Origin of the sequence: Segatella maculosa OT 289, from assembly GCF_000243015.1 — a bacterium.
Lineage (GTDB): Bacteria > Bacteroidota > Bacteroidia > Bacteroidales > Bacteroidaceae > Prevotella > Prevotella maculosa.
Genome location: NZ_JH594504.1, coordinates 1 through 57,671 on the forward strand (window position 1 = coordinate 1; position 57,671 = coordinate 57,671).

Genomic DNA, 57,671 nt, shown 5'->3' on the forward strand with positions numbered 1-57,671 from the left:
GTGCCGTCCACGGTGATGCGTCCCATGATGGGTGCCGTACCGTCTTTCTTTACCTTGTCTTTCTTCAAATAGAAGATGACTGAAAATGTACTTCTCATTGCTTTTGTTCCTTTCGTTTGCAAAATTATTTACTGTGGAGCAGTTGTCCACTAAGCAAATCGAGGGGAACGCGGAATAAGAAACCGAAGGGTAGGAATTTTCAGCCTAACAGCCTATTTCAGAGCGAATTTCCTTGTTTTCCCATTTGTTCATTCTTACCCTTGCAGGGGTTACGAATAGGAGACGGAACGCTGTCACTGTTTGGCATAAAGACCGTACACGGTTGGCATTACACTACTTCCAAAAGCCCTTTTAAGTCTTTGATTGATAACGTTATCGCTGCATTTTTCCGTTTTTCAGATTTTATATGTACTTTCACCGCGCAAAACAGCAATTTTTGATGAAAAACGCACGTTTCTGAACAGAATACGGCAATTTCTGATGAAAAACACGCGTTTCTGAACAGAAAACGGAGAGCCTCCCCCAGCCCCTCCGAAGGAGGGGAGCACGAACTGCACGTAAGCTAATCTGCTCCCGTTTCTGCTCCCCTCCTTCGGAGGGGCCGGGGTGAACTCTTAATTTCTCTCCGGCCCGCGAACGCGGTCCTTCGTCGTCAAGCCCTGCTTAATCTCTATATTGATGCCGTCGCTCAAACCCGTCGTCACTTTACGCCGCTCGTAAGTTTGCTGTTCTCCACGCCCTTTGATAACGTAAACATAAGTACTGCCGCCCGTAAACTCGATAGAACTTTCGGGCACCGTGAGCACGTGGCTGGCCTGCGCGAGCACAATCTCCGCATTCGCGCTGTAGCCCGAGCGGAGCCGCGTGCGACCCAGCCCCGTGACGGCGGCCTTAAGCTCAAACTGATTCGCGCCATTACTCTCAACCGCCTTGGGCGATATATACTCGAGATTTGCCCGCAGCTTCTCGTTTTGAAGCGCCCCCACCGTAATCTTCATGGCCATTCCCGTCACGAGACTTCCAACCTCAGTTTCATCGATGTTCCCCCGGAAGATGAGGTCGTTCATGTTGGCTACCGTGGCAATCGTCGTCCCGTCGTTGAAAGTATTGCTGAGAATTACTGTGTTCCCAACCTTCACGGGTATGTCGAGTATGATTCCGCTCACCGTGGAGCGAATGAGCGTCGAGCTACTGTTAGCGCTGCGCTTCGACACACCGTCGCGCACCACTTCGAGGTTGTCGCCGGCCGCCCGCACCTCTTCTTGCGCCTGTCGGAGCGCTTGTCTCACCTTATCATACTCGTCGGCGCTGACTAAACCCTTGTCGAAGAGCACCCGCTCGCGCTGGTGGTCCGTCGCAGCCTGCTTCACGTTGACCTCCGCCAAGCGCGCCCTCGCCTGCGCTGCACTAAGTTGCTGCATGTCGGGAATTACCTTTATCTTAGCGATAATCTCGCCAGCCTGCACCGTTTGCCCTGCTTCTTTCGTGATTTCTGTGATGATTCCACTGATTTGCGGCTTCACACTCACTTCGTTGCGCGGTTCAATCTTTCCCGTCACCACCGTTGTCTTCTTCAGGTCCATCACCTTCGGTGTGAACTCATCGTAGGCAATTGCCTCCGGCCGGGACTTCATCCAGAGGAATACAAAGGTGAAAATGAACACCAAAGCGATGATGCCTGCAATGATAAACTTCAAATATTTCTTCATAAGCCTGACCCCTGCCCTTCCCGAAAGAAGGGAGCGCATCGCCACGGGGATTTGTTTTTAGTTGTTGTTTGTATTTAATTATCTCTATATTCATGTGAAATTCGCTGCAAGTTTTCCCTCACCTCCCTTGAAGAGGGGCCGGGAGTGGGTGCTTACTCGTCCCTCATTGCGTCCACGGGCTTGACGGACATCGCTCTCGCGGCTGGCGCAAGACCAGCCAGAATGCCCAAGACGCTCAGCAGAACTACGGCGCCTATAGCCGTCCAAAAACCGATTTGGAAATGCGAGTTCACGATACCGTCGCTTGTATTTGCAAGCTCGGCGAGTTGCAAAATGACCACGGCAAAGAGGATACCGCTCATGCCTGAGACCGCAGTAAGAATGATACTCTCACTGATTATCTGGCTTAATATATTCTTAGGTGTCGCGCCGATGGCCCGCCGAATGCCTATTTCCGTGGTGCGTTCCCGCACGGTTACCATCATGATATTCGACACACCGATGGCCCCCGCCAGCAAGGTTCCGATGCCAACGAGCCAAATCAGGAAGTTAACGCCTGCGAAAAGACTGTCCAACATGCCGAACATCACCTCGCTGTTGAACACGGTTATCGCCTTTTCATCAGTAGGATCTACTTGGTGAGCACGGGCAATCACGCTGCGCATTTGCTGTGAAATGCTACTCATAGTGACCCCCGGTCGACCCGTGACACATATCAAATGCACCGCATTTCCATAGTTATAGGCCTGCTGCATGAGCGTAAGTGGAATGGAAACGCCCTCTTCTGCGTCGCCTCCGATGCTCATATTGCCCGATTGATAATCCACACCTACGACGCTATAATAAATGGAATCGATGCGCACAAGCTGTCCGCATGGATCGCCACCTCCAGGGAATAGCGACTTATAAAGCTTCTTTCCTATGACGCAAACCTTGCGATGTTGCTGTATATCCATGGCGTTCAAGTAACGCCCGTACCGCAGTTTAGGGGTCTCGACCTTGGCATATTCGGGCAGAATACCCCTCACATTGCACGACGATTTCTTGTCACCAAAGACGATATTGTTACCTCTCCCGAACAGCATCGGCGACACAATATCCAGCCCGGGCAGCTGTGCTTTGAGCCTTTCCACGTCTTTATACTCCATCGTCCACTGCCGTCCTTTGCGGTAACCGCCATAGGCTTTCGTCGTAGGTTGGGCAAAAATGATGGCCGAATTGGTGGCAAATCCCTCGAAATTCTTGGACAATAGTTCTTTCAAACCCTTGCCTCCGCCAATCAATCCCACCAACATGAACACGCCCCAGAACACGCCGAAGCCTGTCAAGAACGACCGACTTTTATTGCGAGTCAGCGTGTCTAAGATTTCTTTATAGGTGTCAATGTCAATTCTCATAGGTAAATTAAAAAGCAATTATGACTTTTCTATTCCGCCCGCAACGCCTCTATCGGTCTGATTTTTGCCGCTTTTCGTGCCGGAATAAGGCCCGCCAGCGTACCCGCAATGACCATAACGAGCGTAGCTTCCACGCAGACATCGAGGCCAACCGTAGGGTTAACGAACATCGTTGCCTTGAAGGCTCCCGCGTCAACCTCCTCATGTCCGATTGTCATATCCATGTATTCATTTGCCATAATGCCCAATACCATGCCCGTATATCCAAAGAATGTGGTGATGATAACACTCTCGATGATGATGAGTTTCAGTATAGACCACGGTCTTGCTCCTATGGCTTTGCGAATTCCGAACTCTCTTGTTCGCTCCTTAACCGTGATGAGCATGATGTTAGAAACGCCCACAATGCCACTCAAAAGCGTGAAGATACCGATGATCCAAAGGGCAGTTCGAATGATACTCATGCCCGTTTTCATCTGCAAGGCCTGCGTGAATCGGTTTTCAATCCACACTGCACTGTTATCATCGGGTGCTGCATCATGGTTCTTATTGATGCTGGAACGAAGGCTCTTTTCAAAGGATTCATTATCTGCCTCGGTATCTAAACCATGAAAAGAAAAATTGATTTGCTCCATATTGTCGCCTCCACCATATAGTATTCTCAATGTGTTGAAAGGCGTATTCCCATAAGAAGAACTCCCCGATTGCTTCTTTTTGTAGATGCCCACCACCTGAAAAGCATTACTCCCCACATCTACATACTGCCCAATAAGACTTTGAATAGGACGCGAAGTGAGCTCTTTTGCCTGTTCATCAGATATCACAATAACCTTTCGTTGCTGCTCATTATCGATGTTATTAATAAAGCGTCCATAGCACATCTCAATCTTATTGATGGCTTGATAGTTAGGAAATACACCTAAAACTGGGCTCGAAGTGTAGTTTTCTCCATAGGAAATGGTGAGTGGTCCCTGCGAAACAATGGCACCAACCTCTTCAATATGGGTGGCAAAACGGTTCTTTGTCAATCCAAAATCTCGGTCGTTTAATTGAATGGGACGCCCTTCTTTGAACCCTTTATAAGGCTTAGATGTCTCTCCACCGAATACAACCATGGAGTTATCCATGAATTGATTATTGTTCTGTTCGGTAGCATTGATGAGCCCGTTTCCCGCACCAAGCAGGAAAATCAACATGAAAATGCCCCACGCTACGGCAAATCCCGTGAGACCGGTCCGCAGCTTATTGCGCTTAGCCGTAGCCCATATTTCAGCAAAAATGTCTCTCATTCCTTCACGTTTTGTTTTACATTGTTTTCCTTGCCCGGTCAGGGTGATTTTCAAGAGGCCTTTCCTTCGTTTGCAATATGGCCCATTTTAGCGTCCAATATGGCTGATATTAGCGTGCAATTTGGGCCATTTTGCGCGGCAAAATGGGTCATATTGCAACGCAGTCCTTAACATCTTGCGTGTCAATCTCTTACACCTACTTCATCACGCCGTTGATACCAAAGGGCGAAGCATGGTGATCCAAGTTCTCTTCTATGCGGCCGATGATGCCGTCTTTGATGTGGACAATCTTGTTGGTCTCGTTGGCCACGCCGCTTTCATGGGTCACAACGACAATCGTTTTATGCTCCTCGGCGTTGAGTTGCTTCAAGAGTTGCATCACTTCCACCGACGTTTTGCTGTCCAAAGCGCCCGTAGGTTCGTCGGCAAGTATGAGGCGTGGCTGCGTAATCAGGGCGCGGGCGATGGCCACACGCTGCTTCTGTCCACCCGACATCTCGTTGGGATAGTGCTCGGCCCAAGGCAAAAGACCGAGCCGTTCAAGGTATTCCATGGCCATCTGATGGCGCTTTCGTCGGCCTACTCCCTGATAGAAGAGGGGCAGTTCCACGTTTTCAACGGCGGTTTTGAAGCCAATTAGGTTGAAACTTTGGAAGATAAAGCCAATCATTCTGTTGCGGTATGCCGCGGCACGCGACTCAGAAAGGTCCTTGATAAGGGTGCCGCCAAGCACGTATTCGCCGCTGTCGTAGTTGTCAAGAATGCCGAGAATGTTCAAAAGTGTGGACTTTCCGGAACCCGAAGCACCCATAATGGAGACGAATTCGCCCTCCGCGATGTCGAGACTGATGCCTTTCAGCACGTGCAAAGGCTGTGCTCCCTGATAGGTTTTATTGATGTCTTTTAAATGAATCATACGCTTTAGACGCAAACAACAGGCATGAAGTTGCACTATTCGGCAGAGAAAGCGGGCTGTTTGCCATATTTTTCCAATTTCAAAGTCTGGTCGCAATAGTCGATTACGGCTGGGCGATGGGTGATAAAGATGATGGTTTTGTCGTGTTCCGACAGGATATTGCGAAGCAACTGCCGCTCGGTTTCGGGGTCGAGTGCGCTCGTTGCCTCGTCAAAAAGCATCACCGAGCGGTCGCGAAGCAGGCTTCTTGCAATCGCAATGCGCTGGGCTTGCCCCTCACTCAAGCCTCCTCCCTGCTCTGAACAGTAGGTGGAGAGGCCCTCGGGCAGCTCGCTAACGAAGTCGGCACAGCTGGTGTGCAGGGCTTCGAGCATCTCCTCGTCGGTGGCATCCAGTCTTCCGAGGCGCAGGTTCTCGCGTATCGTGCCGCTCATGAGCGTATTTCCCTGCGGCACATAAACGAAATTGCAGCGATGGCGGGGTGTTAACGTCTGACTGGCCGACCCATGATAGATTTCAACCTTGCCCTGCTGGGGTTGCAACAAGGCCAGTATCATGCGCACGAGCGTGGTCTTTCCGGCCCCCGTCTCACCAAGAACGGCCGTACAGCTGCCCGGTTTGAAGTCGAACGAAAGGTCGTCTATCACCCGGTCTTCGCCATCGGCATAGGTATAACCCACGTGATTGAGGCGTATGCCGCATGGCCCTTTTATATAAATAGGTGTACCTTGCTCCTCAAGCGGGTCTTCTTCGAGTTCCATCAAACGCTCGGCTGCCGTGAAAACACTCACGAATGCCGGCACAAGCTTCGTCAGGTTGCGTGCCGGCCCCTGTATCTTGTTGACCAATTGCAGGAAAGCCGTCATACCACCGAAGCTCAACGTGTGGGCAGCCATGCGCAAAGCGGCCCACAGAAAGGCCACGAGATAGCCGAAGGCAAAGCCGAAATTGACGATGACATTGCTGAAAACGCTGAACTTCGTGCGCCTGACAACACGCTGACGAAGCTCATTTTGCGTGCTTTCCAAGCGGCCGACCATCTCCTCATCGCTCTCCAATGTCTTGATAAGCATGCGATATTGAATGGTTTCTTGCAGGACACTCTGCACCTTACTGTCGCTGTCACGCACCTGACGTGTCAGACTTCGCATCTTTCCAATGTAGACTTTACTCATTGCAATGAATGCCGGAAAGATGGCAATCACTGTCAATGCCAACCCTTTATCCATGGAAAAGAGATAGAAAAAGGCTCCGATGAACATGGCCAACACTGAAAGTGTGTTGGGAATGGTCTCGGTTAAGAAGTTCACAACGTTGTTTACATCGAACTCAAGTCGGTTGAGTACGTCGGCAGAATGATGGTATTCGCGTCCCCGCCACACCGACCTTAGAATGCGATCAAGCATGCGTTGCTGCATTCGGTTCTGTGCTTTGATGCCCAAAATGTTGCGAATCCAGATACCGGCAATGTTCAATGCGAAGTCCGAAAGAATGAGAATGGCCATCAATCCCACGGCCCTGTAGATGTCACCTTCAACGGTTCCCGAGGCCACATCAATGGCACGCTTCACCGCCCACACCTGTCCAAGACTGATACCTACCGATAACAGTCCGATGACAGCATTGAGAATAGCTTGCAATTGATTGCCTCTCCACGTATGCCAAAGCCATTTCATCAACGTCTTGGCATCGTATTTGAATTCCGGAATCCTTAATAAGGCCTTGTAATTCATTGTCTGTTATCGGCTCCCCACATCAGTTTCTCGTGCAAGGTAGAGAAGTAACGCCGGTTTTTGAGTTTGATGATCTTCACAGTATAGGGTGCTTTGCGAATCGTAAGACGTGTTCCTTCGGCCATTTTCAGGCTGCGTCCGTCCACAGCCACAAGGAAATTGTGCGACCGCGACTCCACTTCAAGCTCGATGACTCCCGTGTCGTTGATGACAATCGGACGGATATTGAGACTGTGGGGAGCCACAGGCGTAATGCAAAGGCTGCCACTTTGGGGCACGATGATGGGACCGCCGTTCGACAAACTGTAGGCCGTGCTGCCCGTCGGCGTGGCAATGATGAGCCCGTCGGCCCGATAGTTCACGAGAAAGTCGCCGTTGACGCGTGCCTTGATGCTGATCATTGAAGCGCTGTCACGCTTCAACACGGCAATATCATTCAGCGCAAAGGGATTGCAGGAGACCTCTTCTCCGTCGCTTTCGAGCTTGATGACGGTATGGTCTTCTATGATATAATCACCCGAAAGCACGCGGTCGAGGGTCGATTCTATCTCACTTGGCAACACATCGGCAAGGAAACCGAGTCGTCCCATGTTGATACCTAAGAGGGGAATTTGGCGGTTTCCGACCCTTCCGGCAGCCCGAAGAAAGGTGCCATCTCCGCCCATTGAGATCACAAAATCAGCGTCATTGAAGTCTTCGGGCTCCACTAAAGCTGTTGCATTATGGCTGTCGAGGTAGGTCAATATGCGCTTTTCGAAGGGCAAAGTCTCCTGCCGTTTGTCCGCATTGTCAAAGATAGCGAATACCTGTTTACGCGATGACATGTTTTAATTTTTGTCGTTTCGGATTTTATTATTATATTTGCAAATATAACGAAAAAATCAGAAAGTATGGCAAAAGTATATGAATTTTTAGCAAACGGCTTTGAGGAAATCGAAGGTTTGGCCCCGGTTGACATTCTAAGAAGAGGCGGTGTGGACATCAAAATGGTCAGTATCACGGGCAACGCCTTTGTTGAAACGTCGCATGGTGTGACGGTCAAGGCCGATTTGCAGTTTGAAGAAGCGGGCGATTTCAGCGATGCCGACATGCTGTTGCTGCCGGGTGGCATGCCCGGCTCAACGAACTTGAAGGCCCATGAAGGCGTGAAAGCCGTCTTGAAACAGCAACATCGGGCTGGAAAACGCATCGGAGCAATCTGTGCAGCGCCTATGGTTTTGGCCGAATGTGGCATTCTTGACGGTAAGAAAGCGACCTGTAGTCCGGGCTTTGAACAGTATTTTAACGCCTCAACCACCTACACTGGAGCCCTCTATCAAGAGGATATGAACGTCATAACCGGCGAAGGTCCGGCCGCAACCTTGCCTTATGCGTATCGGATTTTGAGCTATTTCATCGGCGAAGCTGCCGTGAAAGAGCTCGAAACAAAAATGCAATTCGCTCACTTGATGGCTCGATAAGGCGCATGGATTACATCATCATCGTAGCCGGAGGCAAGGGAATGCGCATGGGAGGAGACGTTCCCAAGCAGTTTATTCCTATTGGTGGGAAGCCCGTTCTCATGCATACTATCGAACGGTTTTATGAATATAATCCCGCTTTGGGCATCATCTTGGTGCTTCCCGAAAGCCAACAAGCCTATTGGAAAAGCCTTTGTAAGGACTATGGTTTCACCATTCAGCACACGATTGTTAATGGCGGAGAGACGCGTTTTGAGTCATCAAAGAACGGACTTTCGGCCATTCCCGATGACGAAGAGGGCGTGGTCGGCATTCATGATGGCGTGCGTCCGTTTGCTTCTGTCAAGGTGATTGCCGATTGTTTTGAGGCAGCTCGCGACGAATATGCAGCCATTCCGGTCGTTCCTGTGACCGAAACGCTCCGCTATATCGACCGCCAAGGCGGTGGAAAAAACGTCATGCGCAGCGATTACCGCATTGTACAAACGCCGCAAGTCTTTGATATTTCGCTCCTGAAACAGGCCTTTTCGCAACCCTATCAAGCCCATTTCACCGACGACGCTTCCGTGGTCGAGGCCCTTGGTTGCCAGATATCAATGGTCGAAGGCAACCGCGAAAACATCAAACTCACCACGCCTTTTGACCTCAAAATCGCCGAAACGCTCCTCGAATGACCGCTATTCTTGATCAGGACATCATGTATCTTCCGGGCGTAGGGCCCAAGCGTAAGGAGATATTAAGCAAGGAACTCCATGTCAATACATGGCGCGATCTGCTCGAATGCTACCCTTATAAATATGTAGACCGCAGCAAATTGTATACTATCGACGAGCTGAATGGCACAATGCCTTTCGTACAAATCAAGGGAAAGATACTCAGTTTCGAAGAGTTTTCGGCAGGAACAAGGAAGAAAAGAGTCGTTGCTCACTTCACAGATGGGCGGGGAGTGGTCGACTTAGTGTGGTTCCGTGGGGCGCAATATGTCTACAAAACCTACACCATAAACACCGAATACATCGTCTTCGGCAAGCCCGTTGTCTTCGGAGGACGCTATCAATTCGCCCATCCGGAGATAGAAAAGGCAACCGATCTGCAGCTCAATGAAATGGGTATGCAGCCTTATTACTCCACGACGGAGCGGATGAAGAACAACGGAATGACAAGCCGTGCGATTGAAAAGCTCACGAAGACGCTCATCAACCGACTGCCCGAAGGTTCGTTTTCCGAGACGCTTCCGTCCTTTATCACGCGCCCTTTGCACCTTATCTCGCGCGAAGCAGCCTTCCGAGGCATTCATTATCCGAAGTCACTCGACGAACTTCAGCGAGCACAAGTACGTCTGAAGTTCGAGGAACTCTTCTATGTACAGCTCAATATCCTGCGTTACGCCAGCGATCATCGGCGCAAATACCGCGGCTATGTCTTCCAACATGTGGGCCGATATTTCAATGATTTCTACCATAACAACCTCACTTTTGAACTCACCGGCGCCCAAAAACGCGTCATGCATGAGCTACGTGCCGACATGGCGAGCGGCAAACAGATGAACCGTTTGCTGCAAGGCGACGTGGGATCCGGCAAGACCTTGGTGGCATTGATGACCATGTTGATTGCCATTGACAATGGTTTTCAGGCCTGTATCATGGCACCTACCGAGATATTGGCCGAGCAACACTTCGCCACAATCAAGGAGTTTCTGAAGGGAATGGACGTCCGTGTGGAACTACTCACGGGCATCGTGAAAGGCAAAAAACGCAAGGAAGTGCTCGAATCGCTGGTCAATGGCGACGTGAAAATACTCGTCGGGACGCATGCCGTCATTGAGGATACCGTGCAATTTGCCCGACTTGGTCTTGCAGTTGTAGACGAACAACATCGCTTCGGCGTTGCCCAACGCGCCCGACTTTGGGCAAAAAGCGAAAATCCTCCACACATATTAGTGATGACAGCGACCCCTATTCCTCGCACACTTGCCATGACTATCTATGGCGATCTCGATGTAAGTGTCATCGATGAGCTGCCACCTGGCCGCAAACCCATACAGACTTTGCATAAGTATGACACCCAGACAACGAGCCTTTATAATGGTATTCGGCAGCAAATCCGGCAGGGACGGCAGGTCTACATCGTGTTCCCACTCATCAAAGAAAATGAAAAAAAAGATTTAAAAGACCTTGAAAAAGGATACGAATCCCTGTTGGAAATCTTCCCGGAGTTCCGCATCAGCAAGGTACATGGCAAGATGAAGCCGGCCGAAAAGGAAGAAGAAATGCGCCGTTTCGTCAGTGGTGAGACGCAAATCCTTGTGGCTACGACCGTTATTGAGGTGGGGGTGAACGTGCCGAACGCCTCGGTCATGGTGATACTCGACGCACAACGCTTCGGACTTTCACAGCTTCACCAGCTCCGGGGCCGCGTGGGAAGGGGCGCAAAACAGTCCTATTGCATTCTTGTCACAGGCTACAAGCTCAGCGAAGAAACCCGAAAACGCATCGATATCATGTGTGATACCAACGATGGGTTCCGCATTGCAGAGGCCGATCTCAAGCTCCGTGGACCGGGAGACCTTGAAGGAACGCAGCAAAGCGGCATCGCCTTCGACCTCAAGATAGCCGATATTGCACGCGACGGTCAACTGGTTCAGCTTGCAAGAGACGAGGCCCAAAAGATTGTTGACAACGACCCTACATGCCAAAAGGCTGAATATCAACTGCTTTGGAACCGCTTAAAAGAGTTAAGAAAGACTAATATCAACTGGGCATCTATCTCTTGACAACCCTCATAAATAAGGAGATTACGACGCATGAAGACCTATTTTGAGACTGTTAAAAATGCCATAAAACACCTAAAACAGACCACTTCTTATCGTTTTTTTTGTAACTTTGTACCACTTTTGATTGGAAAAACGAGGCCTGTTTGCCCGTTTATTGCTTGTGATATGTGGATTATCGCCCCTTAATCTGTCTATTACTTGACTTAAAAACCATATGATGAATTTAGGAAAAAGTATTGGAAAGTTCTTTATAACAGCTCTTTTTGCAGTGTCAACCCTGCCTATTTCCGTTCAGGCACAAGACCTTTTGGCCCGTCAGGCACCTATCGATCGCAAGATGAAAGCTGTAGATACGCTCGTTTTGAAAAGCATTGTGGAACGCGAACAAGAGCAATCTCCCGCCGCAAGTCTCTACCATGACTGGGATAACCGCTATGCACACCATCGCATTGAGATGCCCGATACGTTCAAAATTGACCTCCGTCACTTCTGTATGCCTACCAATAGCCGTGTCGTTACGAGCAATTTTGGCAGCCGATGGGGCCGACAACACAAAGGACTCGACATCAAAGTGTACATCGGGGACACCATTCGTGCAGCCTTTAGTGGCAAGGTTCGCATCGTAAGATACGAGCCCGGAGGTTACGGAAAGTATATTGTTATCCGCCATCCCAATGGACTTGAGACGATATATGGACATCTTTCGGAACAGTTAGTCACTGAAAATGAGGTGGTACGGGCTGGAGAAATCATTGGCTTGGGCGGCAATACGGGTCGCAGTACCGGCTCACATCTCCACTTCGAAACACGGCTTTGCGGTGTCGCACTCAACCCCGCTCTGATGTTCGACTTTAGAAATCAGGACGTAACGGGCGACTTCTTCGTCTACAATTCAAGCACATATGACGAGCAATCTGCTGAAGCTACGCGCCTAAGAGGAAAGGTTGGGAACGGTGGTTACACCCGCGATCTCGTGCAAGACGGCGAACTTGGCAGCTATGCCAACAAGCATTCGGCCGACAAAGGCGAATTGCTTTACCACAAAGTCAAGGCAGGCGAGACGCTTTCTTCCATCGCTCGGCAACGCGGTGTGACAGTAGAAAAGATTTGTTCGCTTAACCATTTGAACACCAACTCGCATGTTCGGCCGGGCATGATCTTGAGATATTCATAGCAAAACGAGTGGCCACGTGCCACAAAGAGATAGCAACAAAAAAGCAGAGACGCCCATGCGTCTCTGCTTTTTTCATTCCCTCCCGCCTCCGTTCAACGCGATTGAAATGCCCCACCCGATGAAACCGGCTCGCAATTTCAACCATTTTGCACATCAATACGCCCACGATAGGCATGTAGGGACGCACGGCTCGTGCGTCCGCTCCAGCACGGTTGACGAGTAAACAAGTTGACATGTGGACGAGTTGCATGCTTTGAAGTATGTAGGGACGCACGGTCCGTGGGTCCGCTCAGTGGGAATTGAAAGCAAATAGCATGGTTGATGGAGCGGACGCACGAGCCGTGCGTCCCCACATGCAATCAAAGTAATTCGTTATATTATTCGTATTGACAATCAATCACTTACGCCTTGCGTTGCAATCTCAGCCATTTTACCGTGCAATATGGCCCATTTTGCACGGTAATCTCAGCTATATTGCGTGCCAATATGGCTGAGATTGAAAAGTAGGAATACGCAGTCCGTGCATCTACTTCACTGGAGATAGATCTACTATCAACTGAAACGTGGGCGGACGCACGAGCCGTGCGTCCCTACATACTGCAAAACATGCAACTTATTCACTCGTTTACTCGTCTACTTTCAGCTGAAACGCGAGCGGGCGCACGGGCTGTTCCCTCCTATTTCCGTTCAAACAGCCGCTTGACATCAGTCATTTTGCCATGCGATAGGGGCCGAAAGCATTTCCAAAGTTGCCCACTGAGGACTTTTATTGCTCCTTGTATATCACTTGAACAAGAGTCTGTCCCACGGCTCGGAGCGTATTTCGGTCGATGTTTTCCATGTTATCGGCCAACGTATGCCACGTTGGTCCGAAGCCGCTTTGCTTACAATCGGGATAAAAAGGAATGATATCAATCGTAGGAATCTTGGCATAGCGGTTGACGGGAACGTGATCGTCGGTTACCATGCCTCCCATTCGCTTGGGAAAATACGAACCGAAGCCCACTTCCCGGGCCGAACGCCAGACCTTCTTCACGATTTCGGGAGCATATTGCAGCGATATTCCCTCTTGAAAGAACTGCGCTCCGACGCCACCCACCATGTCTAACAAGATACCATAGCGGGCTTCGTAGCCCTGTGGCAGGTTCTTGCTCCAGTATTGTGCGCCAAGTGCCCACGAATCTGCATCATCCGGCACGTCAGCCCATTGAGGTGTGCCCCAATCTTCGGCGTCGAAGCACACGAAATCGACCCCCAATTGCGGGCGAAGTGCCTTTTCTGCCTTCCCGTTATTGATGATTCGGGCCAGTTCGAGCATCACGGCTACGCCGCTTGCCGCATCATTTGCGGCGATAATAGGCTTCTTCCAATTGCTTTGATCGGGGTCGTTGTCGGCCCAAGGACGGCTGTCCCAATGCGCACAAAGCAGGATTCGCGTCGTAGCTTCAGGGTTGATGCTTGCCATGATGTTGCAACTTCGGAGCGTAGTGCCGTCATATCCCGTCAGATTTGCACGCTGTGTGGTGACCTTACAGCCGTATTCTCGGAACTTATTCACAATCCATTCGCCGCAAAGGTCATGGCCCCGGCTGTTCATGTTGCGTGGTCCGAAGTCGCATTGTGCCTTGGTGAAGGCGTAAGCACTGTCGGCATTGAACACCGGACCCACGGGGGCGGCCTTCTCAACCTCGTCGATTTCTTCAACAAGCTCCACTTTCTTGTGGGCATCTTTGTAGTAGTGGAGCCCGACAACTGCCAACATTGCGACAGCAACTCCAACCGTTATCTTCATTGTTTTCTTCATTTCTTTTTATAATTGTCCGGCTTCAACCATCAATACCACGCGTTCCGTGAGTCGGTCTACGCCGTTAGGGTCATATTTTTTGGTCAAAGAAGCCCCGAAAGTCCATGCAAAAGCCTGCCAAAAGCCCGCGCGGACGGGTCCTAAAACGGCCTGTAATGTGCCGTAAGCCGAGTTTCCACACTCGCGATAAACCAGTTTGATGAGTAGCTTTCCCTGCTGATAAGTGAGCTTTTTCATGCGGGGTGTGTATTCTTGTTTGATGCTTTGCTCGACATATTTCAGGTGTTTGTCCTTGGCTTTCTTGTTGGGTAGCGTCTGAATATAGTCGTAGGTCTCGATGATAATGCGGTTCACTTCCTTGGCAATCGGCAGCACTTTCTTCACATTATACACCAAACGGTTGTAGGCCATGCGCTGTTCAGCGTTCTGAAATACAGGCTGTGGATAGACATAAACGTTGTTGAGCTCGACATATTGAATGGAATCGCGCCCCTGAAGCACCTTTCCCACCTTCACCATCGGCACGAATGTGGGGTCGTCCATGTCGATATTGCGGTCTTCTGGAGCCGTGTTTTCGGGTCGGTTCCGGCTGTTCTCGGTCTGTGCCTCCAGCGTTGTCGCTGCGAAAGCCATGAGCATGATGATGAAAAGCCTGCATGTCATATGCCGCAAAAGTACGTATATTTTCGCATATCAGGAAATAAAAGTAAGGAAATGTATTGAATATGTCCTATTGAAATAAAGGAAAAGTGGTAACATTCGTGGCCATATTCCTTGTAATTAAGTTGATTTTACGTGCTGGCATACTTGTTGTTGTCTCATAAATGAAAGGAAGAAAAGATTTAAAAACCAATAAATAGGAATGATTATGAATAGAACGGAAGAAATAAAAAAGCTTGATAGTACGCTAAAATGGGACGTTGTCGTCGTCGGAGGTGGTGCTACGGGCCTCGGAGTGGCTGTAGATGCGGCGACAAGAGGCTTTCGTGTGCTGCTATTAGAACGTGATGACTTTGCCAAAGGCACTTCAAGTAGGAGCACAAAATTGGTACATGGCGGCGTGAGATACCTGCAACAAGGCGACGTAATGCTTGTTCTTGAGGCGCTGCGTGAGCGTGGTCGCATGAAACGCAACGCTCCACATCTGGTCAAAGATCAGGCTTTTGTCATCTCAAACTATTCCTATTGGGAGAATATTCTTTATTTCTGTGGTCTCACACTCTATGATTTTCTGTCGTTCGGCTTTGGATATGGGCGGTCAAGATTTATTGGAAAGAAAACCGTTGAACACTATCTTCCAACCGTTTCTACCAAGGGATTGAAGGGTGGAATTGTCTATCATGACGGACAATTTGACGATGCGCGCATGGCAATCAACCTTGCACAAACGGCCATAGAGAATGGTGCTACAGTGTTGAACTATGCAGAAGTGACGGCCATCACGCATGATTCAGACGGCAAAATCAACGGGGTTGACTTCGTAGATAAGGAGACAGGGCGCACTTATCATGCTGCTTCACGGGTTGTTATCAATGCTGCAGGCATCTTTGTCGATAGTATTTTCCGAATGGATGAGCCCGAAAAGCGAGACATGGTGAGGCCGAGTCAAGGCGTACATCTGGTACTTGACCGCCGTTTCTTGCAGAGTGACTATGCCATAATGGTACCGAAGACGAGCGATGGTCGCGTATTATTCGCCGTTCCATGGCATGAAAAGGTGGTCATTGGCACCACAGATACCCCTCGTGATAGGCCGGAAAGCGAACCCAAATATCTTGAAAAAGAAGTCGATTTCATTCTCCAAACGGCATCACGCTATATGAATCCGGCGCCAACCCGCGCTGATGTGGAAGCTGTTTTCACCGGACAACGTCCCTTGGCAGCGCCACAAGGCGAAGGAAAAAGCACGAAAGAGCTGTCGAGAAGTCATAAAATCATCGTGTCAGACCATGGACTTCTGACCATTACGGGAGGCAAATGGACCAGTTATCGCAAGATGGCTGAGGATACAATCGACAAGGCTATCCATCTTGGAATGCTCGAATCGAGGAAGTGTGTGACGCGTTCTTTCCGCATACATGGCTGGCGGGAGCATCCCAATTTACATGATCATCGCTATGTATATGGCAGCGATGAGGAGGCAATCAGGCTGTTGGAAGCCCAGAATCCCGACCTGCAAGCGCGCTTATCCGATAAATATGACTATCGAATCAGCGAAGTTGTGTGGGCTGTCCGGAATGAAATGGCGCGGACGGTTGAGGATGTTTTGGCCCGAAGAGTACGCTTATTGTTCCTTGATGCCAAGGAGGCTATCGCCGTGGCACCTACAGTTGCCGGCATACTTGCACACGAATTGAACAAAGACGAGGCTTGGAAAGAGGAGCAAATCAAGGCGTTTAATCAGGTTGCCGCAAAGTATGTGATTGACATACCGCGTGAGCCAAAGCCTTAATCTCGCCTTCTATACGCCTTGGGACCTACCGATGCGCCGCTTGCATATCCCTTGTAATGCGGAAATCACGGTGTTCCGGGCGTGCTTCCACATGGTAGACGGCCCCCGGAAGCACTTCTATAGTGAAGTTTTTTGAGTAGACTAAGGTCATTGGGACGTATCTACGGAACTTCTTATAGATATAAAATTCAAGCGTTATCTTGTGCTTTCCCACCGCAAGATAACGCCCATCAAACCATGAAAAACTAACACCTTGCCCGTATGTTATGCCATCAACATCGGCAATACGCACGCCTTCGATCTGCATCGTTCGGTTTACGGCCTGCAATAGCAACCGACCGAACTTCGGATTACGGCGCAACCAAACCCGTTTTTCAAACCTGAATACAAGATAAATCCAGCCTGTCAGCAGGATTAGTACCACCCAACAAATATGCAGGGGTGTATATATCGAAAAATGATTTGGGAAAAGTTGCCACAGTTCATGGTCGTAAGCAATGCCCAAGAACATGACGGCAACGGCGAAAAACGTGCCCCCAAGAATGGCAACGATAGCCTTCGGGCGCAGCGTTACAATGCTGGGATACGAGTGAAAAGGCGAAAAATGGGAGACTAAAAAATAGACTACTGCCAACAATATGAATGCTGCTGACACTATAAATAAACTCTGAATAATCGTTCCCATAGTCTTATTTTTTGGAGAAAAGAGTTTTCTTGCGTCACTCTCTCTTGATGTAATGCTGCAAAGATACTGCTTTTCATCGGCAAACATCAATGTTTACAAATCGTTTAAAGGCTGCCGTTCATCATCAGATGAAGTTCCTTTCGATCTATATTCACCACCATGGAGGGGCTGAAGAAGAGGATTTGGCTGGTCATGGTACCTTTTATATGCCTTAGGTGACATGCCTGACCGTTGTTTGAAGAAGTTTGTGAAGGCCGATTGGTCGCTGAAATGAAGCTCAAAAGCTATTTCTCCGATGGTTTTATCAGCCATTTGGAGCAACTTACAGGCCTCTCCATAAAGGAAACTCTGCAAATATCCGTTGACAGTATTGCCCGAAACCTCTTTCACAATGCGTGAAAGATAGGTCGAAGTGATGTTCATTCGGTCGGCATAAAAGTTGATTTGGCGTTGCTGTTTGAAGTGATTTGATGCCAAATGGATAAAGATTTTGAAAATGTTTTCCTTGTGTTTCATGTCGTGAAGTCCGGCATTTTGATAGCCAATAAGCTCGCGAATGTGCATCTGCATCAAGTGAATTAGAAAGCCAAGCATCTCTTTTTTGTAGGCATGGGGCTGGCCAATGGTACGCTCTATCTGCGTGATGATGCCGGCAAACTCAGAGGTTTGCGTTTCACTCAGTGTCTTATAAAAACAGGTATTGAGCAGGTTTAGGGCAAAAGCATCGCGCAGATTGTCGTCGTTTTCCACCATATCGTCATAAAACGTGGCCTCAACGAAAAGAAAACGGCCTTCGAACGAGTTGCTGCAACTGACGAAATCGGTGTGCTGCATGGGCGAGGTGCGCAAAATACTGTGCTGTTCCAAGCGCACATTTCGGCCGTCGATGCAGACTTCGGCCTCTCCATCAATGAGCAGAAACACGGCATAAAAGTGAACAACATGCAGCTGTTTCATCAGCAAGGCGAATGTAGTTTCGTTGACAACTGCCGTCGCCACGACCGAACCAAAGGCCGTTGTGATGCCATTATGCCTGACAAAGTCGGGCAGGCTATGCTGTTTTTCGCTTTTCATCGCTTGAGAAAGAACCTTACAAGTAGGAAGTTGATTGGCACACAGACGCAGAACATGGGAACAGGTGCCAGCTTTTCGCTGACCCCCAAGGCCATAAAGAGATGCAACATGACGATTTGAAGCCCATAATTAATAAGGTGGCTCAAGGCAAAACCGGCCCCATGACGGGCATTGGTCTTTACTTTAAAGGTGTAACGTGTGCTGGCTACGAAGTTAAAAAGGAAGCTAACGGCATAGCCAATGGTGTTGGATAGCGTGGGAGAAACGGCATAAAGCATCAGTAGATAGACACCATACTGTATCAAGGTGGCCACACCTCCGACAATACCAAAGCGCACTATCTCGCCAATCTGCTGTTTGCGCTTAGGTTCTAAAGGGTTTGTAATGAGCTTCATCGGCATATTTTAGCATTTCATAGTCGCCCCGGCTGTCGCCAAAGGCAATGATATTCAGTTCCGACCGGGGCGAGGTGAGCACGCGCTCTATGCGGTTCACCTTCTCTTGGCCATAGCAATTAGGGGTTGTAAAGCGTCCTGTCAAGAAGCCATCCAGCACTTCTATCTGCGTTCCGACAACCTTTATGTCGGGCAAGAACGGCCTGACCCAATTGTCAATGCTGGCACTTACCACACAGACCTCACCTTTCTTCCGGGCCTCGGCAATCGTTTCCAAGGCCTTGGGACGCAACAAATGGCGGTTAACGGCAGCGAAGTTGCGACACAATTCATCGAAAACTTCAATCGCCATTCCTTTGAAAAAGTAAGCAAAAATACGCTGTTTAGCCTTCCAATTCGGGTAGAGATGCAACTTCATCAATACTAAAATCGGACTGAAAAGCAGGAAACCAAAGAGCCATTCCCATGTGCCCTTGGCATGGCGTATCACCTCAATAAACGTGTCTTTTGTAGTGATTGTGCTGTCAAAATCAAAGAGATAAACCGTCTTTTTCATCAGTTCAGCACATAGATAATCAACAAGAAAGCCAGCAACCATGCCGCAACAATGAGCTGTGTGAAGCGATCTTTGAGCAGCACCTTGGTGGGATCACCGCTCTTTTGGTCTACGACAGAGAGCTGAATGTAGCGCAATAAGCCCACAAGCACAAGGATACTCGTCAGGTAAAGATAGTCGTTGTGGAAGTTTTCTATGACTTCCGGACTCACTGTGTACATGATATAGCAGACCAAAGTGACCCCGGCTGTGATCGTAATGGCCTGATTCATGAACGTAAGGTTATAGCGAATGGTGTTCTTCCGCGGTGCTTCTCCGGTCCGTTCCATGCGAATAACGTCGTCGCGTCGCTTGGCAAAGCTCATAAAAAGCGTGATGAGGAAAGTCATAAGCACAATCCATTTGCTCAAAAGTACATGGGTTGCGAGGCCTCCGGCAAGCAAACGGAGCACGAAACCAAAGGCAACAATGCACACATCTATAATGGCATACTGCTTTAAACGGGCGCAATAGGCAAGGTTGAGCAGCCAGTAAAAGAGGATAACGCCGCCAGTTTCGAGCCTATGGGCAGGCAACAGGAGTAGGCAAAGCATGGAAAGCACGATACAAAGCAGCATCAGTCCATAGGCCACGGCAATGGGAATAGCTCCCGAAGCCACAGGACGGTGGCACTTCATTGGGTGACGTCGGTCGTCATCAACATCGTGAATATCGTTGAAACAATAGACGGACGACGCGGCAAAGCTATAAGAAAGGAACGTAATCAACCCTGCAATGAAGGCCTGTTCATCGAATAATCTGCCGCCAAAGAACAGCGGAAGCATCACAAAGAAGTTCTTCGTCCACTGCTTCGGACGCAGAAGTCTGATGTAATCTTTAGTGTTCATGGTCTTTGTTCTATTTGTTTGGAAATGAATGTTGCGGTTTTATTGAGCGCAAATGCCAATGGAAGCGTGACAACAAGGCACACAATGAAAGTCAGCCAATAGTTCCAAGCGGTCGGAAGATAGGCAAGTACGAAGTGGATATGAATGAGATAGCACTCCAAACTCAAGGCCCCGACGAACTTAAACGTGCGGTTGAACCACTTTGGTGTGCGTCGGAAGACACGGTTCAAAAGCAAGATTGTGGTGATGGTCAGCGGGATATAGAGCATACGTTCCACGTAAAGAGGAAACCGACCGTGCCGGTTTTGCTCCAAAAAGATACAGGCAAGGAGCGTCATCACAAACATAATGACGACCATCCAGATGCCCGTTCCGTCAATACGTCGCTTACGTCGCACCATTTCTCCCATGTTGATGCCGATGAAGAAAATAGGAATACGGCTCCAAAATATCTCAATATGCCCCACGGCTTGGTGAATTGGCGTGACATATTGCACCAAGATGCACCACAAAATCATCACAACCGGGAGCCAACGATACACGGGATGCCGGCGAATAAGCTCCATATAAGCCGGCGCAAAACAGTAAAGTAGCATCGTAGCCGGGATATACCAGAAGGTAAGTTCATCGTTTAACCAGAAGTCCCAATTGAGAATGATGTCGCCAAAAAGGTCAAGCCACGCCGCAAAATCGCCTCCGTGGAAGCGCGGAATGTAGTAAAGAGAGGCCGCAATAAGCCAAGCCGGATAGACACGAAGATAGCGTCTTGCGAAGAAATGCTTTACTTCCGGCCGCTTCAGCCAAGCAAACCAAAGTCCTATTCCGCTGAGGAACAAGAACATATCCACCCCTATATTGCCCATACGACGCAGTCCGAAGAACGAATCGCTTTGAGGTAAACCGACATGAAAGAGCATAATGAACAGCATAGCGGCCCCCATCAGTTCACCACGATAACGCGATATGTTCTCAAGTTCGATGTCCTTTATGGTCATAGTCGGTGCGTTTTTATTGGATAGGTATGCGTTTGATGATCTCACGGAAAGCCCATGCCAAGCAAATACTCGTCACGATGTAGAGCAAAAAACCTGCGTAGAGGTCGCTTCCACGGCTGATTGGAATGAATATCTTACGTGTAACGGGGTGGCAGACGAACAAGGCTGCACTGATGGTTCCTGTCCAAACGAGGCCTTTGTTCACGGGATTGGCACGGGCCGACAGCAGTTTCGCCATCGAAACGGCTGCCGTACAGACGAAAACCGGCACGAATGTCCAGCCAATAAAGTTCATACTGAGGCCGAAAATCATAAAGAGTGAACCCACGAACAGGGCGACATACGCCTTGAAATCAAGCGGTCGGCCATAGCGGGCATAGAGAATACCGAGGCCGAAGGGCAGCATTCCGCCCATGAAATTATAGCGATAGCGATTCAGTTCCTCGCTTTCTGGCCCGAAACAGCACTGCAATGCCACGCAAACTACCATCAAACCGACGGTCCACCCCCAATGTCTTCGAGCAATAAAAAGGCGGAAAATCAAATAAAGTTGCAGCATTAAACCGAAGAACCAATAGGGCCCGGGCCATATAATATCATCGGGATTGGGCAGCAAGTTATTGAACATTCCGAGCATGGCCACAATGTCCAAGACCGCATAATGATGAGACTTGGGCGTCATTAGGTCTGTCATCGTGAAGGCAACGAAGCCGAGTATCATCATCTTGAACAGCTTTTTGTAATGGTGTTGCATGAATGAAGTAACGCTTCCGAGCCCGGTTTCCTTGGCACTCCCCGTTGAATTGTCTGCCAAAGTCTCGTATTTCATCACCAAACCATAGGCACTCAAGAACAGAAAGACAGGCACACCGTAGTGCCCAAAGAATGAAAACAGGTGCATCGGCAGCAGCAAATCGGGGGCCGAAAGCGCATGAACGAACCCGTAGACATTGCTTTGAAAGAACTGATATTCGTTTTCTTTCACCACAGGCCCCAGCCAATGGCAGTAGTTATGCAGGAAGATTCCGATGATGGCCAGCCCACGTATGGCATTACACTCGGTGCGACTCAACAGTTGTTTCTTCATCTTTGCGTTCTTTTATCCTTGAAATGGGCCTCGCGCAACTTGTCATAATCCGCGTAACCTTTAAGGAGTCGCGGTCTCATTTCATCATATTTGTCACTCAAAACATTGTATTCCGGGTGGTAACCCTTGGTTATGCCTGCCAAATAAAGCAACATGTGAGGCAAGGCATCGGTCATCAAGCGACGATTTCGGGCCAAGACAATCTCTCGAAACAGCTCCGGTCGAAGGTGAACATAGCGGGGGGAACAGTAAATCCAGAATGGTATTTCGAACTCATAATGGGCCAATGGCCAGTCGATGACAGCCGAATGGTTGCGGCAGATGAAGCCCCTTGACTCCTCATAGCACTCCTCTCCGTGGTCGGGCATATAGATAACGATGGCGTCTTTACGCTCAAACCGCTTGCAAATCCGGTCGACTATCGAGTCATTATAGCGCACGGCGTTGTCGTAATAGCTCAACACAGTACGTTGTTTTTCGGAGAGTTCGGGCCGTTTCTCCATGTAATCGTCGGCAAAGAACTTGAATTGTCGCTTTGGACAACGCGTGCGATAGTTCACATGTTGGCCTATTAAGTGGAAGATAATGAGGTTCGGTCCCTTGCAATCTATCCTGCCTTGCTTCACAAAGTCATCGTAATCGGCCAGCAAATCTTCATCGAATAAATGCAGTTTTTCATTGCGCAAGTCGAATTGTTCCTTGTTTAATGCGGGGTTATTCAAGAAGAATCCGCCGCTAAAGTCATATACGGCAGCGTTGGCTTCTGGCAGGAATTGATTCGTAAGAAAGGTGACTTTGTAACCCGCTTTTCGGAATATTTCGGGGAAAAGTGGGTAATCACACCATGCCCCCGGCAGCCCTTTTACGTACAAAGAGAACACATTTTTGAACACAAAACTCGTCAAATTCCATGGCGATACCACATCGGTAAAGGGTACAAGAAGGCCTTTTTTCGCACGCCATATCTGCCTTGGTGTGGTCGGCATGAAGTAACCATACTGTTGAGAATGATGCTTTCCGTAGCTCTCACCAATGATAAGTACGATGTTAGGTGACCGGAATGAGCAGCTATCCACCTGCACTTTGGCAGCAGCTTTCACGAGTTGTTCGATTTGTTTTGCGGCCAGTTTATTGGCATAGATGCTGAAGACAAGTCGGCTCATCGGCGTATAAAGCACGGCATGGTCTTTCTCCGTAAGCGTGTGTTCCACCTCTCCAATCGTCTTACCGCGCATCAGTTGCCATGTCTTTTCCTTATTCTGGGCCGACGCTATGGCCCCCCAAACCACCATACATAGCGTGAGCAAGCCCCCCAAAGCATCATATTCGGGCTTCGTGTTCAGGCGCAACATCGGTTTGAAGCGGGGAATGAAGGCCAAAAGAACGTTGATGGCGGCCAAAAGCAGTAGCCAGCCCACGTTGCTGAAGACAAAATCAGAAACGTCGAGCGCTGAAATAAAGTCCCAAGCCTCGCGCCCATTGGTCTCGCCCACCAGCATCAACATCGATGGATTGAGCGTCGAACCGAAGCTGACAAAGCAATACGCGTCGACAAGGGCCACGCTATATAATATAAGGTATAGGCACAATCGCACCCACTTGCGTCCTTTCGAGGGTACAAGCATCAGCAACAGGCACAAGAAATAAAGGTCGATGAACAGCTCCGTGTACAGATTTTGATACACTTCGGCCCCTTTGAAAGGAGGCAGCGTCACCCATGCACACACACAACCCAGCACATACATCATCACAAAAAACAATGCATTGGCCTTGACGGGGCTGAATATCTTGGCGCATAGACGGCTCAACAGCTTCGCAATCTTCATCAAATCGTTATTTTCTGCAAAGGTAGTGCAAACGAAGCAAACAGCAAAGTAAAAAGCAAAAGAAGTGCTTTTTACTTTGTGTTTGTGAGTGCAGCCTAACTTATCTAAAGGTAGTGCAAACGAAGCAAACAGCAAAGTAAAAAGCGTTTTCTTTTACTTTGAAGACTGAGACCCATGCCATTCGCATGTAGGGACGCACGAGCCGTACGTTCGTTCAGTGAGAATTGAAAGCAAATAGTATGATTGATGGAGCGGACGCACGAGCCGTGCGTCCCTACATGCAATCAAAGTACTTCGTTATATCATTCCTATTGACAATCAATTACTTATGCCTCACGTTTCAATCTCAGCCATTTCATCGCGCAATATGGCTCATTTTGCACGGTAATCTCACCCATATTGCGCGCCAATATGGCTGAGATTGAAAAACAGGAATACGTAGTTCGTGCATCTATTTAATAGAGACAGGAGTGCATTCGTTCGTTCCTTTTAACGAATTTGGTTGCAGATGTATCGTTTTTTTTCTTAACTTTGCAACTGTTATGATGGAAAACCTGATAGGAGAAGCGCATCGTCCGGGCCGAATCGAGGTGGTTTGCGGTTCAATGTTCTCGGGAAAGACCGAAGAACTCATTCGAAGAATGAAGCGAGCTAAGTTTGCCAAGCAGCGTGTTGAAATCTTTAAGCCAACCGTTGACACCCGTTATTCGGACGAAGATGTGGTCAGTCACGACCAAAACGCTATTCATTCGACGCCCATAGACGCCTCGGGAGCAATATTGTTGCTGGCCTCCGACATTGATGTCGTGGGCATTGACGAGGCCCAATTCCTTGACGATGGTCTCGTGGACGTGTGCAATGAACTGGCAAACAAGGGCGTTCGGGTCATCATTGCAGGCTTGGACATGGACTATAAAGGCGTGCCTTTTGGGCCCATTCCGGCCCTTTGTGCCATCGCCGACGAGGTAACAAAGGTGCATGCCATCTGTGTCAGGTGCGGAGCCTTGGCCTATGTGAGCCACCGTTTGGTCAACAACGACCATCGGGTGCTGCTGGGTGAAAAGGAAGAATACGAGCCGTTGTGCCGCGACTGCTATCAGAAAGCATTGAAAGAAGAAAGGAAATAAGAGTTATGAGAAAGGAAATCACTTTCGACCGCTTTATCCGTTGGGCGGGTATAGGGCTGTTAGTCATCGCCATACTGCTGCTGATGAATTACCTGAGCAGCGTATTGTTGCCGTTCTTTGTTGCGTGGTTGCTGGCCTATCTGGTTTATCCTATCGTGCAATTCATCGAAAACCGGCTGCATATCCGCGTGCGGGCGCTCAGCATTCTGCTTACGATGCTGTTGCTGATTGTGGTCATCGGTGGTGTATTCTACCTTATCATACCACCCATGATCGACCAGTTTGACAGGCTACAAACCGTACTTACGCGTTGGGTTCACCACACAACGCATACCAACGACATAACAAATTACATCTCACAATGGATACAACAACATCAGAATCAGATAGAACGTATCTTCAAAAGTAAGGACTTTGGCGATGCAATCAAGGCCGCAATGCCAAGGCTTTTCACGTTTGTTGGGCAGACAGCTACAGTCATTTTGAGCGTCATTGCCTCTATGATTACGTTGCTATATATGTTCTTTATCTTGATGGATTACGAGGTTTTGACGAACAATTGGATACGAATCTTCCCCGCAAAAAACCGTCCGTTCTGGCGCGAACTCATGCAAGATGCGGGGCGAGAGCTTAATAATTACGTCCGAGGACAGGGACTTGTGGCCCTCTGTATGGGTATTATGTTCTGCATAGGTTTCACAATTATCGGCTTTCCGATGGCCATTGGGCTGGGCATTCTCATTGGAATTCTCGACTTGGTTCCCTATCTTCACACCTTTGCTCTCATTCCTACAGCCTTCCTTTCCATGTTGAAAGCCGCCGATACCGGGCAAGATTTCTGGGTTGTTTTTGGTATGGCTGTGCTCGTTTTTGCCGTAGTTCAGGTCATCACAGACCTCATTGTGACCCCCAAGATCATGGGAAAAGCCATGCGACTCAACCCGGCTATCCTGCTACTTTCACTCTCTGTGTGGGGCACTTTGCTGGGTTTTATCGGTCTGATTGTGGCACTTCCGCTGACAACATTGCTCATTGCTTATTGGCAACGCTATGTCACCAAGGAGGACACCAAGCATGTCAAACTGCAAACCGAGTCAGACGAAGGCGAATAACGGCCGCTTTCCCTTTTTAATTCAGCCGTATTCGTGTCACCACTGCCACGGGAGACAGGGCCATCTGTCCCCATTTTGTTTTGTTAAATATATTAAATTGCGGCGTATATTATATGCAAGTGCTTCCTCGTTCCAATTAAATTAAGTACCTTTGCACTCGCTTTCAAACAGAAAGTTGATTGACTCGCTAGCTCAGTTGGTAGAGCACAACACTTTTAATGTTGGGGTCATGGGTTCGAGCCCCATGCGGGTCACTAAGCACTAAAAAGAGGATTTCAAAAATGAAGTCCTCTTTTCCGTTTATACACGGCACTTGTTAGCTAAATGGCGCATTTAGAGGAAGTTATGCTAAATGTTGAACCTACGGCTAACAGGACATAACGGGAATTAAAAAGCCTTATCGGGAACGAAATGTGTTACCAAATGTGTTACCACCCCCAAAAAATGTGTTACCACTTGCACATTCAGACCCCAAAATCACTCCTTTAGCCGATTTAATAAGTTAAACTATGCTAAAAGAGAACGTAACAGTTATTTTTGACAGAAAGAAACAAGCGGCTAAACGCGGCTCTGGCAAGGTAGAATTACGCATCTATCTTGGCAGAACAGAGCGTAAGTACATTTCTTTGGGTGACTTCCCTGCTGAAAAGTGGGAAAAATTTGCTTCCTCACCACAAGTGAAAGCCGAACGAAGAAAGTGTGAACAGATTGTCGGAGCTATGGAGCTACTGGGCAATGAGATGACGATTGCCACCTTCGATGCTTATTATTATGGTGAAGAAGAACAGCCATCATTCATCTCCACCCCAAAGAAGGTTGTTACTGCAAAGCCCAAGACAAAAGTTCAACCTTCCATCAACTTCATAGAATATATGAAGGAGCATATCAAGGCTGAAGATATTAGTGAGGGGACTCGAAAACATAAGCAATGCACGCTGAACGCATTGCAGAGATTTGGCAAGATTCAAAAGCTTACAGATCTTACGAGTAATAATCTGGTGGCTTTTGATGAATGGCTACACGACGGTACGCGATCAGATGTTGGAATACATACCTATCACAAACATCTGAAGAAGTATTCCCACCTATTATATATTGAGGGTAAGATTGGAGTTGATCCATATACTCAAGTAAAATTCAAGCGTGGAGAGTGCAAGGAAAGAGAACCACTGACAGAGGCTGAGCTGCAAAAGTTGAGAAAGATTAAGTTGGACGATAAATTAGACAAGGTTCGCGACCTGTTCGTCTTTTCTGCATACACCGGGCTTGCCTATTGTGATGTGCAGGCCTTCGACTTTGAGAAAATGACTGAACAGCAGGGAAAGTTGTATTACATAGATGGAAGCCGCATCAAGACAGCATCGAAGTTTTTCACCCCTATCCTGGGACCAGCCATGGAAGTGCTAAAAAAGTACAAGTTCGTTCTTCCTAAGATTTCTAATCAGAAAGCTAATGACTTTCTTCACCTCATCGAGACTGCCCTGAAGTTGAACAAGCCGTTGACTTTTCATGTCGCCAGGCACTCTTTCGCAACACTGGCCCTTGCCCATGACATACCTATCGAGAACGTCTCGCGCATGCTTGGACACAAAAATATCCGGACTACACAAATCTACGCAAAGGTTCTAAAGACCACGATTAAGCGGCACGCTGAGAATCTTCAGCGAGCAATCAGATAATTTGATGACACACCACATTGAGCCATGCCTCCCTCTTCCGAGGCATGGCTTTATGTTTTACGCTCCATCAGATAGTTCACCAAGTAGGCGATGCCGCCAAAGAGCATCCACAAAACATACAGAAAGCCTTGAATCACCCAACCTATCAGCTGGAAGATGGCTCTGAACAGGATATATACGAAGAGAAATACTTGCATCTTAAAACATTATTAGCTATACCAAAGATACGAAAAATATCCGAGAAAAGCAAATAATAGAGCATCTAAAGCATTGACAATCAGCAAGTATTTTATGACTACATTTTCTCGTAATATCACTATCTCACGGCTTCATTTCTTCGTCTTTTCTCGAAGAAACGGACTCGTAACTTCGGTTTTTCCTTATATCGCTAAATCGGGTTTTCATTATCCCGATTTCACGATAACATTTTTCTTGAATCAGTTATCGAAGGACACCACAGTCCATCATTTCTTGCTAACTTTATGTCAGACAAGCAGGTGGCGAGACTACATTTCCCTTACGGAGTTTGGGTAGCAAGTTGTACTTTTGTGCGGACAAAAGTAACTTGCCAACTCTGTCAAGTTGGGGATTATTCTTCGCAACTCAGAATATAAACAGAAGAATATGGAACGGAAAACGAAAAGACTCTGGATAAGGATTTCTGCACAGGATGCCGAGCTGATTAAACAGAAGGCTACTAACTACAAAACGGTAAGTAGCATGATTTGGGATGCTATCAAGCAGTTTGACGATGTTGGTACAAAACGTAAAATCGCCACGCTCAACGAAATGATGACCTTCTATAAGAAGTATCAGCAGGACTTGGCATGGATGGGCGGTAACTTCAATCAGGTGGTCAAGCGAGCCAACGAACTGGCGATAGCCAATGAGCTGACACTTCCCTATTTTGAGAAAGTGCTTTATCCTCAAATCATGGAGCTACAAAAGCTCTTAACAGCGATAAAACAGGAACAGCATCAGATAGCCAAACGATTAACACGATAAAGCGAAAAGCCGTAATCGGTAAATACCGATTTATCAATCACATCTTTTCACGAACACACAAGAAAACGATGATAGCAACCATATTACCCTCCAGCACGACATTCCATGCCGTTGAGTACAACGAGCGAAAAGTTGCCAAAGGCCAGGCTGTGCTTCTTGAAATGAAGAACTTCGGTTATGTGGGAGCCGCTGATAGCTATACTCCCGAACAGCTGCAACAATACCTGATTGACTATTCGGCAAGAAACGAGCATATCCGCAAGGCGCAGTTCCATGTTGCCATCTCCTGCCGAGGACATGAATATTCCCAGGAGCAGCTTCTGGATATTGCCCACCAGTATCTTCATGAAATGGGCTATGATGATGAAGGGCAACCGCTTCTTATCTATGCGCACAATGACACCGACAACAATCACCTGCACATCATCACCAGTCGGGTGAATCCCAATGGGCAGAAGATAGACCATAACCATGAGCGCATCCGATCGCAGGAGGCTATCAACAAGATCGTCGGCGAAGATGAAGAACTGCGTGCCGACCTATTCTTGAAGGAAGCCCTCGGTTACAAGTTCAATTCTCTCTCTCAATTCAAAGCTATCATGGAGGCATCCGGCTATGAATGTTTCGAGCGTGACGGCAACCTCGAAATAGCACGCGGCGGTCGTGTACGCACCAAGATTACTAAGGATGACTTGATAGCAGGATTTTCAACCATTGATGATAAGGAATCCTACAAACGTCGTAGGCAGTTGGGGGCTATAATAAAGAAGTACCGTAACATGGTTTCCAGCCGTGGCGAGTTGTCAAACATCATGCAAAAGAAGTTTGGTGTATCGCTCGTCTTCTTCGGTTTAAAGGACAAGCCATACGGCTACATGATTGTGGATCATCACAAACAGGCGGTGTATAAAGGTGGCTGTGTGCTCTCCATCAAACAGCTGCAACACTTCATGAGCGAAGAGGAACGTATCAATAAGGTGGAACTCTATGTAGATGCCATGCTGGAGGATAATCCCCGGATGATTGCCTACGAACTCAATAGAATGTTGTGGCGACAGTACGGTACCCGCATTGCCAAGGGGCGTTTCAAATTACTTGGTGGCGGGGAGGTTGCCCTGAGCGATAACGTGCAAAAGGTATTGAAGTTCAACTTCATGCTGCGCCGTGTCCAGGCATTTTTCCCTACCAACGAGACCGAGCGTGACATTCTCTGCCATATCTGGAAGATTGAGAATCCCCACCTTATTTATATAGAGCCACACAACAAGCCCAATAATGGCTTTGCCGTAGAAATGCTGAACAATCTGGCAGTATCAACTGAGAAGCAAGACTTGGAGGTGGCATTAAAAGAGAATCACCTCGCCATTTTCAAGCAAGGTGACCAATATTATTGTGTCGATTTCATACACAGGTGCATCTTCAATTTAGTTTCAGAAGGCATCGACTTCAAAGCACTCCTTCCGGCTCTGCAAGAACTTCGACCTATGGCAGCTCGAAGAACCCATCCTTCTAACGGTCTCCTCAATAATGTTCTTTCGCACCATACCTCGGCATCCAACCGCAATGCTGAATGGGAAGTGGGTAGCAACGGTGGATATGAGGTAGATGGAGAGTGGAAGCTGAAAAGATAGTCGTTTTTACCACTCCACCTTCAAGTCCTTAAACATAACAGACTCCTTGTTCTCTCCATTGAGAACATCGAAGCGCAGCAGTTTAATTTTCTTAACCTTATTTATATCCACATCGTTGAAGACGATACGACCATTGGTTGGGGTATCTTTGAATACCCTGACCATAACATCGTTGCCTACGGTAAGATGCTCTGTCTTCTGTCGTTCTCCATACAGATCTACATAGGAGGCTTCGTAGCCGGAAACTATCATATCTACCATTTCACTTGTGGTGGACATCTGAAAAATTGCCGTGATAGATTTCTCCGCCTTATTACCCTTCAGTGAGATTAGTTTGTAGGTAATGCCGTTGCTACCCTGCATCGTTGTGATGGCCTTGCCAAAGTCCATCGCTTTACGCAAATCGACATTCAACTGTTCTACCTCACTCACACGTTGAGAGAGTCCATTCAACTGTTGCTGCTGTGCTTCTATCTTTTGTTTTAACTCTGTAATCTGGCTTTCAATGGTTTGCTGCGCCATCGCTGAAGCCGACAACATCAAGGTACATACGACAACTAATAGTTTTTTCATAGACAGAAAAATTATGATAATGATTTTTATTTCCAATGACAAAGATACGACAATCTTCGTATATTCTCCTTTGACTGCACCAAAAACTATCCGTATATTTTCACCACTTGCGGATCTCTAACCGTTAAATAGTCCTAATCTTTATTCTTCGTCTGATTTTTGGTCAATCCCCACACATCGCTTTCCCTAATCCTACATCTTATTACATTTACACAAATGGACATTAACCATCTATAAATGAGGACATTCTGGGATGAAAGACCATTTGCAAGTATAAAGCGGAAACACTATCTTTGCCAATGATTTCACGATTTAACATCTTCTTCATTTACCTACTTCTTAAGATGCTTATTTCACGAAATAACGCTACTGGGGCCCAACTCCATTTGATAACCGGCCTTCCAAAAAGGAGTTTGTTATTATCTATTATCTCACAACTAATAACAACCTCGACAATGAGAGACAACATCATGATAACCTTTGCCAATCAGAAGGGCGGTGTCGGAAAGACCACGCTCTGCACCATGTTTGCTGATTATCTGGCAGCAAAGGGCGAAAGCGTACTCGTTGTAGATTTCGACCGTCAGCAGACTATCTATTCCAAGCGAAATGAGGACGTGGAAAAGTACGAGGGTGTGCGACTGCCTTACAGCGTACACACTTTCGACATCAAAGACGCTAACAATGTGAGAGAGTTCCTTACGAACCTACGCAACGGCTATAAAGGTTTCGTACTGATGGACACTCCCGGCAATCTGTCACAGCAAGGTCTGGTGCCTATCTTCGCCCTAAGTCATTACATTGTTTGCCCCTATCAGTTCGAGGCAACCTCCATCAGTTCCACGGCTACTTTCATCGGCTTTATCGCCAAGCTGCAGCACATGCTGCCCATCATGAAGAGCCGGTTTATCTTCGTTGTGAACAAATGGGATAAGCGATATGGCAGGAAGGCAGAACTGGAACTGTGGGATAAGACAGAGGAAAGGCTCCGCCACTTCGGACTGGTTGCACCGCGCATAGAGGTCAAGGCGGATATGCAACGGTACAATACCATCGAACTGATGGGGCCGCAAAACGACATCGTGTCACCCACCTTCGACTTTATGTATCAACAGATCTTCAAACCTAAAGTGCCAACAAAATGAAAACGAATACTTCCCATTTGCAGGCTGCACCTACCAACGACCTTCTCAATCTGCCCGATATAGACGGTGTGTTTAATGAGGTGAAGACATCAACTTCCCCATCGTCTTCTCAGCCAATGCTAAGAGCTGCACAGCAAGACATTCCCCAGACAGTCAGCAGTTGGCAGCTCTTCCAGCAGTATGCCCAACAGTACGGCTACCGTGTCAAGAAGTACGGCCGCAAAAACTATGAGATAGACAACGAAGTGGTAGAGTTACTGAAGCTATGTAACATCAACAATATGTCAGTTACCGACATCATCAACGCTGCTCTCCGTGCCTTCATCGGCACCAACGGCAGCTACCTCAAAGAGTTTTTGCGCAGAAACGATTGCATTATCAATAATCTTCAAGATCATGTATAGGCAAAGTATCATCTGGACCGCCGCTATGGTGGATTACCTTAAAGACCATTATAAAGCGATGAGCAACGCCTCGTTAGCAGAGCATTTAGGTATTTCCCTAAGTTGCCTTCGTAAGAAGCTGCATGAGTTGGGCTTACACAAATGCCCTGTCACCAAAGCGATGACAGTGGCAGATAGGATCAGACGGCTATACTGCAGCCACTCTCATAGTGAGATAGCCCGGCTTACAGGCATATCCACTCGGACAGTATCACGAATTGTGAAGAAGTACCATCTTGTCAGGACGGCAGACGATGCCCGGCAGATACGGTCCCGTAGCAGAAGGAGCATCATCAAACGGGAGAAGGCTCGCGTGTTGTTCGGTCTGCCACAGAAAACCAACATCAAGGTGGTGGGAAACAAGAAGCGGGTGGTCTTGAAGAGCATCCTGAAGTCATTTGGCTATTTGGTCATCCCCGGGCACAACACCTTATATTATAATGAAGAGCTGAAGCGCAGGCCGATACGTGAGAGCAACGGACAGAAGATGGGGTTGACATTTCAGCCTATGAGTGTCTATCTTTCTGCATCAGTTCCATGTTCATCATTCACTTAATGCCTATTGCGTATGAATTTTCAAATATTCTTTGGTTTTATAGTGGTTTGCTACATCTGCTATTACTTAGGAATAGTGGCCTACGACCTGATGGTAAACAGCAAGCGGGCTGCCAGCGAAGACGACAAGGCGCAGGATGAAACGGTGGACATCTCCGATGAAGTAAGAGAGTTTACGCCCATCCTTATCACTCGGCCCATTATCAAGAAGCAGAAGGCGGCTGCCCTGAAACGGAAGCAGACCAGCCAAATGCTAATGACGGGTGGCATCGAGGTGGAGCGTCTCGTGCCCAAGGTGGAGGAACTTTCACAAAATGGAGAACAAAGCGAGCTGGGCGGACTGTTACAAGATTGGAAAGAAACATCCGACAAACAGCAGGATTCTTCATAACAACATACCGACCTTTATCTTTAACATTTCAGACGTAGCTCTTTAACTTGTTTCACTTACGGCTTTAACATGGAATTGAATTTGAAATTTAATCCATTCTATTATGTCGCAATTAAGAGAACAAGCAATAGCATGCGCAAAGAAAGCTTGGAGTTTTGCGAAGCAACAGTCTTTGAAAGTAGCAGTGGGCGTAGGAATGTTCGCCCTTAGTACAGGAACAGCATTGGCAAGTAGCAAGGGAGCTGGCGGTTTCACCAAAGCCACCACGGAGATTTCTTCGTATCAGACCCCTGTTTCCAATCTAATGAAGGCCATCGCAGCCGTCATCGTACTCGTGGGTGCGTTCAATGTGTATTTCAAGATGCAGAACGGCGATCAGGACGTGAAGAAGACCATCATGCTCACCATCGGTGGCTGTGTGGCTTTCATCGCCATGTCTGAGGCACTTCCGCTCTTCTTCAAGTAATCAACCGGTGGGAGTCGGATGATAAAACACATCTGGCTTCCATCTTATTTAATATTTCTATGGAAGATTTCTTTCCTATATACAAAGGCATACAGAAACCGTTGGAGTTTATGGGCATCAGAGGCCGCTTCCTGACCTTTGCCGCGATTGCCATCGGCGTGTCCTTCCTCGGCTTTATCCTCTTCTCCATTATCTTGGGTAAGTTGGCTGGCTTCATCGCCATGATTGTTCTTGCCCTTGTCGGACTGGCTACCATCTACATCCGGCAACGCAATGGGTTACACGCCAAACGCCATGATAAGGGTATCTATATCTATCACGGAATCTTCAAACACTAACGGTTATGGCACAGAAAAGAAGACCATTCGATAAACTCTTTGCCCAGTTGCAGGACATCAGGGAGAAGGACGGGAAAGTGCTTAACACGGTGCTGTGGTCTCAAAAAGGCAATCCATCAGTCTTTTTTGAGATAGAGAATCCTGTGCAACAGTATTGTACAGATGTCGACCAGTATCGGCTCTTTCAGGACGTACTGACCAACATCGTCAAGACACTCGGCGAAGGCTATGCCCTCCAGAAGCAGGATATTTTCTGCAAGCAGGAATATCACCATGAGCCGGAGGGAGAACAGGAGTTCCTCACCGAAAGTTACTTCAACTACTTCGAGGGACGGCCTTATACCGACATACGCACCTTTCTCATCATCACGCAGGAATGTGCGCACAATGCCTTCGTGAAATACGATGCCAAGCGATGGGAGGACTTCCATGTAAAGGTGGCCAAGGTAGCCGACATCCTGCAGGAGAAAGGTATTGCGCACCGTAAGCTGAGCAAGCCTGAGATTGTCGAGTACCTTCATCGCTTCATGGCGTTCCAGTTCAAGCAGGGACCATTCTCCATGACCAACTTCAAGTGCTCGGACGAGAACCTGAAGATTGGCGACCGCACGGTAAAGTCCTTCCCCTTGGTGGATATAGACGAAATCAACATGCCCAACTTCGTGCGTCCGTTCCTCTCTGTGAATATCAACGGTACTTACATTGCCACCGACCTCTTCTCCTTCCTGACGGAGATTCCTTATACCGATTGCGTCATCTACAATCAGGTCATCCAGATACCTGCCCAACGAAAACTCATGCGGAAGCTGCAAGGCAAGGCGAAACGTCATGGCTCCATGCCCGACCCGTCCAACCGCATCGCCAAGGAAGATATAGAACGATTACTGGACACGTTGGCCGTGGATAGCAAACTGATGGTCTATACCAACTTTAATATCCTCGTCAGCTGTCCACACGATAAGATAACCCCAGTTACCTCGTATATCGAGACGAAACTCTACGACTGCGCCATCATGCCTTCTCGGTCAGCGTATAACCAGTTGGAACTCTTCACATGCAGTTTCCCGGGCAACGGCTATGCCTTCAATCCCGACTACGATCTCTTCCTTACGTTGTCGGACGCCGCACTCTGCCTTTGCTTCAAGGAGCATCTGAAACACTCGGAGGAGACGCCACTCAAAACCTACTATACAGATCGGCAGGGACTACCCGTGGCGATAGACATTACCGGCAAGGAAGGTGCGCACAAATATACCGACAATGCCAATTTCTTTTGTATAGGACCTTCTGGCAGTGGCAAGAGCTTCCACATGAACAGTGTGGTGCGCCAGCTTCTGGAGCAAAACACGGATGTGGTGATGGTTGATACTGGTGACAGCTACGAGGGAATATGCAGCTACTTCGGTGGCACTTATATCACCTATTCCAAGGAGCATCCCATATCCATGAATCCGTTCAAGATTACCAAAACGGAGTACCGACAGAACTTCGGGGAGAAGAAGAACTTCCTCAAATCCCTCATCTTCCTGATCTTCAAGGGTAGCGAGATGCCCTCCAAGATTGAGGATGCCATCATCAATCAGGTCATTGTAGAGTATTACGATGCCTACTTTCATCCTTTCCGTGGCTTTTCTTCCGAAGAAAAGGACAGACTGCGCCACCGACTTTTGCTGGAGGATAAGAAGAACGGCGAGTATGAGAAGTATGGTGAGAAGGTGGAGCATCGCTATTATCAGGACTTTGAGGAACATCAGAGCGACATTTCCACAAAGGACTATGCAGAGGGTAAGGACGACATCTTTTCAGAAGCAGAGGTGCGGCATCAGGTCAAGGCAAAGCGTCAGGTGGAGAAACTACATGCCTTGGTCAATGACAAAGCTGCGACCGAAGGCGAAAAGGTGGCGGCCAACCGTCAGCTTATGCGCATCATGGCGGAGGTGATCGAGGGCAGCTATCTTATGCGTATCGAACAGAAGATAGAGAAAATGGAACAGCGCAGACGGAAGATGACCGTCAGGAAATTGTCTTTCAATACTTTCTATGAATATGCCTTGGAACGTATTCCACAGCTGATGGCCGAGAAAAAGATAGCCTTCAACATTGACAACTTCGCTGCCATCCTCGAACAGTTCTACCGTGGCGGTGAACTGGAGAGTACACTGAACAACGATTTGGAGCAGTCGCTCTTCGATGAGCGGTTTATCGTCTTTGAGATAGACAAAATCAAGGACGACCCCGTGCTGTTTCCCATCGTTGTGCTCATCATCATGGATGTGTTCCTCCAGAAGATGCGTATCAAGAAAGGCCGAAAGGCACTCATCATCGAAGAGGCATGGAAGGCCATCGCCTCGCCTACGATGGCAGAGTATATCAAATATCTGTATAAGACGGTGCGCAAGTTCCACGGCATCGCCGGTGTGGTGACGCAGGAATTGAACGATGTGATTGACTCGCCCATTGTCAAAGAGGCGATTATCAACAACAGTGATGTGAAAATCCTGCTCGACCAAGCAAAGTTCAAGGACAGGTACGATGATATTGCGGCCATCCTCGGACTGACAGCGGTGCAGCGACAGCAGATTTTCACCATCAATGCGCTTAACAACCACGAGGGGCGTAACTACTTCAAGGAGGTGTGGATATGCCGTGGGCAGGTGTCGGATGTGTATGGCGTGGAGGAACCGCCGGAATGTTACTGGGCCTACACTACGGAACGGGCAGAAAAGGAAGCCCTCAAAATCTACACAAGACATTATGGTGGCAACATCCAGCGTGCCATCACGGAGATAGAGAAAGACCGCAGACAGGCAGGGATAAATAAATATCTCGACTTCGCGCGGCAGGTTAATGAACATCAAAACATTATGAGCTTATGGAAAAGTCAAAGTTAATACTCGTTATGGCGATGCTCCTTGCCTCGCTGAATATTCAAGCTGGCTGGCGTGTGGTGATAGACAGGAAAACCACAGCTGCCGTCGTGTCCAATGCAGCCTCGCAGAAACTCATAGAGGATAAGCACAATGGGCGTTTGGATTCCATCAAGTCCAAGCAGGAGAAATTGATGAAATACACCGCTACGATGGCAAGCATCAAGGAACTTTACCAGCTCTCCATGCAGAACATTACAGGCTTTGGGGAGGAAAGCAAATATTATGGCGAAATCGTTTCGCTCACAGCCGGTATCTTCAAGGATGTGCCCATCGTGCTGAAACAACTCGGCAAGTCGCCGGGCAAGAACTATGTGGTATGCCTCAATGAGATGACCAACCTCGTGTCCGAGACGGAAGGACTGGTACACGACTTTGTGGATATTGTAAACAACGGTAAGATACGCAATCCGTTGGGTACTGCCAAGGAGGATGGTAAGGACGATGGATATAACCTGCTCAATCGTTATGAACGGCTGACGATGGCTAACAAAATCTACAGCCGTCTGCTTGAAATCCACTACAAACTGGAGGTCATGGTGATGATGTGCCAGTTCGGTAACAGCTGGGGCGATGTACTCATGGCCATCGACGTGGAGTCGTGGGCTGCCTATATCACCGCGCGAAACTCCGTGGACGGACTGATTGACAACTGGAACGGATTGGGTGTCTAATGGAGATTGAGCCTATGAAAAGAGCATGGAATATAAAATGGAATATAAGGAGGTGCTGGTTGTTGCTCTTATGTCTGACCTTGGCAGCTCCCACCTTTGCCGATGTCATCCCCACACCGAGGGATCCGGCCACCATCGAAGCCCTCATCAGTTTGCACAAACTCATCAAGGGTGAAGAAGACAAGGCTCTGGCGAAGGTAACAACGAGCTTTGGCGAGCAGAGCATCATCACAAAAGGTGCCACCAAGTTCAACAATGTAAGGACGACCTTGGACAGCAAACTGAATAACGGCTATTCCTACGTCATCTTAGCCGGAGCGTTGGGTTCGACGGCCAACAGTATGTACCGCCTGATACAGGAGTATTCTCAGTTTACACGCTCCACCTTCCAATACACGTTCAAGAAACCGATGGTGGCATGGTATTATACCGAAGCGAACATGGCGTGTGCAAGGGAAATCAAGAACATCAAAGCCCTCTATGCCTCACTTGCCGCCAGCGGCATCAATGTGATGAAAGCCTCGATGGACGAGAAACTTCACATCATTATGGAACTTAAAAACTCCATTGAAACAATGAGAGGCATTATTGACAGTGCCAATGTATGGTGCAGCCTTATTACCGTTGGTGGCTTCAGATATGACTACATCTGGGACATTCTCAACAGTGAGGTGACGGATAAGATAGCAGAAGGTGTAATCAATAAATGGAACAGCGTATGAGAAAATATCTATTCGCCATTGTGGGGTTGTTATATTTCTCTTTCCCTGCTTTGGCTCAACATCCTACCTACGACGACCAGAAGGAAAAGCAGTGGAAGTCGATGGAGAACGGTCCATGGGACTTTTCCCCGGATTGGTATTATTACCTGCTGCATAAGAAGTATAGTGGCGGTGAGACTTATTGGCAATGGAGATTCCTCAAATCCGGCTGGAGAGTACGGTTCAAGGAGAGTAAATCCAACGTGAAGCGGATTATGCCCACCCGTATCACCACCGAAGAGACGCAACGGCAGAAGGTGAAGAAAGCCGAAGAGGAACGCATGAAGATAGAAGATCTCTACAAAGAAGAAGTTGCTCGTGCAGCTGACAGGAATGTCGATTTGGTTTATTCTTCGTTCAAGGCCGACTTTGACCGTATGCAGAAGTCCATTACCGATGGACTGCTCTTCTGTATGCAGCGAAGCAAGGGGAAACTGAAATTTCAGGTCGATGAGCTGACGCGGCAGAATGAAATGATGTGCCAGGACATCGCCTACATCCATCGGACAGGTGCAGGGTATGAACTTGAAAACGCCAAGCGGCAGAAAGCCTACCAGCAATACAAGAAACAGATGGAGGAGATGGTCAGCCGGGTGGCGCACCTTGTCGGCATGGCGCAGAACTATTACAAACGATAACATTATGATTTAAGAATATGGTTACAGACATCTTATTGAATATCACAAGTCAGCTGCTCACGATGGGATTGCCTTCCATCGACGAGAGCCTGGACAAGCTGCTGGTGGCGATGGAGACCTTCCCGAAGTCGGCGGTACTAGGCGACACCGTGGGCTATGCCCGTGTCATCGGCCTATGCCTTGCCCTTTGCGTGGGTTCCTACGAGTGCTGGATGATGATGCTTGGGCGTAGGGCGATGGACGTGATGAAACTTCTCCGCATCGTGGGATTGTCCATTTGCATCACTTACAGCTCATGGATCTGTCAGGAACTGGCCCGGCCGGGCAAGGCATTGGAGGCGACCACCAAACAGATGGCAAGCAGCAAGAACAAGGAAGTGGCAGCTTTGGAGCTAAAAGTGGCGCAAAAGCAGTCGGACTACCTCAAACGGCTCCGACAGGTGCAGGACAGCATCGAGACGGCGAAGCAGGTACAGGAGATTGGCGAGGATGCTCATTGGTGGGACAAGCTCATCTACAATATGGAAAATCTGGGCACAACCATCAACAACTATGCGCAGCGAGCTACCGTAGCCGCGGAGACAAAAGTGTCGGAATGGATCAACGACGTGATACGCTTCATCGGGGAGCTGATATTCCAAATGTCGTATTATGGTATTTTGGTGGCCCAGCGTATCTTCATGACGATACTGGCGATCTTTGCTCCTATCATGTTTGCCCTGTCCATCGTTCCGCCATGGAGCAGTGCATGGTCTCAATGGATCAGCAAATACCTGTCTTTGTCGCTATGGGGATTTGTTACCTATATGTGCCTGTACTACATTGACTTTATCCTGATGTATAACCTCGGAGAAGACCTAACCGCTTACGGTAGGCTTTTGCAAGGTCAGGTGAACTCCTGGGGGCAGATTGGCGCACTGGGTATTCAAGGAATTGGCTCAAACTGTATGTATGCCATGGGTATGCTCGTGGGTGCCTACATCATTCGCTTTGTTCCAGAGGTGGCTTCATGGCTGATACCGGGTGGCGTGAGTTCGAGTGCGGGCAGTGCCGCAGGTGGTGTCGTGGCCGGTGTCGTTGGCGGAGCTGTGGGCAGTGCCGCTTCTACAGGAGTGGGCATCGCTTCGGTTGTTACGCCAGTGGCAGGCTCGGCGGTATCCGGGGCTGCTCATCTCGGAGCGGCAGGTGTGGCCGGAGCCGTGAGTGGTGCAAGTGGCTATTCCGATGGCGGTGCGGCTACTTTAGCTGGAGCGATGGGCGGTGCAGCTTCAGGTATGGCGAAAGAGGCCAAGCACATGTTCACCGAAAGTTCTGCTGGCAAGGCGGCATCGAAGATGGGCAGTTCCATGAGGGATTCATATAACAGAGGAAAATAAACTAAAACGACAGGATATGTTAATACAGAGTTTGGAACAGAAAACAAGGCTTGCGCTGATGACCGTACTGCTGACCATCATAGGCAGTACGGTGGTATGTGCCTGCTGCATCTTCTACTGTGCCAAGTTGGTAACGGAAGAGCGTAATCAGATTTATGTCCTAGATGGCGACATTCCTTTCCTCGCTGAAAGGAGTAAGCAAGAGGCGAATTTTGTCATGGAGGCAAAAGCACACATCCAGCTCTTCCATCAGTATTTCTTCAATCTGCCGCCCGATGACGACTATATCAAATGGACACTGTCCAAAGCCATGTATATGGCGGACGGTACAGCACTGAAACAGAAACAGGCGATGGAGGAAAATGGTTTTTACTCGGACATTGTCTCTTCTTCGGCCGTGTGCATGATCATCTGTGACTCCATCAAGCTGGACGAACACACTCGGAAGTTCAAATACTACGGTACGCAGATTATTAAACGTCGTTCACGCGACATGAAACGCTCTCTTATTACGGTGGGCAGCATCGAGAATGTGCCCCGTACAAGGAACAATCCGCACGGTCTGCTGATTACCAATTGGAGAACATTGGAGAACAAGGATTTAGACTACTAAGGGTATGAAGAAGAAAATGAAACGTGCGAAAGAGGCCAAGACCAGATGGGAACAGGAAACCAGGGATAAGGTGAAGTCCTTTGTAAGGAAGCTCTCTTTGCAATGGAAGATACGGGAGCGGATAGATGCTGCCAACGCATGGGCAGTGAAACACCCGAAACATACGGCAGCCATGACCGTCGGTGCGCTGGTCTGCTCGCTCTGCTTGGGGATAGTCGTTTCCCTCTATTCTCCACAGTCCAGCAAGGATATTGTGGGAGAGATAGAGAATGTGCAGCCTATGTTCGCCGGACTGCAGAGCATACAGAATGGCAAGAACATACAGGTTCGGGAGGTCGGACAGCTGGTCCTCAGAGGTCAGCGACTGAAAGGGGAGTTGGATTCTTTGGTGCGTATTCCTATCAAGACGCATCAGGATTCTGCGCTTATCATCTATAAATACAAGCAACTCGAAATGATAGTGGCAAACTTAAAACATCAATGATATGAAAGAACTGATAAAGAAATTCTTGTTCAAAGTAGGACTGGGAAAGGAGAGCGAACCATCGGCTACGGTAGAGATGGAGGTTGATGCTGAAACGCAGGATGATAACAAGGCTAAGGGCGACGAAAGGGAAAAGACAAGTCCGAAAGAGCCGCCCGTGGCGAAGCCCTTATCACAGGGCAAGAGTTGGTGGCGCATCGACTTCAAACAGCCCAAGTACATCTTTCCTTTGGCCATTCTTCTGCCTATCTTGTTCTTAGGCTATGAGTTGATGGGGGTATTCGGAGGTACGGACAATGCCAAGAAGGGTGTGGCCACGGACAGCATCAATGCCTCCCTGCCCACGGCGGCCAATGCTGATATGGGTGATAAGATGACTGAGATGAACAAACGCTATAACGAAGAGGATGCGGCATCGGCAGTGAACGGCATCGGTGAGGACCAGCCACAGCAGGACTCGCTCGGCAACGGCTATCAAGAGCATGAACTGGATGAGATAGACCGCCAGAATGCCATCAATGCCCAGCGGCAGAAGGATATGGAAGCCTTGCAGCAGCGGCTGGCTCAGTCACGGAAGCATATCAATGCCTATGAGGGTGGCAGTTACGGAGGTGCATCTGGCTATGGTTCGGGCGGCAGCTATGGGCGCGGTTCCAGACAGACAGAGATGGATGACTATGCCAGGGAGGTGGAGGCGATTCAGAAGAGAAGCCTTGCCCGGCAGAAAGCGTTGGAGAAGAGCATAGGTATCGGCGACGAGGATGAAAGTGCCAAAGTGTCAAAAGCGTCACATCCTTTTGGTGCGTCCAATCGTAAGTCCGAAGAGAAACCGGTCATTGTCAAGAAAGTGATGGAGGGTAATGCGGAGAAGTTCAACACCGTCAGTGCCGAGCCTACGACGGACGTTCCGCTGATCCGCGCCATGATAGACAAGACGACGAAGGCACACGAGGGTACGCGCCTCCGCTTCAAGCTCCTCGATGATGTGACGCTCAAAGGGACAAGACTGAAGAAGGGCACCTACCTCTACGGTACGGTGACGGGATTCGGACAGCAGCGTGTCATGGCGACCATCACCAGCATCCTGGTCAGGGATAAGTTCATCAAGGTGGGACTGTCGGTCTATGACAACGATGGTATGGAGGGCTTTTACGTTCCTGAGTCTGCTTTCCGCGACCTGATGAAGGATGCCAAGGCGAATGCCTTGCAGAGCAACATCAACTTTGACGGTGGGTATGGCGGTGGACTGAGTTCCGAGGCAGTGGCTCTGCAGGCCCTTCAGAACATGTACCAGTCGGCATCGTCTGCCGTGTCTGCCAATATCCGCAAGAATAAGGCCCGAATCAAGTACAATACCATCGTCTATCTGATCAATACCAATGCAGAGTAGCTTTCAATAATTCATCAAACATTTAGGAAATATGAAAAAGATTTTAGTTCTCATGGTTGCCCTCATGGGATTGTGTGGCAGCCTTCAGGCACAGAAGAAGTATAAGAACATCGAGGCAGACTCGGCTTCGGTGAGGTATATCCGCAACGCCAAGCCTACGGACAGCTACATCTTCGACGAAAACAGGCGCAAGGACGTGATCTTTGTCAACGAAGAGGTGACGACACACCTGCTGATGCCTGAGAATATCAAGCTCGTGGACATTTCTACGAACAAGATAGTAGGGAATCAGTGTACGGACAATATCGTGCGTATCAAACCCTCCGGGAGAATGTACGACAACGAGCTGGTGGGCACGATTACCGTGATTGGTGAACGGCATATCGTACAGCTCAACGTGGTTTATACTGCCGGACCTGCCAAAGCCAACTCTATCTACCGCATCAAAGCCGGGGACATGGGCAGGTATGAAAATCCCGACGTAACGATGCCGCGCAAGGAAATGGCGGCCTACGCCTGGGCCATCTTTACCAGCAAACCACGCAAGAACATCCATTCTAATGAGAACGGAATCAAGGCGAGGGTGAACAACATCTACAGTATCGGTGACTATTTCTTCATCGACTACTCGCTCTACAATGCTACCAAAATCAAGTATGACATCAGCGAGGTACGTATCAAACTCACGGACAAGAAGGAACTGAAGGCCACCAACTCACAGACGATTGAGCTGACACCGGTATATAGTCTGAGCAGTGCCAAGAGTTTCAAGAAGGCATACCGTAACGTGCTGGTGCTCGATAAACTCACCTTCCCTGAAGAGAAGGTGCTGAAGCTGGAAATTTCGGAGGAGCAGATTTCGGGGCGTATCATCACGCTCGATATCAACTACAAGGATATGCTGCACGCTGACGGGGTCAGTGAGCAGATGGTATCGTATCTGCCAGTGTTTTAACCATCAAATTGTAAAGTCATGGCTGTAGAAGAGACAAGAGAACAGCAGCAGATGTACAACATCTTCAGGAGCTGCATCTATCTTTTCCTGATAGTGGAACTGATCATGAATCTGCCCATCACGGCGGACAACCGTGTCACAGGATTTATTTTGGAACTCATCGCACGCTTCAAAGTGTTCAACAATGTGGCATCGTGTAAGCTCGTCGAACTGATCTGCATCGGTGTGACATGTATCGGCACACGTCCGCAGAAGGCACTGAAGTTCAATGTCAAAACGATGGTGCTTTATCCTATCGGCATCGGCATCACATTCATCGCACTCTGCATGATGTTTCATAAGGGCATCTGGGGAGGAGTCTCTTTTGGTTTTCCGACCAACCGCATCCTTTATGCCATGACTTCCATCATCGGTACAATGCTCCTGCATCAGGGGCTGGACGGTATCTCGCGCTTCTACAACTATAAGTTAGGAGAGGACCGCTTCAACTTCGAGAATGAATCGTTCCAGCAGTCGGAGGAACTGAATGAGAATCCGTATTCGGTCAATATCCCGATGATTTACTATTTCAAGAGACGGATGCACAAGGGCTGGATTAACATTATCAATCCCTTCCGTGGAACCATCGTACTGGGTACACCCGGCTCTGGTAAGTCCTTCGGCATCATCGACCCGTTTATCCGTCAGCATGCGGCCAAGGGGTTTGCCATGATGGTGTACGACTATAAGTTTCCGACATTGGGAAAGACGCTGTTCTATCAGTACTGCAAGAACAAGAAACTCGGTAGGTTACCAGAGAACTGTGGTTTCCATATCGTAAACTTTACCGATGTGGAATATTCCAACCGCATTAATCCTATTCAGCGAAAGTATATCCCTGATTTGGCGGCGGCAGCAGAGACGGCAGCGACCTTGCTTGAATCGCTCAATAAAGGGGGCGACAAGAAGGGTGGCTCGGAGGCGTTTTTTCAGAACTCAGCCATTAACTTCCTCTCTGCCATCATCTATTTCTTCGTAAACTTTCACCCGACGGGATTCAAGGACGGCAAGAAGCTCACGAGGTATGTCAAATACAGGGGCAAGAAACTAAGGCTGATGACAAAGAACTGGCATGACTACCGGGCTGTCGATAAGGACGGTAACATGATTCTCGACTTTGTGGATGAGCTGAGCCACGATGTGTCGGTGGATGAAGATGGCATGTTCGTGGATCTGAATGACTTCACTTATACGAGCCGTAACGGACAGCGGGTGCATATCACTTCGTCATGGTACGAGGATGAGCAGGGGCAGGTGGTGGAGCCGGACACCATTACGGGTGAATACTCGGACATGCCGCATGTGTTGTCCTTCTTAAGCAAGCAGTACAGTGACGTATTCGACATCCTGATGCAGGACCAGAAGATTCTCTCGCTCATGGCTCCGTTCCAGTCGGCTTATACCAACAAGGCGATGGACCAGCTCGAAGGTATGGTGGGTACGCTCCGTGTCAATGCGGCTCGGTTGGTGTCGCCCGAAGCCTACTGGATATTCACGGGGGATGACTTCGACCTGAAGATTTCAGACCCTGCCAGCCCCTCGTATCTTGTGATTGCCAACGACCCAGAGAAAGAGCAGATAGTGGGTGCGCTGAATGCGCTGGTGCTCAATCGTCTAGTTACCCGTGTGAACAGCAGAGGGAATATCCCTGTTTCCATCATCGTGGATGAGTTGCCAACCTTGTACTTTCATAAGATTGACCGACTGATCGGTACGGCGCGAAGCAACAAGGTAGCTGTTACGCTTGGTTTTCAAGAGTTGCCACAGCTGGAGGCGGATTATGGCAAGAACGGTATGCAGAAGATAATCACCACTTGCGGTAACATCTTCATGGGTGCTGCCCGGAACAAGGAGACATTGGAATGGGCGCAGAACGATGTGTTCGGAAAGGCGAAGCAGACGTCAAAGTCCATCACCATCAATGACCAGAAGGTTTCCACGTCTATCTCGGAACGGTTGGATTATCTGGTGCCAGCCGCCAAGATAGCGGACATGGCGACGGGCTGGCTCGCAGGTCAGTCGGCCCGCGACTTCACACCGACAGACGGCAGTATGATGCAGGGCTTTGACATCGAGAAGTCGGAGGAGTTCAAAACCTCGAAGTATTTTTGTAAGACGCACTTCGATATGGAGCAAATCAAGCAGGAGGAAAGTCTATATGCCGACTTGCCGAAAATCTATCAGTTTGCCTCCGACCGTGAGAAGGAAATCATGCTAGGGCGTAACTTCAAGCGGGTCAATGACGAGGTGGATGCGATGATAGCTGAACTTTTGGGTAAAGACAGAAAAAAGAAACAGGAAAATAAACAGTAGTATGGTACTTGAGCAGTGGAAAGGTTTGTCGGGCAGTGCCCTGAAAGCAATAGCGTTGGTGTCCATGACTGTAGACCATATCGCTTATTACCTGATGGAACATGGTACTTGGACGTATGACATGATGCGGACGGTGGGAAGAATGGCGTTCCCCATCTTCGCCTTTCTACTGGTAGAGGGGTATGGCCATACTCGTTCCACAAGGAAGTATGCGCTAAGCCTCTTGGCTTTTGCACTTATATCTGAAATACCATGGTGGCTGCTCAATCACGATAATACCCACAACGTATTCTTCACGCTTTTGTTGGGATTGATTGCAATAGAAGGTATGAGTAAGATTGACAATAAACCTTTGTTATGGTGTGTTTTGATGATTACCATTTGCGCCATAGCTACATTTCTACACGTCGATTATGAGTATTCCGGCATCCTGCTGATATGTGCGTTCCATATCTTTCAGCCAGACAAGGTGATGAAATGCCTTTTAGCCACCCTGTTCATGTACCAGTACGGTGTAATCGGTTTGTGGTTGGGCTTGGCTGTTATACTTTGCTATAATGGGCAGAGGGGATTTATAAAAGGGCAGTATGCGAAGTATTTGTGCTACGCATACTATCCTTTACACTATATTGCTCTTTTATTATACGCAAATTTTTCACGATAGCTACATATTGGTAGGCCAGAAATCATTGGAATATAATGCTCCAAAAACTTTAGAAAAAATCACCTTTGGGTATATCTGAGAATCTTGCAAATTTTGCTTCAAACTTCAAGGATAACTGACCAGTATAACCCATGCGATGCTTTGCAATAATAATCTGTGCTATACCACGCATATCATTGCCCTTTTCATCAGAGTAAAAATGATAATATTCAGGACGATGTATAAAGATTACGATATCGGCATCATCTTCGATTGTTCCCGATTCTCTTAAATCCGTTAATTGAGGTAAGTTATAAAATGATTGATCGCGGTTTTCAAAATAGCGATTCATTTGAGACAATACTATTATAGGAATATTAAGTTCCTTCGCAAGAGCCTTGAATGAATGCATAATATATGCAAGTTCATCATTTCGTGTAAAATTTGCTGATATTTTGAATGGTGTTTGTATCAACTGAATATAATCTATAATAGCTATCCTTGCATTATTGTGTTCAACCATATTTCTGATACCATCGCAAATTTGGTCAATATCAAAAGTTTGATCGTCTAAATAAATTGGAGCTGTTGAGATTTCTTGAGTAAATTTATCAAATTTCTCCCAATCCCCTGGGGATAATCTTCCTGACATCAATCCAGAGATTGGAATATCGGAATAATTTGCAATGAGCCGATTAGCAACTTCGCGTGCTTTTGTTTCCAAACAGAAGTATACACATGGAGTTGATTTTCCTACTGCAATATACTTTAGCATACTTGTGGCAAATGAGGTTTTACCCATCGAAGGCCGACCTGCCACAACAATGACGTTACCATCTTGCCAACCAGAGGTTAACTGGTCTAATTCGTGAAATCCACTTGGAATTCCACTTAATCCAGATGGATCATTAGAAATCTTAGCAAGTTTTTCTATTGCTATATTTATGACCTTATCCATTGATACAGGCTCCGCGCTGTACATTTTATTATTCGCATTTTTCATCTCTATCCTATTTGTGAAGTAATTCTGTTTTCTTAACGCATTTATAACTATAGTCAAACTCACTACAGCCCATTGGAAATACGAGATTATGCTTATCTCGGTATTATGTTCATTATCTAAACACCAAACAAAGATAGTATATTATTTTCCAGTTTCCAAACATTTCCGCCACTCTTTATGCAAAAGTCATAAGCTCTCGACAATTCTCTTCACTTTAATAAGATATGCTTGATCCTCAGCATACCCAATCTTATTTAGGAAATCGTAATAGCTACCCTCTCTGTACTTGTACTGCACATAGTCCTTGTATGCCTTCACGCTTTCTTCCCATGAGTTGAAGGTGTAGTAGCTGCCGTTGCTGGGGCGGCGTAGTCCGAAGAGGTTATTATTCTCTAAGCACACTCTGGAAGTGAAATACCCTGTTTCAAGTAGAGCTTGCGCGGCTACTATATGTGGGAATTTCACATCATACTGTCGGATAACGGCCATCAGGTTCTCGATGTTCAACTCCTTGTTGGGCTTTGTCCCGAATCTGACGTATGCCATCTTATCCTGTAGCTGCGTGATGTAACCGTTAAGATAATCCACGAAAACATTAGGATCGACGCTCTTTCCACCTTTCCTGATTCTGATATGGAGATGCGGGCCGGTGCTTTTGCCTGTGTTTCCTGATATTCCCACGATGGTTCCTGCCGAAACGGCATCGCCAGTTCTTACGGTTATCTGGTCAAGATGGCCATAAAGACATTCAAAGATGCCATGTTCCAAAACGACATAGTTGCCATAGCCTCTATTCCCGAAATGTACCTCCTTGATGATACCGGGCAGCATCGCATAGACTCGTGCATGGTTGCATTGCAGGTCTATGCCGTCATGGAAAGCCGCACATCTACTTACAGGGTCTTTGCGATAGCCGAAAGCTGAGTTGAGCTTCAGGAAGTCGAGCGGAAGGCAGACATTCATGCGCTGGCTGATCAGATTGAAAAGCAAGGAGTCCTTCACATTGACAAACAGTGGTACATCCTTCTCAATGGTGATTTCCAAGCCACGACCTGTTTGAAAGGTCACATCAGGTTGTTTTGCGCCTACGCTGTCCTTCTTTTGCTTTGTAACTACTTGTATTCCAACCTTTACCTGTTTGCGAACTACCTCCGGACGGAGAGTATAAAACTGCGCTGCCATCTTCATGCTGATAATCATGGTGGCAAAAACCAATAGAAATAATCTGTATCGTCTCATCTTATCATCTTGCTTTTTGATAATTTTGTTCGGTGAGAAGTGAATGTGCAAGACTTCTCACGACAAATTTACCGATAAACATTCAACGTATGGAAGATGTGATGACTTTTCAAGCTCAGGGAGCTGTCTTAGAGAAACTGATGCAGTTGGGTATCGACAGGGAAAAACTGGAGTTGATGCCTGATGGTCTGAAAGTTTCACTGCTTCGTGGAGAGATAACGCCTGTTTTCGTGGCCAACATGGAAACATCAAATGGCAAGGTGATACAGTTACCGCTCAAAGCCCAACTCGTGCTGGATGAAAACAACCAAGTGATGCTGATGACCTATCCGCTCCGCAAGAAAATTGCCAACGAACTGAACCTCAGCCAGAATGAACTTCTGCGTGTGCAGTCAGGTAAAGTGATCCGTAAGGAGGTGGACGTGGAGGGAGAAAGGAAAGTAAGATTTATCCAGTTGGATAAGGAAACCAACTCGCTCATGCACCGTGACGTGGCAAGCGTGCCTATCGAAGCGGAGCTACAAACACGGGATAAGGTGAAAGACATTGACTTGGGAGCCAACCAGAAGGAGGCGCTTCAGGAAGGGAAGCCCATAGAGCTTTCCATTGGCGACACCAAGGTAACGGTGGGCGTTGACTTGCGAGAGCCACAGGGCTTTAAGGTTGTCGATGGCGACATGAAAGAGTGGGAACGGCTCCAGCAGATGCGCTACGATGATGCCCACGAGGATTTTATGGGTTATGTGATGACCGACGAAAACCGCTGGGAATACCAGAAAGTGGTGGAACGCCAGGCCATGACCAACAACCCCTCGGAGTCTATCGAAAAGAAGCAGCGTACCGGCTTGATTCGATAGCAAAAACTAAAAACCATCCTCCCCAAACAAGGGATTCTTTAATATTCTGCTCCCGGCTTGTCACTTTCATAAGAGCCAGCGAGTGCTTTAACATTCTTCTTTGTTGGCGAGTTCTTCTGTTGTAGAACCGTAGCGTTAAAGCATATCACGACAAGCAAGGTGGGTAGAAAGAAATACAAAAATCTTGATTACGACTACATCGTCAGCTCCGTGGCTGGCTATGCCAAGGTTGCTCCTATTGCCCGAAAGGTAAAGGCTGGGGACGATATGGCCATTGCCAAGGCAGCAGCGATGATGACGGCTGCCGTCAGGAATGTCATGCCTAAGGACAAGCAGGTGGTACTGGTACCCATTCCCAACCGCACGGGCAGGGCGGGTTACACCAAAACGCTTGCCGAGAAAATCAGCGAGGCACTGCATCTACCTGTCATCGACGCATTAGCAAGCAATACCCACGAGCCGCTTTATCTGGTGAAGAAAGCCAATGGCTCGATCGATGAAGTGCCGCTCTACTTCTATCGCATCCGAAGGGTGCCCAGAGACAAGATACCCATTCTCATTGATAATGTACTCGACACCGGGCACACGGCAATGGCGGCCTACGAAGCGCTGGGCAGGCAGGATACGCTAATGGCGGTGCTCGGTGATACGCATAAGTTCACGCCCAACAAATGGAAACCGGATATTTACCCTTTAATTGACAACAATATGGCAAGCAAGAAAAAAGAAGAGGTGCAGCAGCAAGCTACCCCGAAGGAAGAGCCGAAGGCTCAGACTGAGAAAAAAGCTGCAAAGAAAACCGCGAAGCTCCCGAAGTCGAAGACGCTGGCAGAGCTGTACGAGAACATGAAGGAGAAGCATCCTGATGCCGTCCTGCTCTTCAGGACGGGAGATTTCTACACGGCCTTGAACACTGATGCCTCCAAGGTGGCTGACACATTGGGTGTCAAGGCTACCAAGCCAGCCAAGGCTGGAGACGGCTCACTGCAAGTTACATTTCCCCATCATGCACTGGACACGAATCTACCCAAACTCATCAGGGCTGGTCTTCGTGTGGCCATCGTGGATAGTCTGGAGAAGAAGCAGAGTGTGGAGAAATCCGTATCGGAGAAAGCGGAAACGAAAGCACAGGAAAAGAAAGAGGAAGGAGAGACCGTGGAGAAATCGGCTTCCGCCAAACAGGAGCATCAGCCGCGTGAGCCGCAGATGGTAACGGTCAATGGCGACAAAGTTTCCCATGCCCATGCCTTCCAGTCCAAGGTGAATCCCGCCGACTGGTTCTATGTGGCTCAGTTCAACGGCAAGCAGCTCAACCCCATGAAGATGGATGCTGCCGACATCGCAGCCTATCAGAAACGGGAGGCGAAGGTGGAGGACATGATGCAGAAGTATTATCCGACCAAGCTGGCCCCCAAGGTATCAGCCGAGGAATACAAGGCTGCCAACATTCTATCCGACGGCAGGGTAATCGACAAGATGACGGTGTATAAGGAGAAAGATGAGCAGCGTGCCGACTATGGCAAGTACAAGCTCTACGCACAGGTGGGCGACCAGCGTATGTCCGTACCAATGACCAAAGCGGACCAGAGTGCTTTCTTCGACCGCGTGACGACACCGGCGGCATTGGTAGAAAAGAACTTTGGTGAACGGCTGCACCTGGCATCCGCCTACGCCATCTATCAGCTCCCAGCCAACATCAAGGTGGAGGACATCCGGGTGGCGAAGGACAACATGGACGGCAAGTGGAAGATTTCGGCTGCCGTGGGTGAGAATGGTCGCACGGACAAGAAAGCAATTTCCTTTGACGACGGCTTCTCTCTCTTCCAAGCCAAGACCGTCACTCGTGAGCAACTGGCAGCCAAGTATCTCTCGGACGACATCAAGGTGCTGTCGGGACAGAAACAGGCTATCAACAATGGCCTGAAGATGTAGCCCAAGGCGGTGTATTTTTAGAATGACACAGATAACATAAATTCAAAGAAAATGGCATATAGTTTTGAAGAGCTGGTCCAGCTCAAACAGGACAGACGGATCGGATGGCTACAGTTCACGCTCGAAGGCGAGCATGCGGATGACTTCATGCAGTGGTGCAAGGAACACAACACCCATCCGAGTGAAGATACTGCTGAGTTCTACATGGAGTCAGTGGAACTGAGTATGCAGGACAAGCAAATCTTGGTAGAGGACGACTATGACTACAGCTGGAACTGAAACAAAGACGCTCGGTCAGAAAGCCGTGGACAGGTTCACGGAGATGATGATTGAGCGCATGGAACAGATGAAGTCCGTTGGTTGGCACAAGGGGTGGATTGGCGGTGCCACCGCTCCCGGTGCCATGCCGCAGAATGTGTCCGGGCGTGGATATTCGGGAAGTAACTCTTTCTTCCTTCAACTGGACACGGCTCTCCGTGGCTACTCCATGCCCGTGTATCTCACCTTCAAGCAAGCCAATGACTTGGGAGCGCATGTCAAGAAGGGCGAGTCGGCCATGCCGGTGCTCTATTGGGACATCATGGCAAGGGACAAGGACGGACGCAAAATCACCAAAGACACCTACCGCAAGATGAGCCTTGCGGAGCGGATGCAGGTGCAGACCATTCCATTCCTAAAGGCCTACAATGTGTTCAATGTTGATCAGACCAATCTGGCTGAGGTGAAGCCTGATAAGGTGGAAGCCCTCAAAAAGCTGTTTGCCCCGCCGGAGCTGCGTGATGCCGAGGGGATGTTTACCAGCAAAGCGCTCGACCGTATGTTCGAGAAGCAGGAGTGGATATGCCCTATCCAATACGACAAGCAAGTGCCGGGTGCCTACTTCTCACCCTCCAAGGACATCATCGTCATTCCAAGGAAGGAGCAGTTCAATATTGGCAAGACATCAGAGGAAATATATAAGGACGGTATGGAGTATTACTCCACTGCCTTGCACGAGATGGCTCACTCCACGGGGACTGAATCCCGACTGAACAGGGGTAGCCATGAGAAGTTCGGCGACGCAAAATACGCCAAGGAGGAACTGGTGGCTGAGCTGACGGCGGCGATGGTGGGCAACTCGATGGGCTTTGACAAGCGTATCCTGAATAACAACGCTGCCTACCTCGACGGTTGGATCTCCACGCTAAAAGAGAATCCAAAGTTCATCGTATCGGTGATAGCCGACGTGAACAAGGCTGCCAACATGGTGCTGGAAGAGGTGGACAAGCAGAAGATGGCATTGGGCGAAGAGCCTTTGCTCGATAAGAACAGAAATCTATCCGCCGATGCTACAAAGGATAAGATAGTTTTCGAGAACGCTTCCATCATCAAGCAGAATAGCAGAGACTATGCGGTGCGCGCCTCCTTCCAAGGCAGGGAACTGGGGGTCAAGCCGATTGACAAGAGTCTCGGCATGCTTTATTTCTCACTGTCGGAAGGGACTGAAAAGAATCGACTGCTCTTCCAGACTTTGGAAAAAAGCTATGGCGATGTGGTGCTGTCGCAGTCCCGAAAGCGTTCGCATCAGATGAAAGTCTAACTATAAATACTTACAGGTAGTATGGAACAGACCGTAAATTTCAAAGACCTGAAAACGAAGGTTGGTGTTGATGACATTGCCTATTATCTGGGCTATCGCCTCGACCGCTCGGCTGGCGTGGGCAGATACATCGAAATGGTCTTGGCTGACACCACCGGTCATAAGGATAAGCTCATCATCAAGAACCCGAAGGAAAAGGCGGCGCAGACCTATTTCCGTCGTAACGGGGCGAAAGGCGGCGATGTAGTGTCGTTGATACGTGAGAACCTTAACAGCTTTCACGAGTCTGGCAGGAACGAGTGGGAAATCATCGGCAAGGTGATGGCCCGCTTCGCCAATGAGCCGATTCCTGATTATGGGGATAGCCAGTATCTTGCGAAAGCCGGATATAGCGATAGTCGTGTATTCGATCCGAAGCGATATGAGACAAAGACAATAGACGGCGAATTATCGGAGGTGATGGCGTTCTTTGCCCAGCGTGGCATCAATGAGGAAACGGCGAGTGTCTTTGCACCTTTTATCAAGCAAGTAAGAGACAGCAACCATACCACCTATAAGCAGTTCAATATTGGTTTCCCTTACACGGAGGCTGGTAAGGACAAGGTGGTGGGCTATGAAATTCGTGGCTTTGGTTCATTCAAGAGTAAGGCTGCCGGTACTAACTCGACAACGGGCGCATGGATAGCCGACCTGTCAAGAGGTGGTAATCCAGCGGATATTCGGAATGTTTATTTCGCAGAGAGTGCGTACGACATCATGGCGTTCTATCAGCTGAATCACCTTCGCTTGGATGCCGCTCATTCGGTGTTCGTATCGCTGGGTGGTACTTTCTCCGACGGTCAGGTCAAGGGTATCATGGCTCATTACCCGGAAGCCAGAGCGATGGACTGTTTCGATAACGATCTTGCAGGACGCATCTATGGCATCCGTATGGCTGCCCTATTGGAGGGCATCCGCATGAATGTGCATAAGGAGGATAGTGAGGTAATGATTACCGTTGGTGATAAGAACTTTGCCATTCCTAACGACCAGTTGTCAATCCGTGAGCTTCGCAAGCACATCCATATCCGCTATAACGTGGGGGAATGGAAGGCTGCCGAGAACTACAAGGATTGGAATGACCAGTTGATGGGCAAGCAGATGGAAGTTGTGGCGGTAGAGAACAAGTTTACAAGGGACCGGAATCTGGCTGACCGTCGAGAGAAAGGAGTGGGCTTATGAAACGGTTTCTTATGACAATGGTGGTTGGAAGTATGGCTTTCTGCCCTCTGATGGCGCAGCAGACGGATCCGACACTGACAGGTGCCGTGGTAGCGCAGAGCGAGATGCTGAAAAAGATTTTCAAGGACCGCGAGAAGACGCAGAAGAAAATCATTGCAGCGGAAATGGCGGTCACGGTGGCCATGGACAGGATGCACAAGGTGGAGGACAAGATGCTGGAGTATCTTTCCAATGCGCAGGGTGCGATGCAGAACCTCTATCAGATCAAGCGGGCGGCAGAGCTGACGACGGTGGAGATTCCTCGAAACATGAGCCTATTGCGCCAGTCGCTACCTGGTCATCTGAAAGGAACGGCCATTGCACTGCTAGTGTCTGACGAATTGACGGATGCTGCCACGCAGATAGCTTCGCTCTATCCGTTCATGAAACAGCTGGTGACGAGTGGCACATACAACGTGAGTGGCTATGATGCCACCGGCAAGCCCATCAATAAGAAGCACAAGGTGAACCTGCTGTCATCGGCGGAGCGGTATTACATTGCCAATGAGGTGGTGACGAAACTGGAGACCATCAACACCGACCTGTGGCTGCTGGCATGGCAGGTAAGAACGTACTCGTGGAATGACCTGTGGTTCGGGCTTGATCCTGAAGGCTGGGCTACGGTGATGTCGGGGAAGGCGATTGTGGATGGACTGGTCTATGAGTGGAAATACATCTGACAGGCCTAAATATGGGCAATTTTCTGTACTTTTGCACTTGCTACACTTTGTTATTTCGAGGAGGAGCGGTGCAAACGGCGGATTGCAAAAGATAGTGTAAATATAACGTAAAGAAATAACAAAATGAGTGATACTGACAATTTACTGACCTGCCCGGTCTGTGGCAGGGGAAAGGTGGAGCATAATGAACATGGATGGACTTGCAGTGAGCAGTCCTGTGGATTCGTTATCCCTAATCGTGTGTTTAATCTGGAGATGACGGAGGAACTGGTGGTGCAGCTTGTCAAGCATGGCCATACAGGGGTGCTGTCACTGCAGAACAGGGACGGCCAGCATTTCAAGGCAGCTCTTGTCATCCGTAACGGAAAGGTTGATGCTTCGTCGAGTGTGCATTACATCGACGGAGCATGTCCTATATGTGGTGGAAAAATGCGTAAGACCTCGAAGGGCTACCGGTGTGAGAACTCCATCGGCGAGCATCCGTCGTGTGACTTTATGATTCCGGGTATCATCTGCAACCGTAGGATTACGGAGCAGGATGCCGTGGCGTTCCTGAATGGCAGACATATCGCCTTGGAGGGCTTTGCCTCGAATGAGTGGAAGATGTTTGCCTCGTCGCTGTCGATAGCCGAGGGCAAGGTGAAGCTGGAATCGCGCATTGCGAAGTGTCCGCATTGTGGGGGCGACCTACATGTGGGGCTGAAGGCGTACAACTGTGCCAACTATCGCAATACCGAGCATCCCTGCAAGTTCTCCATTTGGCGTAACATCAGCGGTCATGCCGTGTCGGTGGAGGAGGTAAAGCAGATTTGTGAGCAGGGCGTGACCAAGGACAGTATAGAGTTTTACAAGGAGGACGGTACGGTGTACTACAAGCGTCTGCAACTAACTCCTGAAAAGGACAGGATTATCATGATTTAAGATGAAGCACATCACAAGACAATTCTGTCTGCTACTCGGCATTGCTGTGCTCATGGCATCGTGTTCGGACAAGAAGAAAGAACTGCAACAACTGGCGGAGGAGAACCTTCGTCTGTCGGTAGAATACCCCAAGCAACTGGACATTGTGGCAATTTCCGAACCGGATTCGGCATTTGGCTTCAGCTACTTCTCTCAAAAAGAGAAGGCGGGCATCGTCCGTATCATGAAGTCGGTTACGGACAGTATTATGAAGCGTACTGATAATATGGAGTCGCTGGACATCAACGATTTCTATGTGATGGATCTCGCTGAAAGGCAGATGCGTGCCAACTCGGACATTCGGCAGATGCTGAGTCTGGCTACCGACAAGCAAGAATGGACAGGCTGGAAAGTGAAAATCGACTATCGGGCGGTAACACATCATGGCATGAAATACAATGCTGAACGGTGGTTCTTCATCAGTAGGGACGGTAAGGCGGTGGTGAGGACATTTGAGCTACCGCTGCCATAATGATATTGTATGTTTGGTTGAATTGGATTAACACTCTTTTGTTTAGGTGGAGGTTGTCGTGAGATAGTCTCCATTTTTTGTCTATCATTTCCATGCTTGCAGTTGCCTCCTTGCTGCAAGTACTCATTTTCTTTGCAAAGTTACGGCATAGGAAAGAACGGCAAGTACCGCTGCGGCTATGCGCAGAAAAATAGACGGC

The 57,671-nt window shown here is 48.5% G+C and carries 56 protein-coding genes and 1 tRNA gene; 36 read left to right on the forward strand and 21 right to left on the reverse strand.

All coding sequences use genetic code 11. The features are described from left to right. From HMPREF9944_RS13465 to HMPREF9944_RS07285, 7 genes are all read right to left on the reverse strand, one after another. Positions 1-98: Arm DNA-binding domain-containing protein (locus tag HMPREF9944_RS13465; RefSeq protein ID WP_008565502.1), on the reverse strand; the 98-nt coding region annotated here is incomplete at its 3' end. Positions 99-614: 516 nt separating this feature from the next. Beyond that, entirely contained in the window at positions 615-1,709 is a 1,095-nt protein-coding gene (locus HMPREF9944_RS07260) for an efflux RND transporter periplasmic adaptor subunit (protein WP_044113510.1), read from the reverse strand. Between the two features lie 152 nt (positions 1,710-1,861). Beyond that, positions 1,862-3,106, reverse strand: a complete 1,245-nt coding sequence (locus HMPREF9944_RS07265; RefSeq protein WP_008565504.1) for an ABC transporter permease — start codon at positions 3,104-3,106, stop codon at positions 1,862-1,864. A 29-nt stretch (positions 3,107-3,135) separates the two neighbouring features. Next, positions 3,136-4,395, reverse strand: a complete 1,260-nt coding sequence (locus HMPREF9944_RS07270; protein WP_008565505.1) for an ABC transporter permease — start codon at positions 4,393-4,395, stop codon at positions 3,136-3,138. A gap of 196 nt (positions 4,396-4,591) precedes the next feature. Further along, a complete protein-coding gene (locus tag HMPREF9944_RS07275) occupies positions 4,592-5,311 on the reverse strand; it encodes an ABC transporter ATP-binding protein (RefSeq protein ID WP_008565506.1) in 720 nt (239 codons plus the stop codon). Positions 5,312-5,346: 35 nt separating this feature from the next. Beyond that, positions 5,347-7,044, reverse strand: coding sequence for an ABC transporter ATP-binding protein (locus HMPREF9944_RS07280; RefSeq protein WP_008565507.1), 1,698 nt, complete (start codon positions 7,042-7,044; stop codon positions 5,347-5,349). Further along, positions 7,041-7,868: an NAD kinase gene (locus HMPREF9944_RS07285; RefSeq protein ID WP_008565508.1), complete on the reverse strand. Its 828-nt coding sequence runs from the start codon at positions 7,866-7,868 to the stop codon at positions 7,041-7,043. The genes HMPREF9944_RS07280 and HMPREF9944_RS07285 overlap by 4 nt, the downstream gene beginning before the upstream one ends. Positions 7,869-7,934: 66 nt before the next feature. Here HMPREF9944_RS07285 and HMPREF9944_RS07290 point away from each other — a divergent pair, with 66 nt between their 5' ends. The 4 genes from HMPREF9944_RS07290 (at position 7,935) to HMPREF9944_RS07305 (ending at position 12,451) form a co-directional block, all read left to right on the forward strand. Beyond that, positions 7,935-8,504 (forward strand): DJ-1 family glyoxalase III, encoded by a 570-nt coding sequence (locus HMPREF9944_RS07290; protein WP_008565509.1) that lies wholly within the window; start codon positions 7,935-7,937, stop codon positions 8,502-8,504. 5 nt (positions 8,505-8,509) lie between these two features. Continuing rightward, positions 8,510-9,178, forward strand: coding sequence for a 2-C-methyl-D-erythritol 4-phosphate cytidylyltransferase (locus HMPREF9944_RS07295; protein WP_008565510.1), 669 nt, complete (start codon positions 8,510-8,512; stop codon positions 9,176-9,178). Further along, complete coding sequence (gene recG, locus HMPREF9944_RS07300; RefSeq protein WP_008565511.1) at positions 9,175-11,277, forward strand: ATP-dependent DNA helicase RecG; 2,103 nt, start codon at positions 9,175-9,177, stop codon at positions 11,275-11,277. The genes HMPREF9944_RS07295 and recG overlap by 4 nt, the downstream gene beginning before the upstream one ends. A 217-nt stretch (positions 11,278-11,494) precedes the next feature. Then, complete coding sequence (locus HMPREF9944_RS07305; RefSeq protein ID WP_008565514.1) at positions 11,495-12,451, forward strand: M23 family metallopeptidase; 957 nt, start codon at positions 11,495-11,497, stop codon at positions 12,449-12,451. Positions 12,452-13,217: 766 nt separating this feature from the next. Here the strand turns inward: HMPREF9944_RS07305 and HMPREF9944_RS07310 are convergent. Then, positions 13,218-14,255 carry a M28 family peptidase gene (locus HMPREF9944_RS07310; protein ID WP_008565517.1) on the reverse strand — a complete coding sequence of 346 codons (1,038 nt, stop codon included), beginning with the start codon at positions 14,253-14,255 and terminating at the stop codon, positions 13,218-13,220. A gap of 6 nt (positions 14,256-14,261) precedes the next feature. Beyond that, the gene (locus HMPREF9944_RS07315) at positions 14,262-14,918 is read right to left on the reverse strand and encodes a DUF4294 domain-containing protein (protein WP_008565518.1); all 657 of its coding nucleotides are present in this window, start codon (positions 14,916-14,918) and stop codon (positions 14,262-14,264) included. A 205-nt stretch (positions 14,919-15,123) separates the two neighbouring features. Here HMPREF9944_RS07315 and HMPREF9944_RS07320 point away from each other — a divergent pair, with 205 nt between their 5' ends. Then, complete coding sequence (locus HMPREF9944_RS07320) at positions 15,124-16,707, forward strand: glycerol-3-phosphate dehydrogenase/oxidase (protein WP_008565519.1); 1,584 nt, start codon at positions 15,124-15,126, stop codon at positions 16,705-16,707. A 25-nt stretch (positions 16,708-16,732) separates the two neighbouring features. Here the strand turns inward: HMPREF9944_RS07320 and HMPREF9944_RS07325 are convergent, their stop codons facing one another. From HMPREF9944_RS07325 to HMPREF9944_RS07360, 8 genes are all read right to left on the reverse strand, one after another. After that, on the reverse strand, positions 16,733-17,392 hold the full coding sequence (locus HMPREF9944_RS07325; RefSeq protein WP_008565520.1) for a hypothetical protein: 660 nt from the start codon (positions 17,390-17,392) through the stop codon (positions 16,733-16,735). Between the two features lie 93 nt (positions 17,393-17,485). Continuing rightward, complete coding sequence (locus HMPREF9944_RS07330; RefSeq protein WP_008565521.1) at positions 17,486-18,466, reverse strand: helix-turn-helix domain-containing protein; 981 nt, start codon at positions 18,464-18,466, stop codon at positions 17,486-17,488. Continuing rightward, complete coding sequence (locus tag HMPREF9944_RS07335; protein WP_008565522.1) at positions 18,463-18,861, reverse strand: GtrA family protein; 399 nt, start codon at positions 18,859-18,861, stop codon at positions 18,463-18,465. Before HMPREF9944_RS07335 ends, HMPREF9944_RS07330 begins: the two co-directional genes overlap by 4 nt. Continuing rightward, complete coding sequence (locus tag HMPREF9944_RS07340) at positions 18,830-19,417, reverse strand: HAD family hydrolase (RefSeq protein WP_008565523.1); 588 nt, start codon at positions 19,415-19,417, stop codon at positions 18,830-18,832. The genes HMPREF9944_RS07335 and HMPREF9944_RS07340 overlap by 32 nt, the downstream gene beginning before the upstream one ends. Further along, complete coding sequence (locus HMPREF9944_RS07345; RefSeq protein ID WP_008565524.1) at positions 19,417-20,304, reverse strand: decaprenyl-phosphate phosphoribosyltransferase; 888 nt, start codon at positions 20,302-20,304, stop codon at positions 19,417-19,419. Before HMPREF9944_RS07345 ends, HMPREF9944_RS07340 begins: the two co-directional genes overlap by 1 nt. Next, positions 20,301-21,299, reverse strand: a complete 999-nt coding sequence (locus HMPREF9944_RS07350) for an acyltransferase family protein (RefSeq protein ID WP_008565525.1) — start codon at positions 21,297-21,299, stop codon at positions 20,301-20,303. The genes HMPREF9944_RS07345 and HMPREF9944_RS07350 overlap by 4 nt, the downstream gene beginning before the upstream one ends. A 13-nt stretch (positions 21,300-21,312) precedes the next feature. Further along, a complete protein-coding gene (locus HMPREF9944_RS07355; protein WP_008565526.1) occupies positions 21,313-22,386 on the reverse strand; it encodes an acyltransferase family protein in 1,074 nt (357 codons plus the stop codon). Beyond that, positions 22,383-24,212: a phosphoethanolamine transferase gene (locus tag HMPREF9944_RS07360; RefSeq protein WP_008565528.1), complete on the reverse strand. Its 1,830-nt coding sequence runs from the start codon at positions 24,210-24,212 to the stop codon at positions 22,383-22,385. Before HMPREF9944_RS07360 ends, HMPREF9944_RS07355 begins: the two co-directional genes overlap by 4 nt. A 542-nt stretch (positions 24,213-24,754) precedes the next feature. Here HMPREF9944_RS07360 and HMPREF9944_RS07365 point away from each other — a divergent pair. The 4 genes from HMPREF9944_RS07365 to HMPREF9944_RS07380 all read left to right on the forward strand — a co-directional run bounded on the left by HMPREF9944_RS07365 (position 24,755) and on the right by HMPREF9944_RS07380 (position 28,130). Next, positions 24,755-25,339, forward strand: a complete 585-nt coding sequence (locus HMPREF9944_RS07365; RefSeq protein WP_008565530.1) for a thymidine kinase — start codon at positions 24,755-24,757, stop codon at positions 25,337-25,339. Positions 25,340-25,344: 5 nt separating this feature from the next. Further along, positions 25,345-26,451, forward strand: a complete 1,107-nt coding sequence (locus HMPREF9944_RS07370) for an AI-2E family transporter (protein ID WP_008565532.1) — start codon at positions 25,345-25,347, stop codon at positions 26,449-26,451. Between the two features lie 181 nt (positions 26,452-26,632). Further along, positions 26,633-26,705, forward strand: a tRNA-Lys gene (locus HMPREF9944_RS07375). Between the two features lie 255 nt (positions 26,706-26,960). Then, a complete protein-coding gene (locus HMPREF9944_RS07380; protein WP_004363132.1) occupies positions 26,961-28,130 on the forward strand; it encodes a site-specific integrase in 1,170 nt (389 codons plus the stop codon). A 50-nt stretch (positions 28,131-28,180) separates the two neighbouring features. Here the strand turns inward: HMPREF9944_RS07380 and HMPREF9944_RS13110 are convergent, their stop codons facing one another. Next, positions 28,181-28,327, reverse strand: coding sequence for a hypothetical protein (locus HMPREF9944_RS13110; RefSeq protein ID WP_004363133.1), 147 nt, complete (start codon positions 28,325-28,327; stop codon positions 28,181-28,183). Positions 28,328-28,754: 427 nt separating this feature from the next. Between HMPREF9944_RS13110 and HMPREF9944_RS07385 the strand changes: the two genes are divergently transcribed. Together HMPREF9944_RS07385 and HMPREF9944_RS07390 are read left to right on the forward strand one after the other, a co-directional pair. Then, positions 28,755-29,135: a hypothetical protein gene (locus tag HMPREF9944_RS07385; RefSeq protein ID WP_004363134.1), complete on the forward strand. Its 381-nt coding sequence runs from the start codon at positions 28,755-28,757 to the stop codon at positions 29,133-29,135. Positions 29,136-29,203: 68 nt separating this feature from the next. Beyond that, positions 29,204-30,766, forward strand: coding sequence for a relaxase/mobilization nuclease domain-containing protein (locus HMPREF9944_RS07390; protein WP_004363135.1), 1,563 nt, complete (start codon positions 29,204-29,206; stop codon positions 30,764-30,766). Positions 30,767-30,772: 6 nt separating this feature from the next. On the opposite strand, the gene HMPREF9944_RS07395 is transcribed toward HMPREF9944_RS07390, so the two are convergent. Further along, positions 30,773-31,339 (reverse strand): hypothetical protein, encoded by a 567-nt coding sequence (locus tag HMPREF9944_RS07395; RefSeq protein ID WP_004363136.1) that lies wholly within the window; start codon positions 31,337-31,339, stop codon positions 30,773-30,775. Positions 31,340-31,794: 455 nt separating this feature from the next. On the opposite strand from HMPREF9944_RS07395, the gene HMPREF9944_RS07400 reads away from it, so the two are divergent. From HMPREF9944_RS07400 to HMPREF9944_RS07480, 17 genes are all read left to right on the forward strand, one after another. Beyond that, entirely contained in the window at positions 31,795-32,484 is a 690-nt protein-coding gene (locus tag HMPREF9944_RS07400) for a ParA family protein (protein WP_004363137.1), read from the forward strand. Next, complete coding sequence (locus tag HMPREF9944_RS07405; protein ID WP_004363138.1) at positions 32,481-32,888, forward strand: hypothetical protein; 408 nt, start codon at positions 32,481-32,483, stop codon at positions 32,886-32,888. The genes HMPREF9944_RS07400 and HMPREF9944_RS07405 overlap by 4 nt, the downstream gene beginning before the upstream one ends. After that, complete coding sequence (locus tag HMPREF9944_RS07410) at positions 32,881-33,483, forward strand: helix-turn-helix domain-containing protein (protein WP_004363140.1); 603 nt, start codon at positions 32,881-32,883, stop codon at positions 33,481-33,483. Before HMPREF9944_RS07405 ends, HMPREF9944_RS07410 begins: the two co-directional genes overlap by 8 nt. 12 nt (positions 33,484-33,495) lie before the next feature. Then, complete coding sequence (locus tag HMPREF9944_RS07415; protein WP_004363142.1) at positions 33,496-33,873, forward strand: hypothetical protein; 378 nt, start codon at positions 33,496-33,498, stop codon at positions 33,871-33,873. Positions 33,874-33,976: 103 nt separating this feature from the next. Then, positions 33,977-34,339 (forward strand): DUF4134 domain-containing protein, encoded by a 363-nt coding sequence (locus HMPREF9944_RS07420; RefSeq protein ID WP_004363143.1) that lies wholly within the window; start codon positions 33,977-33,979, stop codon positions 34,337-34,339. Between the two features lie 59 nt (positions 34,340-34,398). Continuing rightward, a complete protein-coding gene (locus HMPREF9944_RS07425; RefSeq protein ID WP_004363144.1) occupies positions 34,399-34,677 on the forward strand; it encodes a DUF4133 domain-containing protein in 279 nt (92 codons plus the stop codon). Between the two features lie 5 nt (positions 34,678-34,682). Continuing rightward, positions 34,683-37,568 carry a TraG family conjugative transposon ATPase gene (locus tag HMPREF9944_RS07430; protein ID WP_004363145.1) on the forward strand — a complete coding sequence of 962 codons (2,886 nt, stop codon included), beginning with the start codon at positions 34,683-34,685 and terminating at the stop codon, positions 37,566-37,568. Further along, complete coding sequence (locus HMPREF9944_RS07435) at positions 37,550-38,278, forward strand: hypothetical protein (RefSeq protein WP_004363146.1); 729 nt, start codon at positions 37,550-37,552, stop codon at positions 38,276-38,278. The genes HMPREF9944_RS07430 and HMPREF9944_RS07435 overlap by 19 nt, the downstream gene beginning before the upstream one ends. A gap of 14 nt (positions 38,279-38,292) precedes the next feature. Further along, positions 38,293-39,000 carry a hypothetical protein gene (locus HMPREF9944_RS07440; protein WP_036881695.1) on the forward strand — a complete coding sequence of 236 codons (708 nt, stop codon included), beginning with the start codon at positions 38,293-38,295 and terminating at the stop codon, positions 38,998-39,000. Further along, positions 38,997-39,677: a DUF5045 domain-containing protein gene (locus HMPREF9944_RS07445; protein ID WP_004363148.1), complete on the forward strand. Its 681-nt coding sequence runs from the start codon at positions 38,997-38,999 to the stop codon at positions 39,675-39,677. The genes HMPREF9944_RS07440 and HMPREF9944_RS07445 overlap by 4 nt, the downstream gene beginning before the upstream one ends. 17 nt (positions 39,678-39,694) lie before the next feature. Next, positions 39,695-41,053, forward strand: coding sequence for a hypothetical protein (locus HMPREF9944_RS07450; protein ID WP_004363652.1), 1,359 nt, complete (start codon positions 39,695-39,697; stop codon positions 41,051-41,053). A gap of 16 nt (positions 41,054-41,069) precedes the next feature. Further along, positions 41,070-41,666: a conjugative transposon protein TraK gene (gene traK / locus HMPREF9944_RS07455; RefSeq protein WP_004363651.1), complete on the forward strand. Its 597-nt coding sequence runs from the start codon at positions 41,070-41,072 to the stop codon at positions 41,664-41,666. A 4-nt stretch (positions 41,667-41,670) separates the two neighbouring features. Beyond that, the gene (locus HMPREF9944_RS07460; protein WP_004363650.1) at positions 41,671-42,150 is read left to right on the forward strand and encodes a hypothetical protein; all 480 of its coding nucleotides are present in this window, start codon (positions 41,671-41,673) and stop codon (positions 42,148-42,150) included. 1 nt (position 42,151) lies between these two features. Further along, positions 42,152-43,540 (forward strand): conjugative transposon protein TraM, encoded by a 1,389-nt coding sequence (locus tag HMPREF9944_RS07465; RefSeq protein WP_008565538.1) that lies wholly within the window; start codon positions 42,152-42,154, stop codon positions 43,538-43,540. 31 nt (positions 43,541-43,571) lie between these two features. Continuing rightward, entirely contained in the window at positions 43,572-44,495 is a 924-nt protein-coding gene (traN, locus tag HMPREF9944_RS07470; protein ID WP_004363647.1) for a conjugative transposon protein TraN, read from the forward strand. Between the two features lie 18 nt (positions 44,496-44,513). Next, on the forward strand, positions 44,514-46,847 hold the full coding sequence (locus HMPREF9944_RS07475; RefSeq protein WP_004363646.1) for a type IV secretory system conjugative DNA transfer family protein: 2,334 nt from the start codon (positions 44,514-44,516) through the stop codon (positions 46,845-46,847). A 1-nt stretch (position 46,848) separates the two neighbouring features. Continuing rightward, positions 46,849-47,511 carry a TraX family protein gene (locus HMPREF9944_RS07480; RefSeq protein ID WP_004363645.1) on the forward strand — a complete coding sequence of 221 codons (663 nt, stop codon included), beginning with the start codon at positions 46,849-46,851 and terminating at the stop codon, positions 47,509-47,511. 49 nt (positions 47,512-47,560) lie between these two features. Here the strand turns inward: HMPREF9944_RS07480 and HMPREF9944_RS07485 are convergent, their stop codons facing one another. Both HMPREF9944_RS07485 and HMPREF9944_RS07490 read right to left on the reverse strand, forming a co-directional pair. Beyond that, positions 47,561-48,493: a replicative DNA helicase gene (locus HMPREF9944_RS07485; protein WP_231294748.1), complete on the reverse strand. Its 933-nt coding sequence runs from the start codon at positions 48,491-48,493 to the stop codon at positions 47,561-47,563. A 186-nt stretch (positions 48,494-48,679) separates the two neighbouring features. Continuing rightward, positions 48,680-49,732 (reverse strand): peptidoglycan DD-metalloendopeptidase family protein, encoded by a 1,053-nt coding sequence (locus HMPREF9944_RS07490; protein ID WP_004363641.1) that lies wholly within the window; start codon positions 49,730-49,732, stop codon positions 48,680-48,682. A gap of 89 nt (positions 49,733-49,821) precedes the next feature. Here HMPREF9944_RS07490 and HMPREF9944_RS07495 point away from each other — a divergent pair, with 89 nt between their 5' ends. From HMPREF9944_RS07495 to HMPREF9944_RS07530, 8 genes are all read left to right on the forward strand, one after another. Further along, positions 49,822-50,589 (forward strand): DUF4099 domain-containing protein, encoded by a 768-nt coding sequence (locus HMPREF9944_RS07495; RefSeq protein WP_004363638.1) that lies wholly within the window; start codon positions 49,822-49,824, stop codon positions 50,587-50,589. Positions 50,590-50,748: 159 nt separating this feature from the next. Further along, positions 50,749-52,521: a MutS N-terminal domain-containing protein gene (locus HMPREF9944_RS07500; RefSeq protein ID WP_008565540.1), complete on the forward strand. Its 1,773-nt coding sequence runs from the start codon at positions 50,749-50,751 to the stop codon at positions 52,519-52,521. 51 nt (positions 52,522-52,572) lie between these two features. Then, positions 52,573-52,800: a hypothetical protein gene (locus tag HMPREF9944_RS07505; RefSeq protein ID WP_004363636.1), complete on the forward strand. Its 228-nt coding sequence runs from the start codon at positions 52,573-52,575 to the stop codon at positions 52,798-52,800. Continuing rightward, positions 52,781-54,100, forward strand: coding sequence for an ArdC family protein (locus tag HMPREF9944_RS07510; protein ID WP_004363635.1), 1,320 nt, complete (start codon positions 52,781-52,783; stop codon positions 54,098-54,100). Before HMPREF9944_RS07505 ends, HMPREF9944_RS07510 begins: the two co-directional genes overlap by 20 nt. A gap of 21 nt (positions 54,101-54,121) precedes the next feature. Further along, positions 54,122-55,321 (forward strand): toprim domain-containing protein, encoded by a 1,200-nt coding sequence (locus HMPREF9944_RS07515; protein ID WP_004363634.1) that lies wholly within the window; start codon positions 54,122-54,124, stop codon positions 55,319-55,321. Next, positions 55,318-56,040 carry a hypothetical protein gene (locus tag HMPREF9944_RS07520; protein ID WP_004363633.1) on the forward strand — a complete coding sequence of 241 codons (723 nt, stop codon included), beginning with the start codon at positions 55,318-55,320 and terminating at the stop codon, positions 56,038-56,040. Before HMPREF9944_RS07515 ends, HMPREF9944_RS07520 begins: the two co-directional genes overlap by 4 nt. Positions 56,041-56,163: 123 nt before the next feature. Continuing rightward, positions 56,164-56,961 carry a topoisomerase C-terminal repeat-containing protein gene (locus tag HMPREF9944_RS07525; protein ID WP_004363632.1) on the forward strand — a complete coding sequence of 266 codons (798 nt, stop codon included), beginning with the start codon at positions 56,164-56,166 and terminating at the stop codon, positions 56,959-56,961. A 1-nt stretch (position 56,962) separates the two neighbouring features. Further along, positions 56,963-57,472 carry a hypothetical protein gene (locus HMPREF9944_RS07530; RefSeq protein ID WP_004363631.1) on the forward strand — a complete coding sequence of 170 codons (510 nt, stop codon included), beginning with the start codon at positions 56,963-56,965 and terminating at the stop codon, positions 57,470-57,472. Positions 57,473-57,671: the final 199 nt, after the last annotated feature.

Bases quoted from the DNA above. Each gene is read 5' to 3' on its own strand.
- HMPREF9944_RS07260 (WP_044113510.1), bottom strand. From the start codon at position 1,709: ATGAAGAAATATTTGAAGTTTATCATTGCAGGCATCATCGCTTTGGTG.
- HMPREF9944_RS07265 (WP_008565504.1), bottom strand. From the start codon at position 3,106: ATGAGAATTGACATTGACACCTATAAAGAAATCTTAGACACGCTGACT.
- HMPREF9944_RS07270 (WP_008565505.1), bottom strand. From the start codon at position 4,395: ATGAGAGACATTTTTGCTGAAATATGGGCTACGGCTAAGCGCAATAAG.
- HMPREF9944_RS07275 (WP_008565506.1), bottom strand. From the start codon at position 5,311: ATGATTCATTTAAAAGACATCAATAAAACCTATCAGGGAGCACAGCCT.
- HMPREF9944_RS07280 (WP_008565507.1), bottom strand. From the start codon at position 7,044: ATGAATTACAAGGCCTTATTAAGGATTCCGGAATTCAAATACGATGCC.
- HMPREF9944_RS07285 (WP_008565508.1), bottom strand. From the start codon at position 7,868: ATGTCATCGCGTAAACAGGTATTCGCTATCTTTGACAATGCGGACAAA.
- HMPREF9944_RS07290 (WP_008565509.1), top strand. From the start codon at position 7,935: ATGGCAAAAGTATATGAATTTTTAGCAAACGGCTTTGAGGAAATCGAA.
- HMPREF9944_RS07295 (WP_008565510.1), top strand. From the start codon at position 8,510: ATGGATTACATCATCATCGTAGCCGGAGGCAAGGGAATGCGCATGGGA.
- recG (WP_008565511.1), top strand. From the start codon at position 9,175: ATGACCGCTATTCTTGATCAGGACATCATGTATCTTCCGGGCGTAGGG.
- HMPREF9944_RS07305 (WP_008565514.1), top strand. From the start codon at position 11,495: ATGAATTTAGGAAAAAGTATTGGAAAGTTCTTTATAACAGCTCTTTTT.
- HMPREF9944_RS07310 (WP_008565517.1), bottom strand. From the start codon at position 14,255: ATGAAGAAAACAATGAAGATAACGGTTGGAGTTGCTGTCGCAATGTTG.
- HMPREF9944_RS07315 (WP_008565518.1), bottom strand. From the start codon at position 14,918: ATGACATGCAGGCTTTTCATCATCATGCTCATGGCTTTCGCAGCGACA.
- HMPREF9944_RS07320 (WP_008565519.1), top strand. From the start codon at position 15,124: ATGAATAGAACGGAAGAAATAAAAAAGCTTGATAGTACGCTAAAATGG.
- HMPREF9944_RS07325 (WP_008565520.1), bottom strand. From the start codon at position 17,392: ATGGGAACGATTATTCAGAGTTTATTTATAGTGTCAGCAGCATTCATA.
- HMPREF9944_RS07330 (WP_008565521.1), bottom strand. From the start codon at position 18,466: ATGAAAAGCGAAAAACAGCATAGCCTGCCCGACTTTGTCAGGCATAAT.
- HMPREF9944_RS07335 (WP_008565522.1), bottom strand. From the start codon at position 18,861: ATGAAGCTCATTACAAACCCTTTAGAACCTAAGCGCAAACAGCAGATT.
- HMPREF9944_RS07340 (WP_008565523.1), bottom strand. From the start codon at position 19,417: ATGAAAAAGACGGTTTATCTCTTTGATTTTGACAGCACAATCACTACA.
- HMPREF9944_RS07345 (WP_008565524.1), bottom strand. From the start codon at position 20,304: ATGAACACTAAAGATTACATCAGACTTCTGCGTCCGAAGCAGTGGACG.
- HMPREF9944_RS07350 (WP_008565525.1), bottom strand. From the start codon at position 21,299: ATGACCATAAAGGACATCGAACTTGAGAACATATCGCGTTATCGTGGT.
- HMPREF9944_RS07355 (WP_008565526.1), bottom strand. From the start codon at position 22,386: ATGAAGAAACAACTGTTGAGTCGCACCGAGTGTAATGCCATACGTGGG.
- HMPREF9944_RS07360 (WP_008565528.1), bottom strand. From the start codon at position 24,212: ATGAAGATTGCGAAGCTGTTGAGCCGTCTATGCGCCAAGATATTCAGC.
- HMPREF9944_RS07365 (WP_008565530.1), top strand. From the start codon at position 24,755: ATGATGGAAAACCTGATAGGAGAAGCGCATCGTCCGGGCCGAATCGAG.
- HMPREF9944_RS07370 (WP_008565532.1), top strand. From the start codon at position 25,345: ATGAGAAAGGAAATCACTTTCGACCGCTTTATCCGTTGGGCGGGTATA.
- HMPREF9944_RS07380 (WP_004363132.1), top strand. From the start codon at position 26,961: ATGCTAAAAGAGAACGTAACAGTTATTTTTGACAGAAAGAAACAAGCG.
- HMPREF9944_RS13110 (WP_004363133.1), bottom strand. From the start codon at position 28,327: ATGCAAGTATTTCTCTTCGTATATATCCTGTTCAGAGCCATCTTCCAG.
- HMPREF9944_RS07385 (WP_004363134.1), top strand. From the start codon at position 28,755: ATGGAACGGAAAACGAAAAGACTCTGGATAAGGATTTCTGCACAGGAT.
- HMPREF9944_RS07390 (WP_004363135.1), top strand. From the start codon at position 29,204: ATGATAGCAACCATATTACCCTCCAGCACGACATTCCATGCCGTTGAG.
- HMPREF9944_RS07395 (WP_004363136.1), bottom strand. From the start codon at position 31,339: ATGAAAAAACTATTAGTTGTCGTATGTACCTTGATGTTGTCGGCTTCA.
- HMPREF9944_RS07400 (WP_004363137.1), top strand. From the start codon at position 31,795: ATGAGAGACAACATCATGATAACCTTTGCCAATCAGAAGGGCGGTGTC.
- HMPREF9944_RS07405 (WP_004363138.1), top strand. From the start codon at position 32,481: ATGAAAACGAATACTTCCCATTTGCAGGCTGCACCTACCAACGACCTT.
- HMPREF9944_RS07410 (WP_004363140.1), top strand. From the start codon at position 32,881: ATGTATAGGCAAAGTATCATCTGGACCGCCGCTATGGTGGATTACCTT.
- HMPREF9944_RS07415 (WP_004363142.1), top strand. From the start codon at position 33,496: ATGAATTTTCAAATATTCTTTGGTTTTATAGTGGTTTGCTACATCTGC.
- HMPREF9944_RS07420 (WP_004363143.1), top strand. From the start codon at position 33,977: ATGTCGCAATTAAGAGAACAAGCAATAGCATGCGCAAAGAAAGCTTGG.
- HMPREF9944_RS07425 (WP_004363144.1), top strand. From the start codon at position 34,399: ATGGAAGATTTCTTTCCTATATACAAAGGCATACAGAAACCGTTGGAG.
- HMPREF9944_RS07430 (WP_004363145.1), top strand. From the start codon at position 34,683: ATGGCACAGAAAAGAAGACCATTCGATAAACTCTTTGCCCAGTTGCAG.
- HMPREF9944_RS07435 (WP_004363146.1), top strand. From the start codon at position 37,550: ATGGAAAAGTCAAAGTTAATACTCGTTATGGCGATGCTCCTTGCCTCG.
- HMPREF9944_RS07440 (WP_036881695.1), top strand. From the start codon at position 38,293: ATGAAAAGAGCATGGAATATAAAATGGAATATAAGGAGGTGCTGGTTG.
- HMPREF9944_RS07445 (WP_004363148.1), top strand. From the start codon at position 38,997: ATGAGAAAATATCTATTCGCCATTGTGGGGTTGTTATATTTCTCTTTC.
- HMPREF9944_RS07450 (WP_004363652.1), top strand. From the start codon at position 39,695: ATGGTTACAGACATCTTATTGAATATCACAAGTCAGCTGCTCACGATG.
- traK (WP_004363651.1), top strand. From the start codon at position 41,070: ATGTTAATACAGAGTTTGGAACAGAAAACAAGGCTTGCGCTGATGACC.
- HMPREF9944_RS07460 (WP_004363650.1), top strand. From the start codon at position 41,671: ATGAAGAAGAAAATGAAACGTGCGAAAGAGGCCAAGACCAGATGGGAA.
- HMPREF9944_RS07465 (WP_008565538.1), top strand. From the start codon at position 42,152: ATGAAAGAACTGATAAAGAAATTCTTGTTCAAAGTAGGACTGGGAAAG.
- traN (WP_004363647.1), top strand. From the start codon at position 43,572: ATGAAAAAGATTTTAGTTCTCATGGTTGCCCTCATGGGATTGTGTGGC.
- HMPREF9944_RS07475 (WP_004363646.1), top strand. From the start codon at position 44,514: ATGGCTGTAGAAGAGACAAGAGAACAGCAGCAGATGTACAACATCTTC.
- HMPREF9944_RS07480 (WP_004363645.1), top strand. From the start codon at position 46,849: ATGGTACTTGAGCAGTGGAAAGGTTTGTCGGGCAGTGCCCTGAAAGCA.
- HMPREF9944_RS07485 (WP_231294748.1), bottom strand. From the start codon at position 48,493: ATGAAAAATGCGAATAATAAAATGTACAGCGCGGAGCCTGTATCAATG.
- HMPREF9944_RS07490 (WP_004363641.1), bottom strand. From the start codon at position 49,732: ATGAGACGATACAGATTATTTCTATTGGTTTTTGCCACCATGATTATC.
- HMPREF9944_RS07495 (WP_004363638.1), top strand. From the start codon at position 49,822: ATGGAAGATGTGATGACTTTTCAAGCTCAGGGAGCTGTCTTAGAGAAA.
- HMPREF9944_RS07505 (WP_004363636.1), top strand. From the start codon at position 52,573: ATGGCATATAGTTTTGAAGAGCTGGTCCAGCTCAAACAGGACAGACGG.
- HMPREF9944_RS07510 (WP_004363635.1), top strand. From the start codon at position 52,781: ATGACTACAGCTGGAACTGAAACAAAGACGCTCGGTCAGAAAGCCGTG.
- HMPREF9944_RS07515 (WP_004363634.1), top strand. From the start codon at position 54,122: ATGGAACAGACCGTAAATTTCAAAGACCTGAAAACGAAGGTTGGTGTT.
- HMPREF9944_RS07520 (WP_004363633.1), top strand. From the start codon at position 55,318: ATGAAACGGTTTCTTATGACAATGGTGGTTGGAAGTATGGCTTTCTGC.
- HMPREF9944_RS07525 (WP_004363632.1), top strand. From the start codon at position 56,164: ATGAGTGATACTGACAATTTACTGACCTGCCCGGTCTGTGGCAGGGGA.
- HMPREF9944_RS07530 (WP_004363631.1), top strand. From the start codon at position 56,963: ATGAAGCACATCACAAGACAATTCTGTCTGCTACTCGGCATTGCTGTG.